We start from the raw sequence: 57255 nt of genomic DNA on the forward strand, positions 1-57255 counted from the left end.
AAGGACCCGCAGCACGACCCGGTGCAGCGTGCGCCCGACCGCCGGAAACGGCACTCGCCTGCCGGAGCGAGCTCGCCGCCGCGTGCCCCCGCGCAGAGTCGTCGGTACGCCTCGGCCGGGCTGCGCGGACCGAAACGACGTCTTCGCGCAAGGACCCGCAGCACGACCCGGTGCAGCGTGCGCCCGACCGCCGGAAACGGCGTCTGCCGGCCGGGCCGCGCGGGAGCCGTACGCTCGGGCGGGCCGGTGGGGCCGACGCGGCAGGCCCGGCCCCGGACAGGCGCCCTACGGCCTGCGCACCTCGTAGAGGAAACAGCCGTACTCGACGGCCCGGACGTGGACGAGTGCCACGGCCGGGTCGTCGAACGCGTTTCGGAAGGCGTCGTCGTCGGGAGCCCCGACCAGCTCCCCACCGAGGATGCGTCCGTCGGCGGAGTAGCGCCTGACGGTCCGGTGCGTGTGGGCGAAGGGGTACCCGTCGCGCCCGTCCGGCCCCGCGCACTCGTCGGCGTGGACGAAGACGGGGCCCTGTTCGTCGTACGCCCCGGGCTCGGCGCCGGTCTCGGCCGCCCAGCGGCGCAGGGGCGCGTAGGAGACGAGCGCGATCCGCTCGCCGGGCTCGCTGCGGCGCAGGCAGCAGCGGAGCGGGGCACCGCCCTCCTCGTCCCGGAAGGGGGACAGGGGGCGGCCGGCGTCGTCGGCGGTGCGGAGTTCCTTGAGGACCACAGGTGCTACGGGGAGTGCGGTGTAGGTCGTCATGGGACCAGGCTGGCGCGGACGGGCACGGATGACCGGCGGAAATCGGACGCGGTGGCCCCGAACCGCAGGGTAATCCCCCGATCCGTGGGAGACAGTTCGTGGAAGGATGACCGAACCGCCGAACCTACACATAACGAGGAGATGACCGCGTGCCTGGCACAAACCTGACTCGCGACGAAGCTCAGCAGCGGGCGAAGCTGCTGAGCGTCGAGTCCTACGAGATCGATCTCGACCTCTCCGGCGCGCAGGAGGGCGGTACCTACCGGTCCGTGACCACGGTGCGCTTCGACGTCGCCGAGGACGGCGCCGAGTCCTTCATCGACCTCGTGGCTCCCACGGTTCACGAGGTCACGCTGAACGGGGACCCGCTCGACCCGGCGGAGGTCTTCGCGGACTCCCGTATCGCCCTGCCGGGCCTGCTGGAGGGCCGCAACATCCTGCGGGTCGTCGCCGACGCGGCGTACACCAACACCGGTGAGGGCCTGCACCGCTTCGTCGACCCGGTCGACCAGCAGGCGTACCTGTACACGCAGTTCGAGGTGCCGGACGCCCGGCGCGTCTTCGCCTCCTTCGAGCAGCCGGACCTGAAGGCCACCTTCCAGTTCACCGTGAAGGCGCCGACCGGCTGGACCGTCATCTCCAACTCCCCGACGCCCGAGCCGAAGGACGACGTCTGGGTCTTCGAGCCGACCCCGCGGATCTCGTCGTACATCACGGCCCTGATCGTCGGCCCGTACCACTCCGTGCACAGCGTGTACGAGAAGGACGGCCAGTCCGTCCCGCTCGGCATCTACTGTCGCCCCTCGCTCGCCGAACACCTCGACTCGGACGCCATCTTCGAGGTCACCCGGCAGGGCTTCGAGTGGTTCCAGGAGAAGTTCGACTACGCGTACCCGTTCAAGAAGTACGACCAGCTGTTCGTGCCGGAGTTCAACGCGGGCGCGATGGAGAACGCCGGCGCGGTGACCATCCGCGACCAGTACGTCTTCCGGTCCAAGGTGACCGACGCCGCGTACGAGATGCGCGCCGAGACCATCCTCCACGAGCTGGCCCACATGTGGTTCGGCGACCTGGTCACCATGGAGTGGTGGAACGACCTGTGGCTGAACGAGTCGTTCGCCACCTACACCTCGATCGCCTGCCAGGCGTACGCCCCGGACAGCCGGTGGCCGCACTCCTGGACCACCTTCGCCAACTCCATGAAGACGTGGGCGTACCGCCAGGACCAGCTGCCGTCCACGCACCCGATCATGGCCGAGATCCGCGACCTGGACGACGTGCTCGTCAACTTCGACGGCATCACGTACGCCAAGGGCGCCTCCGTGCTCAAGCAGCTCGTCGCCTACGTCGGCGAGGACGAGTTCTTCGGCGGGGTGCAGGCGTACTTCAAGCGCCACGCGTTCGGCAACACCCGCCTGTCCGACCTGCTGGGCGCGCTGGAGGAGACCTCCGGCCGTGACCTCGGGACCTGGTCGCAGAAGTGGCTGCAGACGGCCGGCATCAACATCCTGCGCCCGGAGATCGAGACGGACGGCAACGGTGTCATCACCTCCTTCGCCATCCGCCAGGAGGCCCCGGCGCTCCCGGCGGGCGCGAAGGGTGAGCCGACCCTTCGCCCCCACCGCATCGCGGTCGGCCTGTACGAACTCGACGAAGCCAGCGGCAAGCTGGTGCGCGACGAGCGCGTCGAGCTGGACGTCGACGGTGACCTGACGGCCGTACCGCAGCTGGTCGGCAAGCGCCGTCCGGCGGTCGTGCTCCTCAACGACGACGACCTGTCGTACGCCAAGGTCCGCCTCGACGAGCAGTCGCTGGCCTTCGTCACCGAGCACCTCGGCGACTTCGAGTCCTCGCTGCCGCGCGCGCTGTGCTGGGCGTCGGCGTGGGACATGACGAGGGACGCGGAGCTCGCCACCCGCGACTACCTCTCCCTGGTCCTCTCCGGTATCGGCAAGGAGTCCGACATCGGTGTCGTGCAGTCGCTGCACCGGCAGGTGAAGCTGGCGATCGAGCTGTACGCCGCACCCACCGCCCGCGAGACCCTGCTGACCCGCTGGACCGACGCCACGCTGGCCCACCTGCGGTCGGCGGCGGCGGGCAGCGACCACCAGCTGGCCTGGGCGCGGGCGTTCGCGGCGACGGCCCGTACGCCGGAGCAGCTGGACCTCCTGGAGGGGCTGCTCGACGGGTCGCAGGTCGTCGAGGGCCTGGCCGTCGACACGGAGCTGCGCTGGGCGTTCGTCCAGCGGCTGGCCGCCGTGGGCCGCTACGACGAGTCGGAGATCGCCGCCGAGTACGAGCGGGACAAGACCGCGGCGGGTGAGCGCCACGCGGCGACCGCCCGTGCCTCGCGGCCCACCGAGGAGGCGAAGGCGGAGGCCTGGGCGCAGGTCGTCGAGTCCGACAAGCTGCCCAACGCGGTTCAGGAGGCCGTCATCGGCGGCTTCGTCCAGACCGACCAGCGGGAGCTGCTCGCGCCGTACACGGACAAGTACTTCGAGGTGGTCAAGGACATCTGGGAGTCCCGTTCGCACGAGATCGCCCAGCAGATCGCGGTCGGTCTCTACCCGTCGCTCCAGGTCTCCCAGGAGACCCTGGACAGGACGGACGCCTGGCTGGCCGCGGCCGAGCCGAACGCCGCCCTGCGCCGGCTCGTCTCCGAGTCCCGCGCGGGCGTGGAGCGCGCGCTGAAGGCCCAGGCGGCGGACGCCCAGGCAGGACAGTAGGCCCCTGCGGGAGGCGGACGACCCCGGTCCTCCGCCTCCCGCCCCCCGTTGTGCAGCCGGGTCTGCGCGGCCACCGGCACCCGGCTGCAGTTTCTGGTGATTCGAACTGCCCCCGCACGAACGGCGGGCTGCACGCTGCGTACCTGATGGCGGGGCCGCCGGCTCAGACGGACACCATTCCGCCCGTGGCGTTGACGAAGGTGCCGGTGATGCCGCCCGCGTGGTCGGAGGCGAGGAACACGGCGGTGGCGGCGACCTCGGCGAGGGTGGGGTTGCGGCGGGTCATGCGCATCCCGGCCAGCTGGTCGATGATGCCCCGGACAGCACCCTCGTCGATCGCGGGGTTCACCGCGGCGAGCTTCTCGACGGAGAACGTCTCGGGCACCCCGGCCACCCACATCCCCACCGCCCGCACCCCGCGCGGTCCCAGCTCGATGGCCAGGTTGCGCACGAGCGTGTCGATCGCCCCGTCCGCCGGACCGGTGCCGCCCATCATCGGACTGCCGTGCGCGGAACCGCTGTTGAGGGCGAGGATCACACCGGAACCGCGTGCGGCCATACGGCGTCCGGCGGCACGGGCGGTGAGGAAGTTGGCGCGCAGACCGTCGGTGACCGGCCGCATGAAGTCCTCGACCGGCATCTCGGTCAGCGGCGTGCCCTGCACATCGCCGCGCGTGACCAGGTTGATGGAGATGTCGATGTCCCCGACCCGCTCGGCGTGCGCCTCCACGGCCGCCTCGTCCAGCGCGTCCACGACGGCGACCTCGGCGTCCTTGATGCCGGCGGCCACGGCCTCCAGGCTCTCCCGGGTGCGGCCGACGAGGTGGACCCTGGCGCCCTGCTCGGCGAAGGCACGGGCGACGGCCCCGCCGATGGAACCGCCGGCGCCGTAGACGATCGCGGTCTTGTCGGTGAGCAGCATGATGGTGGCTCCTTGGAAGTGGTTCGTACGTGACATCCATGCAGACGTACGACTCTCTCGATGCTCATCGTCACAGCCGCAGCGGAAGTCCGAACGCGGGGAAGAGGTGCGGCTCGAAGGAGGTGATCTCCGCGATGCGGTCGCCGTGTCCGTCCGCGTCGAAGCGCAGGACGTCCAGGACCTGGGCACGGAAGACGCCGGTCCCGGGCCGGCGGACGTAGTTCGCCGCGGCGAGCTGGCCGTTGGCGCGGGTGGGCAGGCTGCGCCAGTGCCCGAAGAACATGGGGGAGGCGGGGTCGAGGCTGACCCGCACGAAGTCGACGATGGCGTCCCGGCCGGTGAACCAGAACGGGTTCGGCGGCATGGTGAGGGTGGCGTCCTCGGTGAGCAGCGCGGCCATCGCGTCGAAGTCGAGGCGGCCGACGGCGGCCATGTACCGGTCCAGTACGGCTTGTTGGCCCTCCGTGGGCACCGTGGCCCGCCAGTCCGAGCGCTCCCGGGGCAGGTGTTCGCGCAGGGTGGGCCGGGCCCGCTGGAGTGCGCTGTTGACGGAGGCCACGCTGGTCTCCAGGGCCTCGGCGGTCTCGGCGGCGGTCAGCCCGAGGGCGTCGCGCAGGACCAGTGCGGCCCGCTGGCGCGGGGGCAGATGCTGGATCGCGGCGAGGAGGACGAGCTCCAGGGTCTCGCGGGAGACCGCGGCGGACTCGGGCTGCTCGTGCTCCCCGGTCAGGGGCATCTCGTCGTCGGGGTAGGGCTGCAACCAGGTGATCCGCGCGGGCGGCTCCCCGTCGCCGTGGTTCATCCCCGGCACCGGTTCGTACCGCTGCGGGCGGCGCGCGGTCCGCCGCAGCAGATCCAGACTGGTGTTGGTGGCGATCCGGTACAGCCAGGTCCGCGCGCTCGCCCGCCCCTGGAAGCCGTCCCGCGCCCGCCAGGCCCGCAGGAAGGTCTCCTGCACGAGGTCCTCGGCCTCGTCGTAGGAGCCCGTCATGCGGTAGCAGTGCACCTGGATCTCACGGCGGTACTGCTCGGTGAGGGCGGCGAAGTCGGTTTCGGTCAGTTGCGTAACGGGGGTGGCTGTTACGGAATCTCCGGGAGCCGCGGAATTCCCGGTGTCCTGGGTGGTGTCGCGTACCGTGCGGGCCACCCGCCTCAACTGCGCGACGGATTCCGAGAGTTCGGTGACGGTCGAGTAGAGGGCGTCCGCGGGCTGCGGGACCAGCCGCCCCGCCTGCCGCCCGATGTCGTCGATGAGCCCCTGCACGGTGAGCCCCTGGGGCTGCCGCCGTTCCCGGTAGGCCTTCTGCCGGCAGGCGGCGGAGCAGTACACGGAGCCGCGGCCGGTACGCCCGGCTCGCGCGGGGAGGGGTTTCCCGCACACCGGACAGTTGCCTGCGTCCACGGGTGCCTCCGGGGAGTTGCGTAACGCGGGGACGGGGTGACGTTACAACGCCCTCGGTACGCCCCGCAGCGCCTCCGGTGTCCCCTTCCCCCCGGCGGGGCCGAAGGTTCGGCTGACGGTGGGCTGCCGTACCCCCAGCTGCCCGGCCACCGTCGCCCCGAAGGCCAGCGTCATGCCCGCCAGCTGCAGCGGCGTGAGCGTCTGCCCCAGTGCCGCCCAGCCGACGACCGCCGCGGTCAGCGGGGAGAGCGGGCCGAGGAAGGTGACCTGGGTGGCGGTGAGACGGCCGATGCCGCGGAACCAGAGCCAGTACGCGATCGCCGTGTTCGCCAGCGCGAGGTAGAGGTAGCCGCCGACCGCACGCCCGTCGAGCGCGGGCGGGGCGCCCTCTACGAGGAGGGCGAGCGGCGCGATGAGCAGGCCGCCGGCCGTGAGCTGCCAGGCGGTGAGCGCGAGCGGGCCCACGCCGTCGGGGCGGCCCCAGCGCTTGGTCAGCACGGTCCCGGCGGACATCGAGGTGGTGGAGGCGAAGGCCGCCGTGACACCGACGATGTCGAGGGCACCGGCCGCCTTGAGCACGACCAGGCTGACGCCGAACGCGGCCACGAGCCCGGTGAGCACGCTCCGGGTGGTGGGCCGCTGCCCCAGCAGCACGGCCGACAGCCCGACGACGATCAGCGGTCCGACCGATCCGACCACCGCGGCCATCCCGCCCGGCAGCCGGTACGCCGACAGGAACAGCAGCGGGAAGAAGGCCCCGATGTTCAACGCCCCGAGCACCGCCGCTTTCCCCCACCACACACCGCGCGGCAGCACCCGGGCGAGGGCGAGCAGCACGAGTCCGGCGGGCAGCGCACGCATCATGCCGGTGAAAAGGGGCCGGTCGGCGGGGAGGAGCTCGGTGGTGACGGCGTAGGTGGTGCCCCAGGAGACGGGGGCGAGGGCGGTGAGGAGGATGGTGGCGGTGCGGTTCATGGCGAGCCCTTCGGTACGCACGTGCCTCAGTCAGCTTGGCAGAAAGTAGCTTACTCCTAAGCTACTTTCCCGCAATCCGCTTCCACGCAAGCCACTTTCTTGCGGGCAACCCTGTGCCCACGGATACTCGGCCCATGAGTGCACAGCGCAAGGACGCCGTCGACGCGATCATCGACCAGTGGGCGGCCGTGCGGCCCGACCTCGACACCCGGGCCATGGAGGTCTTCGGGCGGATCTACCGCCTCTCCCGCGCGATGGGCGACCGGGTGGAGAAGGCGTACGCCCCCTACGGCATCTCCCGCGGCGAGTTCGACGTCCTCGCCACCCTCCGCCGCGCCGGCGAGCCGTACACCCTCTCCCCCCGCCGCCTCTCCTCGACGCTGATGCTCACCACGGGCGGCATGACGGGCCGCCTCGACAAACTCGAACGCGCCGCCCTCCTCCGCCGCTCCCCCGACCCCCACGACCGCCGCGGCCTCCAAGTGACCCTGACAGAGAAGGGGTTGGCCGTCATCGACGAGGCGGTGACAGCGGGCCTGGCCGCCCAGACGCAGGCCCTGTCCCCCCTCGACGACGAACAGGCCGACCAACTGACCGACCTGTTGCGAAGGTTGCTGGAAGGGGCGCAGAACTCACCTGAGTGACTCCGGCCCCGAGGACCATCGCGATGGAGGTGTTCCGTCCGCCCCCCGTCCTCCTCATCATGACGGCGTGCGCATCACACCGGCAGAAGCCGCGATCATCGGTACGTCACTGGGCGCGACGGCCACACTCAGCGCCGCCTGGATCACCCAACGGGCGACATCGAGACGCGAACGGGACCGCAGACTCTGGGACCGCCGGGTGGCCACGTACGACGACCTCATGAGCACCGTGCACACCTACGCCCAGCTCCGCGCCCACACCCGCCGCAGCTTCGACCTACCGGAGCTGGAAGGCGTGCGCAGCGAGGCCCTGCACTCCGCGGCCGCGTTGGCCGCGCGCGTCGAGCTCTACAGTTCCGAGCGGCTTCGTCATGCCTGCGAGAAGTCGTTCGACGGAGTGCAGCGGTGGCTGGAGGCATGGGAGGAATGGCACCAGCAGGGCGCCGCCGTCCGCCTCCCCAGCCAAGCGGACGGCCTGTGGAAGAAGTTCACGAAACGCGTCGAGGAGGCAGAGGAGGCCGACAGTGAACTCCTCGAACTGCTGCTGGCCGACGTTCACGGCGAGCGACGGAGATCCAGACGTTCACCCGCCGGCCGATTCCTCGGAATCAAACTGAGCGTGACCACATCCAGCTCCTCCGCCACATGGGAAACAGTCATCGGAAAGAAGGCGTCGCGCAAACCTGATCACGGTTAACGCTCTTCGTTCCGGGTGAGAATTCTGGAACGCACAGCGGAACAAACAGGGGGCCGGCCATGGCGCGGGACGAGCATTTGATCGAGTTATACCTCGCCGGAAAGCGCCTCGCGTCCGGACTGCGTATCGCACGCCCCTTCGCGCTGACGACCGCCCACGCGCTCGGGCCGGACGTCCTCACCACGAAACCGCTTCTGCATCTGCGAGACGGCACGCCCGCGCACATCGTCTGGGGCAACACACCCTCGGACCTCGCCCTGCTCAGACTCGAACTGAACGGCACCACGGGGCCGTTGGCGACGACCGCCTTCGGCGAGGCGCAGGAGGGGCAGTCCTGGCGGGCGACCGTCTCCGTCGACCCCAAGCCCTTGACGGGCAGCGTCGTCGAACCCGAAGCCGTCTATCACGAGAGCCCCCACCTCACGGTGACGGCCCTGCGGCTGCGCTGCGAGCGCATCCTGCGCGACCCTGCGGCCTACGCCGGCAGCCCGATCGAGGAGACCCGCCAGGACCCGCCCGTCGTCCTCGGTCTGCTGGTGAAACCCCGGGACACCTCACCCCGTGAAAGCGACGAGGCCTTCGCCATCTCCGTGGCGGAGGCGCTCAGGCTGTTCGACGACGTCACCGGCGGCAAGAAGGCGGAAAAACGCACCCGGGCCAACCAGGTTCTCCACGACAGGGGATACGGAAGCGTGCGCCCGCGCTGGACGAGGACCGAGCCGAACCGGCGTGCACGGCGTCCGCAAGAAGGAATCTGATCGATGAAAGAAATCAGTGACCTCGACGAAGCGATATCGGTCGCCGAGGAAAAGGCGGAACACGAGGACATCGGCACACAGACGCAGTCCTCCGCGCGGGAGTCCGAGGCGGCGCTCATCAGCTACGTGGACCGGCTGCGCAGCGGGCAGGCAGTGTGGGAGGAGGAACCGGAGCGGATCGCCCGGTACGCCCACCTGGTCGAACTGCTGCTGGCGCTCGGCCTCGACAAGGCCGCGGCGGACCTGACCGACACGACGCTGCGGGCCATGCGGCTCTCCGAGATCGACCAGGTCGTGTACCGGGAGCCGGAACTCTGGAACCACCTCGGCTCCCTGCTCGCCGAACAGGGCGACCTGGTGCGGGCCATGGCGGTACTGGACTGCGCGCTCACCCGCGCCCATGAGTACGAGACCTACGAAGTCCCGGCCATCCTCGCCAATCTGAGCGTCGTCAGCCTTCAGCTGGGCGATCCGGACGCGGCCGCCATCTGGGCCAACAAGGCGCTCGACTCGCTCAAGTACGAACAGGACAAGGACCTGGAGACCCGGCTGACCGCCGACCGGGTCCGCCTCGACCTCGCCAGGGCGTCCGGCGACGAGCAGGAACTGCACAACGCTGTGGACAGCTTCGGCCAGTCGGTGACCCGCTTCGTCGAGAGCGAGGGCGGCGACCACGCCCGCGCGCTCGGGGCCCGCGTCGCGCTGGCCGCGGCACGCCACGACGCGGAACCGAGCCTGGAGAACCTGGCGGCGCTGGAACTCCTGTACGTCACCGCACAGGTGACCCTGGGTCTGGAGCACCGCGAGACGATCATCGCCCAAGCCACTCTCGCGGCAACGGAGTTCGCGGCGGCGGGCGGCTGGGACGGTCAGGCCAACGAGCGCACGGAGGCCGCCGTGCATGCCTTCGTCACCGCCGCCGCCCGTGCCGTCACCTCCCCCGACCTGGGCCAGGAGCATCCGCAGACGCACATCCTGCAGGACGAACTCGCGGACATGCGGGCGGCCATCACACCGGACGACAAGCTCCCGTACCACATCCAGAAGGTGTACAAGCCCCACCAGAACACCGAGCGCAACGACGCGAAACGGCGGGCGCTGGAGGAGGAGACCGGCATCATCCGGCTCATCGCCCACGCCGGCGCCTCCTACTTCCTGAAGGAGACACGGCTCTTCTACGGCCGGGTCAAGGACGCGCTGGAGCGCGGGGTCCGTTTCAACGTCGTGATCAGCAGCCCGTGGAACAGCCTCGCCGCCTTCATGCCGCACGACTCCGCCGCGGAACCGGGCAACTACCAGAACATCGTGGAACTGGTGGAGAGCAGCCCGTCGTACAACAACACCTTCCTGCCCGTGGTCGAGTCGTACCAGCTGCTCAAGTCGATCTACCCGGAGCTGATCGAGCTGCGGATCACCTCCCTGGACGTCAGCGGCTCCACCCTTCTCACCTCGAACGTCGGGTTCTTCGAGCCGTACATCACGTCGAATCCGCAGCGCCGGACGCGACGGGGCATGAGCGTCTTCGAAGTGGAGTTCCGCAAGGACAGCCGGTACTACGCGGACAGCCTGGAGGAGTTCCAGGCTCAGTGGGAACTCTCCAGCACCTGGAGGGAGTTCGAGGCCAACCAGGAACAGCACAAGGCCGCGCTGCGCTCCGAGATGGGGGCGCTCGCCTCCGTGCGAATGAGGGCGAGCGTCAGGAGGGGAGAAGTGCCCCGTCCCTGACCTTGTTCAGCACCTCCACCGAGCCCACGAACAACGGCGTCGGCAGCGCGTCCAGCGGCCAGAACTCCCAGCGCTCGCACCGGTCCGGCTCCCGCACCAGGACCTCACCCGTGTAGTCGGGGATCTCGACGCCGACCTGCATGTGGTGGTTGGCGACCGGGTCCGGGTCGGTGACACAGACGACCCGCGCGTCCCGGGCCCGCACGCCGGTCTCCTCCTCGAGTTCCCGGCACGCGGCACCCACCAGCGTCTCGCCGATCTCCAGATGCCCGCCGGGCAGCCCCCAGGTGCCCGCGCCGAAGGTGTTGGCCCGCAGCCCCAGCAGGACGCGCCCACCGGAGCGGACGATGGCCTGGACTCCCACGCGTACGTGTGCCGTTGTCATCGCCGCCCTCTCGATGCTTCCGGATATGTGCCGACGAAATTGGCGGCGTTGCTGAACGGATGGACCAGAGGGGACGGATACCCGCCGTCGCCCCGTGACACGTCGAAGAAGTTGCCGAGCCGTCGTTCCTCGCCCGCGTCAACGACGACGACCTCGCAGTCGGGGTCGATGAAGAAGTACGTACCGGACCGGTCTGCGTTCCGATAGACGCGAAGGGTGACGTCGCGCTGGTCGGCTGCCTCCTGGCAGCGCGCCACCACCTCTTCGAACTCCTCGTCGCCGACGGAGAGCCAACCGGCGTTGTCGGCGCCGTAGTTGCTTTCCGACATCTGGTAGACCTTCCACACGTCGGGCCGGCAGGGGTCCTCGATGAGATCGAGAACGCGCGGGGCTCCGTCGAGATTGCGCCGGGTGACGACGGTCCCCAGTTTCACCTTGACCTGTTGGTGGTTCTTCCGCACTTCCCGTAGCAGACCGAGAACTCTTTCCCGGTGTGGCGCGACGCCTTTGCGGAGTTCCCGGTGCTCCCTCTCGTCCGCCGATTCCAGCGGCAGCGCGATCCATGACAGCCCCGGCAGCACGCCTTGCATGCGCTTGAGCGGTGCGAGTCCATTCGTACTGAGCACGACCCGGGGCGGCACTCCACCGTCCGGCAGGGGAATCCTCAACTGCTGGACCAGTTCCCCGAGATACGGCAGGAGCGTGGGCTCGCCTCCCGAGATCACCACTCCCTGCACCCCCTCCTGCCGCAGCGTCGCAGCGATCCGGAGTGCCTCCGCACGTCGCATGGTGGGCATTTCGTGGCGCGGCCCGAAGCAAAAAGGGCAGCTCAGATTGCATCTGCCGATCGGGCGAAGATCCACGTACGGGGGGAGCACCCGCCGAATCTACAGCGCGCCGAAGCAGCCCGCCGTCCGACTCACAAGATGTCACCTGATCAGTGCCATTCCGTAGCCGACCGCGGACTCTCACCGAGCTGCTCGCTCCCCTTCGAACCCTGCCCCGGAGGCGAAAAGATCACACTCGCCGCCCGCACCGGCATCCGTGTATCCGCGGGCCGCCACGCAGCTGCTGGGGCCGGCACTGACCCGGTACGTCCTGCGCTTTCCGCCGAGCGTGGCGCTGACGCGCGAGGACTCGTGGCGTGGCCGGCGCCCGCGGTGTATCGGTATCTCACGGCGCCGAGCCCCTGAAAACGCACCGAGGCGCCGGCCTCGCCCACGTACGGCCTGCGCGCGTACGTGCGGCGGGGTCGGCGCCCCGGGAAGGCGGGCTCAGGCCTTCGAGCCGGCCTTGGCCTCGGTCTCGGCGGGCTTGGTGCGGATGTTGCGGCTGGTCACCCGGTGCTCTTCCTTGGACTTGTCCAGGACCATCACCAGGCCGGCGATGACCCCGAACAGCACGAGCGGGGCCACGACGAAGAGGCCCAGCGTCTCGATGACGCTCAGGCCCGTGCCGGGGTCGTCGCCGTCGTCGCGGGTCAGCGCGGAGGCGGGGGACGACATGAGCAGCATCATCAGCGTCGTACCGGCCACCAGGGCGCCGGCGCGCAGGGCGTTCTTCTTGTCCACGGAGCCAAAGTATCCAACGGCGGTTCGGGCCGCGCGTCCGGGGTGCCGTATGAGGCGCCCCGGACGTACCGGCGCCCACCGCTACGGCGCCCGCAGCACCTCCACCAACGCGTGCAGCCGGGGCGACCCCGCCAGGTCCTCCAGCGTCACCGCCCGCCCCTCCCCGTCCGCGATCGGCAACCGCCAGTTCGGGTACTGGTCCCACGTCCCCGGCAGGTTCTGCGGCCGACGGTCGCCCACCGCGTCCGGCAGCCAGACCCCGACCATGCGGGCCGGGGTGCGCAGCAGGTACCGGTGGACGGCCTGGATCTGCGCCTCCTCCGAGGAGGGGTCGGCGCCGCCGCCCGTGCCGTGCAGCAGTCCGAGCCGGGCCAGCAGCTCCAGCCACTCCCCGGTGTCCGCGGCGGCCTCCGCGCGTTCCTCCTCCAGCGGCCGGGTCAGCAGGCCGAGGCTGTCCCGGAGCTCTACGTGCTCCCCGGTCAGACGTGCGGCCGTGGGCGGCAGGTCGTGCGTGGTCGCCGTCGCCAGACAGTCCGCGCGCCACGCCTCGGGCGGCAGCGGACGCCCGTCGCCCTCCCAGTCCCGCTCGAACCACAGCACGGACGTGCCGAGCACCCCGCGCTCGCGCAGCGTCTCCCGCACACCGGGCTCGACGGTGCCGAGGTCCTCGCCGATCACCACCGCACCGGCCCGCGACGCCTCCAGGACGAGCACGGCGAGCATCGCCTCCGCGTCGTAGCGGACGTAGGTGCCCTCCGTCGGCGGCTGCCCCTGCGGGACCCACCACAGCCGGAACAGGCCCATGACGTGGTCGATGCGCAGTGCGCCGGCGTACCGGAAGAGGGCCCGCAGCAGCTGGCGGTACGGCGCGTACCCCGACTCCGCCAGCCGGTCCGGGCGCCACGGCGGCAGCCCCCAGTCCTGGCCGCGCGCGTTGAAGGCGTCCGGAGGCGCTCCCACGGACATCCCGGCCGCGAAGTACGCCTGCTGGGCCCACGCGTCCGCGCCCTCGGGATGCACACCCACGGCGAGGTCGTGGACGACGCCCAGCGGCATCCCCGCCTCCCGTGCGGTCCGCTGAGCGGCGCCGAGCTGGCTCTCGGTGAGCCAGGCGAGGCGGCAGTAGAAGTCGACGCGGTCCAGCAACTCGCCGCGGGCGCGCGCCGTTTCGGCGGATCGCGGGTCACGGAGGCCGACCGGCCAGCCGCGCCAGTCCGAACCGTGCGCCTCGGCCAGCGCGCACCAGGTCGCGTGGTCCTCCAGCTCCTGGCCGCCCTCGACGAGATAGTCGGCGTAGGCGGCGCGGCGGCCGGGACCGAGGGGGACCTCCCGGACGAGTTCGAGCGCCTCCCGCTTCAGCTCCCACACCGCGTCCCGGTCGATCAGGGCGCCCTTCGCCAGCACGGACTCGCGCAGCCGCTCGGCTCGCTCGCGCAGGGTCCGCAGCCGGTCGGAGTCCGCGACCTGGGCGTACTCGGGGATGTCCTCGATCCGCAGGTGCACCGGGTCGGGGAAGCGGCGCGAGGACGGCCGGTAGGGGGACGGGTCGGTGGGGGCGCCGGGTACGGCCGCGTGCAGCGGGTTGACCTGGACGAAGCCGGCGCCGAGGGCGCGCCCCGCCCAGGAGGTCAGTTCGGTGAGGTCGCCGAGGTCGCCCATGCCCCAGGAGCGGTGCGAGAGCAGGGAGTAGAGCTGGACGAGGAGTCCGTACGACCGCCCGGGCGGCGCGGGCAGCCGCGGCGGGGCCACGATCAGGTGGGCGTCGGCGATGCGGCCGTCGGGGGCGGTGGCGGTCAGCCGGTGGACGCCGGGCGGGAGCTGGTCGGCGGCGGCGCGGGTCTCGCCCTGTTCGGTCTCGACGCGCAGCAGGGTGCCCTCGGGCAGGTCGTCGACGAAGGCGGGCGGGCTGCCGCTCCAGCACACCACCGTCGGCGGCAGCAGGCGCGCGCGCAGTTCGCGCTCCCGGGCCGCGAGCGCGGCGGCCGGGTCGCCCGCGTCGACGCCGAGGGCGGCCAGGGCCAGCGTGACGGCGTTGGCGGAGGCGGCGACCGTACGGTCCGGGGAGGGCTGGTAGGAGGTGGCGATGCCGTACGACTCGGCGAGCCGGGACAGCTCCGGACCGGGGGGCGCCACCATCTACGGCTCCAGGTAAGCGTCGGACTCGCTGGTCAGGGGGGCGGCGTCGGCGAGCGGCGGCTCGCTGGTGAGGGGCTGCTCGGCGTCGGGCAGGGGTGGTTCGCTGGTGAGCGGGGTCTCGGTGCAGGCGCCCTCGGCGCTGAAGACACAGAAGAAGTGCTCAGCGGGCGCCTCGGGTTTGGACAGGGCCGGGAGCAGAAGGGGTGCCGATGCGGCCACGGGGGCCTCCTTGTCGAGTACGACGACGGGGGTTACCGCAGCCCTACCCACAGGACGCGAGGACAGACGTACCGGAGGGGAGAACGTGCTTTTCGTCATGTTCCGCGGCTTCGCCGTTCCCGTCCAGTGTGATCTGCCACCGATTGCCCAGTGATCACTATTCACTCAGTACATGTACATGGTGCATACTCAGCGCCATGAGCATCCGCCACATCCTGCTGGGGCTGCTCGCCGGAGGGCCGAGCCACGGCTACGACCTCAAGCGACGCCACGACGACCGTTTCCCCGAGGCCCGTCCAGTGGCCTACGGGCAGGTCTACACGACCCTCCAGCGCCTGGTCCGGGACGGTCTCGCCGAGGTCGACGGCACGGACTCCGACGGCGGCCCGGAGCGCACCAGGTACCGCTCGACCGAGGCGGGCACGCGGGAACTGGCCGAGTGGACCGGGCAGATCGCCCCGCCCGCGCCCTTCGTGACCAACGAGATCTTCGCCAAGGTCGTCGTCTCGATCCTGGCCGGTGGCGACCCGGACGCCTACCTGCGGGCCCAGCGTGCCGCCCACATGGCGCGGATGCGGGAGCTCACGGCGGTCAAGACCGCCGAAGGGGCCGACCTAGCGACCGTGCTCTCGGCGGACTACGCCCTCAACCACCTCGACGCCGACCTCCGCTGGATGAGCACCACGGCGGCCCGGCTCACCACTTTGACCGCGGAGGTCGACTCGGCATGAACACCAAGGGGGACACAGCGGTGCCACTTCTCGAAGGGCGCGGTCTCGTCAAGGCGTACGGCCAGACAAAGGCCCTGCGCGGCGCCTCGGTCCGGCTGGACGCCGGCGAGATCCTCGCCGTCACCGGCACCAGCGGCAGCGGGAAGTCGACGCTGCTGCACTGCCTGGCCGGGATCGTCGGCCCGGACGCCGGTTCGGTGTCCTACGGCGGGGAGCGCCTGGACCGGCTGCCAGAGAAGCGGCTGAGCGAGCTGCGCCGTACGGAGTTCGGCGTGGTCTTCCAGTTCGGACAGCTCATCCCGGAGCTGACGGCGCTCGACAACGTGGCGCTGCCGCTGCTGCTCGCGGGCCTGTCTCGCGCCGACGCCCACACGCGGGCCGGTGAGTGGCTGGAGCGGTTCGGAGTGCGCGGCCAGGCCGGGCTGCGGCCCGGCGAGATGAGTGGCGGGCAGGCCCAGCGGACCGCGCTGGCCCGCGCCCTGATCACCGGCCCGAAGATCGTCTTCGCGGACGAGCCGACCGGCGCGCTGGACTCCCTGGCGAGCGAGCAGGTCATGACGGCCCTGGTCCACACGGCCCGCGAGTCCGGCACGGCGGTCCTGCTGATCACCCACGACGCCCAGGTGGCGGCGTACGCGGACCGCGAGGTGCGGATGGCCGACGGGGCCGTCGTTCCGGCGGGGGTGACGGCATGACCACCGCCACCAGCGCCTCGAGGACGCGTCCGGGCGCCGACCTCCGGATGGCCTATCTGCTCACCCGAGGTTCCGACCGGAGGGAGTGGTGGCGGGTCGGGCTCACGGCCGTCGGGGCGGCGCTCGCGACCGTGATCGCACTGGCCGTCTTCGCGCTGAACTCGCTGCACGGCCACTACTCCGTGTCCGTCGGAGCCGGGCTGCTCGACTCCGAGAGCGACCGGCGCAACGTGAGTGCTGTGGCCGTGCTGCTGCTGATCCCGGTGCTCGGCTTCCTCGGGCAGTGCGCGCGGATCGGCGCGGTGCACCGGGACCGGCGGCTGGCCGCGCTGCGGCTCGCGGGGGCCGGGCCGTGGCAGGTGCGCCGGATCGCGGCTCTGGAGTCGGGGCCGGCCTGTCTGGCGGGCTCGGTGGCGGCCATGGCCGTGTGCGTACCGCTGCTGCTGCACCTGTGGGAGCGGCCCGGCGCCCTCACCTGGGCCGGCGTCGCCCTGCTCCCCGTGGCCGTACCGGTGCTGGGCGCGGCCGTGAGCATGCTGTCGCTGCGGCGGGTGGTGGCCTCGCCCCTGGGCTGGGTACGGCGGGTGCGGCCGATGTGGGGTCCGGGACGGGCCCTGCGGGTGGTGATCGGGCTGCTCGGGGTCACGGCGCTGTTCGTCGGCTTGTCCTCGTTCCTCGGCGGCCCCGTCGAGGTGGCCCTCGGTCCGCCGGCGCTGTTCGCCGTCGTCCTGGTCGTCGGGTTCGCGACGGTGTCGCTGGCCGGTACGACAGCCCGGCGGCTGGGCAAGACCCTGGCCGCCCGCGCCCAGAGCCCCGCGCTGCTGATCGCGGCGGAACGGCTGCGGGACGATCCCTGGGCTGCGGCCCGTACCCACGCCTCGGTGCTGCTGGTGACGGTCGTGGGGGCCGGCTTCGTGGGCGTACGGCAGGTGCTGCTCGCCACCCTGCGCTCCATGCGCCGCGAGGGCACGCTGTCGACGGACATGGGCTACTACACGACCGGCATCGACCTGACGGGCGCCGCGATCCTCGTCGCCCTCGCGCTGGTCCTGACGGGGCTGGCCGTCGGCACCGTGGAGTCCCTGGCCACCCGGCGCCGGGGGCTGGCCGCGCAGGTCGCCGCGGGGGTGCCGTACCGAGTACTGGCGAGGGCGCTGATCCTGGAGACCGCGCTGCCGCTGGCCCCCGCGGTGGTGGTCGCCGGCGTCGGCGGCACGGCGATCAGCGTCTGGTACACCTCGCTGGCCTCGCGGGACACGGCGACGACGCTGCCGTACGCCGCCCTCCTGGTCCCCCTCGGGGTGTACGCGGCCTGTCTGCTGGCCGCCGCCACCTCGCTGCCCCTGCTGCGCCGCTCGCTGCGGCCGGCGGAACTCAGGTACACGTGACCCCCTGACCGTCCGGCCCCGGAGGCACGGGGGACCTCCGGGGTCGGATCCGAGCCGCCGCGTGCGGCAACACGAAGGCCCGGATCGCCGTCAAGCTGGGATGCCGTCGATCCGGGCCATGGCGTCCTCCGCGCCGTACGGCTGCAAGTACGGCAGCCAGCGCGGGTCCCTGTGCCCGGTGCCGATGATGCGCCAGGCCAGACCGGTGGGTGGGGCGGGTTTGTGGCGCAGCCGCCAGCCGATTTCGAACAGGTGCCGGTCGGCCTTCACGTGGTTGCAGCGCCGGCAGGACGCCACCACGTTGTCCCAGACGTGCTTGCCCCCGCGGCTGCGCGGGATGACGTGGTCGACGCTGGTTGCGACGCCACCGCAGTACATGCACCGGCCCCCGTCGCGGGCGAAGAGCGCCCTGCGGGTGAGAGGGACGGGCCCCCGATAGGGAACCCGCACGAATCGCTTGAGCCGGACCACGCTGGGTGCGGGGACTGTGACGGTCGCGCTGTGCATGTAGGCGCCGGATTCCTCGAGGGAGACCGCCTTGTTCTCCAGGACGAGGACGAGCGCGCGGCGGAGCGGTACGACGCCGAGGGGCTCGTACGACGCGTTGAGTACCAGGACATGCGGCACGGATGCCTCCTTGGGCGTCGGCGGCGCGTGGCTCGCGCCGGGACGAACTGCAGTCAGTCTCCCCTCTCTGCCGGGAGAAACGCCACCATGTCCCGGTAACGGGCTGGGAGTGTTTTCGACCACACCTTTCTTCCTCCCCAGGTGAGAGCCGTCTCTCCCCTGAACATCGCAACGATCCACACACGATGCACCGTTAGTGTGGTGAGCCTGCTTTACCGGTGACCTTTTCGTGACCTTGACCGCCGCACCGGAGGCAGACGCAGCACCTGGAGGTACCTGCCGTGTCCTTGTCCGCCGTCCTACTGGCCGCGAGTCCGTCGCCGTCGCCGTCCCCCTCGGAGACGTCGACGCCGGCCGTGCCGAGTCTCCAGGACGCCCAGGAGAGCGCGACCAACGCCGCGAGCTGGGTCGAGCAGAACTGGTCGACCTGGCTGGCGATCGGTCTGCGGGTCCTGCTGATCCTGGTGATCGCCGGCGTGCTGAGAATGGTCGTGCGGCGGGCCATCACCAAGCTGATCGACCGGATGAACCGCACCGCCCAGGCGGTCGACGGCACCTCGATCGGCGGTCTGCTCGTCAACAACGAGCGCCGTCACCAGCGCTCCCAGGCGATCGGTTCGGTGCTGCGCTCGGTGGCCAGCTTCGCCATCCTGGGCACCGCGGCCCTGATGATCCTCGGCGCCTTCGAGATCAACCTGGCCCCGCTGCTGGCGTCGGCCGGTGTCGCGGGTGTGGCGATCGGTTTCGGCGCCCGCAACCTCGTCACGGACTTCCTCTCCGGCGTCTTCATGATCCTGGAGGACCAGTACGGCGTCGGCGACACCATCGACGCGGGCGTGGCGTCCGGCGAGGTCATAGAGGTCGGCCTCCGGGTGACCAAGCTGCGCGGTGACAACGGCGAGATCTGGTACGTCCGCAACGGCGAGGTCAAGCGCATCGGCAACCTCTCCCAGGGCTGGGCGACGGCCGGCGTGGACGTGACCGTGCGGGCCTCCGAGGACCTCGACAAGGTCAAGCGGGTGCTGGCCGAGGTCGCCGAGAAGATGAGCAAGGAGGAGCCCTGGAACGAGCTCCTGTGGAGCCCGATCGAGGTCCTCGGCCTGGACAGCGTCCTGCTGGACTCCATGGTCGTGCGGGTCTCCGCCAAGACGATGCCCGGCAAGTCCCTCACGGTCGAGCGCGAGCTGCGCTGGCGCATCAAGCGCGCCTTCGACGCGGCGGACATCCGCATCGTCGGCGGCGCGACCGTCCTCGCCGAGGAGGAGCCCGCAGACCCGGCCGCGGCGGTCGCGGCCCCGTCGGTCTTCTCCAACTCGGACTCCCCGCAGTCGGCAGCGGCCTCCCCGCTCGTGTCGGCACCGGTCCAGCGTCCCGCGCCGAAGTAGCCCGAACTCTCACCGTCTTCACAAGATCGGCGCATCCCGCCCACGAGTGTGATCATCTAACGTCACCCACACAACGGGCCCTTGTTCTGGAGCGCAACGCCCAGGGGCCCGTTTCGAATGTGGGGAAACACATGAGAAAGCTCGCCATCGGCATCGCCGCGTCCGGTGCCCTGGCCCTGACCGGCCTGGTCGCGCCCGCCGCGTCCGCGGCCACCTCGCCCGACCTGGTCTTCTCCGCCGTCACGGTCAACGGCGGCAAGGCGATCGTGATCGGCACCACCGCCACCGTGAAGGTGCCGGTGACGTACACCCTCACCCGCCCCTCCGACCTGACGGTCGACTACAAGACCACCTTCGCCGGCGTCCTGCTCTACCGGGGCACGCTCAGCAGGATGGCGAACGAGATCGACCCCGAGGCCGTGCCCACCTGCACCACGACCGCGACGACGGACACCACCGTCACCGAGTCGTGCAAGGAGACCCTGGCGATCGACCCCGAGGCCTTCCTGTACTCGGCCTCGGACGCCACCACCTGGAAGGCGGCCGGTGTCTACAGCAAGATCGACCAGGACGACGACGACTCGGACGGTCACATCAGCCTCGGCTACAACTACGACGCATGGGGCCCCCTCGGCAGCGGCGTCCAGATCAAGCGCGCCGCCAAGCTCACCGCCGACGCGTCGCCCGAGCCGGTGAAGAAGGGCGGGACCATCACGGTCACCGGCAAGCTGACCCGGGCCGACTGGGAGACCGGGAGGTACTCGGGTTACATCTCCCAGAAGGCCACCCTCCAGTTCCGGGCCAAGGGCTCGACCACGTACTCGGCTGTCAAGACGGTGACGTCCGGGACCGGCGGCGCCCTCAAGACGACGACGAAGGCCACCAAGGACGGCTACTACCGCTACGTCTTCGCGGGTACGGCCACCACCGGCGCGGCGACGGCCGCCGGTGACTACATCGACGTCAGGTAGGCCCCCCCAGGCCCCTTGACCGCCCCCGCAGGTAACGACTCCGTTTCCTGCGGGGGCGGTTTGTCGTTCCCCCCTTGACGGACAGGTGGTCCAGACCTATGTTCCGTGCATCCGATAGGAAACCTTCCTAACAGTCGCCGGACAGTAAAGTCGTCCGGCAGTCACGGAGAGGGGCACCATGGCAGGCACACCACGCACACTCCGCGCCATGAACGACCGTGCCGCGCTCGACCTCCTGCTGGAGCACGGACCCCTCTCCCGGACGCGGATCGGCAAGCTCACCGGCCTCTCCAAGCCGACCGCGTCCCAGCTCCTGGCCCGCCTGGAGGCGTCGGGGCTCGTGCTCGCCACCGGTACCACCGAGGGCAGGCCGGGCCCGAACGCCCAGCTCTACGAGGTCGACCCGAGCGCCGGGTACGCCGCCGGGCTCGACGTCACCCCCGAGCGCATCCTCGCCGCGGTCGCCGACATCACCGGCCGCACGGTGGGTTCCTACGAACTGCCGACCCCGGGACGCCGGCCTGCCCAGCCCGTCGTACGGCAGGTCACCGACGCCCTCGACGGCGCGGTGAAGGCGGCGGGCCTGGCCCGCGGTGACGTCCACCGGCTCGTCATCGGCACCCCGGGCGCCTTCGACCCGGGCACGGGCCGGCTGCGCTACGCCTCCCACCTGCCCGGCTGGCACACCCCGACCCTCCTCGACGAACTCGCCGCCGCGCTGCCGATGCCGGTCGAGTACGAGAACGACGTCAACCTCGTCGCCGTGGCCGAACAACGGCTCGGGGCGGCCCGCGGCCACGAGGACTTCGTGTTGCTGTGGAACGAGGGCGGTCTCGGTGCCGCCCTGGTCCTCGGCGGACGGCTGCACCGCGGCTGGACGGGGGGCGCGGGAGAGGTGGGTTTCCTGCCGGTTCCCGGAGCGCCCCTGGTGCGGCAGGTGACCAAAGCCAACAGCGGCGGCTATCAGGAGCTCGCGGGCTCCCAGGCCATCCCGGACCTCGCCCGCGAGCTCGGTATGGCGGACATCCCCTCGGGGCCGTACGCCGAGGTCGCCGCCGCCCTCGTCGAGCGTGCCGCCACCGAGGACACCGCCCTGAACCGGCTGCTCCTGGAGACCTACGCCACCCGCCTGGCCACCGGTCTCGCCTCCCTCGTCTCCGTCCTCGACCCCGAACTCGTCGTCCTCAGCGGTGCCTCGCTCACCGCCGGCGGCGACGCCCTGCGCGCCCTCATCCAGGCCGAGCTGGAGGAACTGGCAGCGTCCCGGCCCCGGCTGGTCGTCGGCGACGTCCGTGAACACCCCGTGCTGCGCGGCGCGCTGGAGAGCGCGCTGGCGGCCACCCGCGACGAGGTCTTCGACACCTCGCGCTGACCCCCGTACTCCCCCACACCCTCATCTCACCGCCCGTCCCTGGGAGACCCCGTCATGCGCACAGTCACCTCCTCCGCCATACCCTCAGCCGCCCTAAAAGCGGCCTTTGCCCTGACCGTGTCCGCGGTGCTCGTCACCACGGCCTGTACCGGCCAGTCCTCCTCCGGCGCCGACGACGACGCGTCGAAGGAGACCACCATCAACTTCTGGCACGCCTGGAGCGCGGACTCCGAGGTGGCGGGAGTGAAGGCGCTGGTCGCCGGTTTCGAGAAGGCGCACCCCAACATCCACGTCAACGTCGTCGGCAACATGACGGACGACAAGATCAACCAGGCGCTGCGCACCGGCGGCGACAAGGCCCCGGACGTCATCTCGTCGTTCACCACGAACAACGTGGGCAAGTTCTGCTCCTCGGGCGCGCTGGTCGACCTGAACCCGTTCTTCAAGAAGGCGGGCGTCGACCCGGACAAGACGTTCCCGGCCGCGATGAACCAGTACACGCAGTTCGACGGCGACCGCTGTGCCGCGCCGCTGCTCGGCGACGCGTACGGGCTCTACTACAACAAGACGGCGTTCGAGAAGGCGGGCATCACCTCGCCGCCCAAGACGTGGTCCGAGTTCGAGGCCGACGCCAAGAAGCTGACGATCGCCCAGGGCGACTCGTACAAGCAGCTCGGGTTCATGCCGGACTACCACGGCTGGGAGACCACGACCGAGCACTACATGGGCCAGTTCTCGCCCACCTATTTCGACAAGTCGGGCAAGTCCACGGTCGCCACCGACCCGGCCGTCTCCGCCGCCTTCACCCTCCAGAAGAAGCTCGTCGACGAACTCGGCGGCTACAAGAAGCTGGAGAAGTACCGCGCGGGGCTCGGCGACGAGTGGGGCCCCAAGCACCCCTTCCAGACCGGCCAGGTCGCCATGCAGCTCGACGGTGAGTGGCGCCTGGGCATGGCCGTGGACGCCAAGCCCGCCTTCGACATCGGCGTCGCCCCGCTGCCCGTCCCCGACGACCAGGCGGACCAGTACGGCAAGGGCTACATCACCGGCACCATCGCCGGCATCGCCGCCAACAGCACCCAGCAGAACGCGGCCTGGGAGTTCCTGAAGTACATCACCACGGACACGGACGCGGTGGTCGGCTTCTCCAACGCCATCCACAACGTGCCCTCGACGCTCGCGGCCCTGAAGTCCCCGAAGCTGAAGTACGACCCGCGCTTCAAGACCTTCCTCGACATCGCCGCGAACCCGAACTCGACGACCGCCCCGTCCTCGATCAACGGCGGTGTGTACCTCACCACCATTCAGGACCTCGGCTACGCCTACGAGAGCGGCAAGGTCACCGACCTGAAGAAGGGCCTCGCCGGCGCGGCCAAGCAGATCGACACGGACATCGCGCAGGCGAAGTAATGGCCACGATCACTCTGGCGTCGAAGCGCCGCAGGTCGGCGCTTCGCACGATCGCCTTCATGTCGCCCTGGTTGATCGGCTTCACGGTCTTCTTCGCGTACCCGCTGATCTCCACGGTCTACTTCTCGTTCATGCACTACGACGGCTTCAAGCCGCCGACCTGGAGCGGGACGAAGAACTGGACCTACGTCTTCAAGGACTACCCCTTCTTCTGGCCGGCCCTGCGCAACACCCTGTGGCTGGTCGTGGTGATGGTCTCCCTCCGGGTCGTCTTCGGCCTCGGGATCGGCCTGCTCATCACGAAGATCAAGACGGGTACGGGTGTCTTCCGCACCCTGTTCTACCTGCCGTACCTGGCCCCGCCCGTCGCGGCCACCATGGCGTTCGCGTTCCTCCTCAACCCCGGTACCGGACCGGTCAACTCGATCCTGGAGAAGGTCGGCATCCCGGCCCCCGGCTGGTTCAACGACCCCACCTGGTCGAAGCCGGCGCTCACCCTGCTCGCCCTGTGGGGCATCGGCGACCTGATGGTCATCTTCATGGCCGCGCTGCTCGACGTGCCGACGGAGCAGTACGAGGCCGCCGAGCTGGACGGGGCGTCGGCGTGGCAGCGCTTCCGGTTCGTCACCCTTCCCAACATCTCGCCGATCGTGATGTTCGCCGTCGTCACCGGCGTGATCCAGACCATGCAGTACTACACACAGCCCTTGATCGCCGGGAAGGTCGCCTCGGGGGTGATCCAGGGAGCGGGTACGCAGTTCGAGCCCGGCTACCCGGAGAAGTCCACGCTGACCCTCCCCCAGCTCGTCTACAACCTCGGCTTCCAGCGCTTCGACTACGGCTCCGCGTGTGTCGTCGCCCTCGTCCTCTTCGCCCTGTCGATGGTGTTCACCGCGTTCCTGATGCGGCGCCGGGGCGGTCTCATCCAGGCAGGTGACTGACCATGACCCAAGTACTGGACCGGCCGGTGGAGTTGAAGACCCCGGCCTCGCCCGCCGAGCGCACGGCCCGGCGGAAGGCCGCCCTGGAGTGGGTCGCGATCCACTCCCTCGGTCTCGCCGCCGCCCTCTTCTTCACCCTGCCCTTCGTGTTCGTGTTCCTGACCTCGCTGATGAGCGACACCCAGGCCCTCAGCCGCGATCTGATCCCGCACACCTGGGAGTGGGGCAACTACAGGCGGGTCTTCGACACCCCGGGCTTTCTGACCTGGTGGCGCAACACGCTGGTCTACGCGGGACTGGGAACAGTCCTTACGGTCGTGTCGTCGATCCCGGTGGCGTACGCGCTCGCCAAGTTCCGCTTCCGCGGCCGCAACCTCTCCCTGATGCTGGTGATCTCGATGATGATGCTGCCGCCCCAGGTGGTCATCATCCCGATGTACCTGTTCTGGGCGAAGCAGCTCGGTCTGTCGGGCACCCTGTGGCCGCTGATCATCCCGATGGCGTTCGGGGACGCGTTCTCGATCTTCCTGCTCCGGCAGTTCCTGATGACGATCCCGAACGAGTACGTGGACGCGGCGAAGGTCGACGGCTGCGGCGACTTCCGCACCCTGCTGAAGGTCGTCATCCCCATGGCCAAGCCCGGGATCGCGGCCGTGGCCCTGTTCCAGTTCTTCTACGCCTGGAACGACTACTTCGGCCCGCAGATCTACGCCTCGGAGAACCAGAACGCCTGGACGCTGAGTTACGGCCTGGAGTCCTTCAAGGGCATGCACCACACCGACTGGAACCTCACCATGGCCGCGACCGTGCTGGTCATGGCCCCCGTGATCCTCGTGTTCTTCTTCGCGCAGAAGGCGTTCGTCGAGGGCGTCACGCTGACCGGAGTGAAGGGTTAACCGGATATGCGGTATCTCCCCGGGGGACAACCCCCGGACCCCCGGCCGATGATCACCGCTCCCCACGCCCGGAAGCGAGGCAACCTTCAGTGAAACTCACCGTGGTCGGCGGAGGCTCGACCTACACCCCCGAACTCATCGACGGCTTCGCCCGGCTGCGGGACACCCTGCCCGTCGAGGAACTTGTCCTCGTCGACCCGGCCGCAGACCGCCTGGAGCTGGTCGGCGGTCTCGCCCGGCGCATCTTCGCCAAGCAGGGCCACGACGGCCGTATCGTCACCACGTCCGACCTGGACGCGGGCGTGGACGGCGCCGACGCCGTGCTCCTGCAACTGCGGGTCGGCGGCCAGGCGGCTCGGCAGCAGGACGAGACCTGGCCCCTGGAGTGCGGCTGCGTCGGCCAGGAGACGACCGGCGCGGGCGGCCTCGCCAAGGCGCTGCGCACGGTCCCGGTGGTCCTCGACATCGCCGAACGGGTCCGCCGGACCAACCCGGATGCCTGGATCATCGACTTCACCAACCCCGTCGGGATCGTCACCCGCGCGCTGCTCCAGGCCGGGCACAAGGCGGTCGGGCTGTGCAACGTGGCGATCGGCTTCCAGCGGAAGTTCGCCGGGCTGCTCGGCGTCGCCCCCGCCGACATCCACCTCGACCACGTGGGCCTCAACCACCTCACCTGGGAGACCGGGGTACGGCTCGGCGGCCCCGAGGGCGAGGACGTGCTGCCCAAGCTGCTCACCGGGCACGGCGACACGATCGCCGGCGACCTGCACCTGCCGCGCCCGCTCCTTGACCTGCTCGGCGTGGTCCCGTCGTACTACCTGCGCTACTTCTACGCGCATGACGAGGTCGTACGGGAGCTCGGCACCAAGCCGTCCCGGGCCGCCGAAGTGGCGGCGATGGAGAGGGAGTTGCTGACGATGTACGGCGACCCCGCCCTGGACGAGAAGCCGGAGCTGCTCGCCAAGCGGGGCGGCGCCTACTACTCGGAGGCGGCGGTGGATCTCGCCGCCGGGCTGCTCGGCGGGGGCGGCAGCCCCTACCAGGTGGTCAACACCCTCAACCGGGGCACGCTGCCCTTCCTGCCCGGCGACGCGGTGATCGAGGTGCAGGCGGCGGTGGGCCCGAACGGGCCGGCCCCGCTGGCGGTGCCGGCCATGGACCCGCTGCTCGCGGGGCTGATGGCACACGTGACGGCCTACGAGGACCTGGCGCTGGCGGCGGCTCTGCGCGGCGGCCGGGACCGGGTCTTCAAGGCGCTGCTCGCGCACCCCCTCGTCGGCCAGTACGAGTACGCCGAGGGCCTCACCGACCGACTGATCGCACACAACCGGGAGCATCTCGCGTGGGCCTGAACGCATGCGTCCTCGCCGTCGACGCGGGCAACAGCAAGACCGACGTCGCGGTCGTGGCGGCCGACGGAAGCGTCCTCGCCACGGCCCGCGGCGGCGGGTTCCGGCCGCCGGTGGTGGGCGTCGAGGCGGCCGTGGACACCGTCGCCGACGCGGTCGGGCGGGCCTTCGCCGCGGCCGGGGTGACGTCGGTGGAGCACGTCTCGGCGTGCCTCGCCAACGCCGACTTCCCCGTGGAGGAGCGGCAGTTGGCGGCGGCGCTGCACGCGCGCGCGTGGGGCCCGGACGTGGAGGTCCGCAACGACACCTTCGCGATCCTGCGGGCCGGGGTCACCGAACCGCGCGGGGTCGCCGTGGTGTGCGGCGCGGGCATCAACTGCGTCGGCATGCGCCCCGACGGCCGTACCGCCCGCTTCCCCGCCCTCGGCCGGATCTCCGGCGACTGGGGCGGCGGCTGGGGCCTCGCGGAGGAGGCGCTGTGGCACGCGGCCCGCGCGGAGGACGGGCGGGGTGCCGACACCGACCTCGCGCGCGTGCTCCCGGGGCACTTCGGGCTGCCGTCGATGTACGCCCTCATCGAGGCCCTGCACCTGGAGGAGATCGCCCCCGCCCGCCGCCACGAACTGACCCCGGTGCTCTTCGCCACGGCGGCCGCCGGCGACCGGGTGGCCCGCTCGCTCGTCGACCGCCTGGCCGACGAGGTGGTGTCCATGGCCACGGTGGCCCTGACCCGCCTCGACCTCCTCGACGAGGAGACCCCGGTCCTGCTCGGCGGCAGCGTCCTGGCCGCCCGCCACCCCCAACTGGACGACGGTGTGCGGGAGCTCCTGGCGGACCGGGCCCCGAAGGCCGTACCCCAGGTGGTGACGGCGAGCCCGGTCCTGGGTGCCGCGCTCCTCGGTCTGGACCGGGCGGGGGCGCCCCCGAAGGTACAGGCGAGGACGCGGGCGTACTACGAGGCCTGAGCGAGCACCGCGTCGACGACCTCAGGGACGGACCTGCCGTTCCCGACGTCGACGCGGGGCAGTCCCAGCCGGTCGACCGCCTCCACCATGAGCTCCTGGTACCGCACGCTCCGGGCCAGGAACTTGTCCATCAGCGCCCGCTCCCCCTCCGACGCCTCGTCATAGCGCCCGCCCGCACGGATCCGGGCGCGTACGACGTCCTCGCCGGCGGTGAGCCACACGGCGGCGGTGTGCGGGGCGTCCAGTGTGACGACCCGCTCCGGCCACAGCGCGGAGCCCTCCAGGACCAGGCCCGGTCCGGTGGCGTGCGCCGTGACCAGCTCCTCGATCCGGGGCCACAGACCCTCGTAGTGGGCGAGGACCGAGCCGATCAACTCGTCGACGCCGAGCGTCGCGTAGTGCTCGGCCACATGCGGCGGCACCTCCCGCTCCGGCGTGCGCCAGGGGCGCCCCGGGTGTCTCGCCAGCAGGTCCGTCGAGCGATGCTCGAAGCCCAGCCGGTCGGCGATCGCCCCGGCGACCGTGGACTTGCCGGTGTTGGACGTTCCGCCGATCATCACCACACGTAGCCCGCGCACGACGGCGACCCTACGCGCCCCCCGGGGGGAACCGAACCGATTCCGGCGGCGTATTCATGGGCAAGGGGTGGTGCAGAACGCGGAGCGGCCGGCAGGCGATCCGCTGCGATCCGATCAAGATCCAGTGAAGCCCGGTGCGGATGTCGGTCCCGGCAGCGATACTTGCGGCGAGGGATGACCATGGGGGAGGTCAAACGGTGACACACCCGCCGAAGAGCAGTGCGGCACCACCGGGTTCCGGGGTGCCCACGATGCCGGCCGGCCCGCCGCAGCCGGGACCCCCGGCACCGGCCCCGCAGGCGCCCCCGCCCACCTCCGTGCCGGACCCGGCGCCCGCCCGTCGTACCGCCTTCGCGGAGGGTTTCGACCAGGTGCGCGCGGCCGCCACCACCGAACCGGGCCGGCTGCGCATCATCGGCGCGGCGCTCGCCCTGCTCGTCGTCCTCTTCGGCGCGGTGACCGCCTGGCAGACCGAGGAGCGGGCCGCCGCCGCGGACGACGTGCTGCACAAGAGCCAGCCGCTCAGCAACGCCGCCGCCGATATCTACCGCTACCTGGCCGACGCCAACACCACGGCCTCCAGCGGCTTCCTCGCCGGCGGCCAGGAAACGGCAACCTCCCGGAAGCGGTACGAGAAGGACATCGACCTGGCCGCGACCGGTCTGGTCAAGGCGGCCTCGAACTCCGACCCGGACTCCCCCGCCGCCAAGACCGTGGCCGAGCTCAACACCCTGCTGCCGGAGTACAAGGGCCTGGTGGAGCGGGCCCGTACGTACAACCGCCAGGGCTTCCCGGTCGGCGGCGCCTATCTGCGCTACGCCAACGAGAAGATGCAGGAGCAGATGCTCCCGAAGGCGCAGAACCTCTACACCAGCGAGAACCAGCGGCTGCGCGCCGACTACGCCGACGCCACGCCCTACCCGTGGGCCGCGATCGGCCTGGGCGTCCTGGCACTCGCCGGGCTCGCCTGGGCCCAGCACCGCAACTACCGGCGCACCAACCGGGTCCTCAACCACGGCCTGGTCGCCGCCACCGCGACGGCCACGGTGGTGCTGCTGTGGCTGGTCGTCGGCCACACCGTCGCGCGCGCGGGCCTCGAAGACTCCTACGACCACGGTGTCCGTTCGCTGAACGTGCTGCACGACGCCCGGATCGCCTCCCTGAAGGCGCGCGGCAACGAGAACCTGACGCTGGTGGCCCGCGGCGCGGAGACGGTCGTCAAGAAGAACGCCCAGGGCCAGGAGGTCACCTACGACGCGTACGACTACGACTTCGGCAGGGACATGGACACCCTCGGCAAGGGCCTGGCCGAGGCGTCGAAGCTGGCCGACGACAGCAGCGGCAAGAAGCCGGTGACCGCGGCCGAGGGCAACATGCAGGTGTGGAAGCAGCGCCACACCGCGGCCCGCGCGCAGGACGACAACGGCAACTACGAGGAGGCGCTGCAGCGGGTCATCGGCACCAAGGACGCGACGGGCGAGTGCTTCGACAGCGTCGACGACAACCTCGCCAAGGCCCTGACCCAGGAGGAGGCCGAGTTCGAGCGCTCGGCCGGTGACGGTCTGGGCGCGATGACCGGACTGTCGGTGGGCGCCGCCGTCCTGGCCGTCCTGGGCGCGGCCGGCGCGGTGCTCGGCATCGGACGCAGGCTGTCGGAGTACCGGTGAGAGGGGGCGTGACGATGCGGATGCGCGGACGGGTGCGGACCGGTCTCAAGGGCTGGGGCGGTGTCGGGGCGATGGCGGTCGTCTGCGCCCTGGTGCTCGCCTTCGCGCTGCTGCTGCCGCAGACGCGGCCCGACGGCGACGGCAGCACGGGCACCGGTGGGCCGGGCGTGACGCACGCGCGGCAGGCGGCGGACGACAACCCCTGTCTGGACCCGGCGATCAAGGCGCACCCGGAGGACCAGACACTGTCCCCGTCGAGCGCGGACGGCACGACCATAGACAAGATCAAGGCCCGGCAGGGCGAGAAGCGCAAGCTGGTCGTCGGCGTCGACCAGAACAGCTACCGCTGGGGCTACCGCAACCCCAACGGCGGGGCCCACGCCGACCTGGAGGGCTTCGACATCGACCTGGTGCACCGGATCGCCCAGGACATCCTCGGTGACCCGAACGCCGTGCAGTTCAAGGCGATCCCCACCAACCAGCGCATCCCGGCGATACAGAAGGGCCGGGTCGACATGGTCGTGCGCACGATGACGATCAACTGCACCCGCGTCGGCCAGGTCGCGTTCTCCGCGCCGTACTTCAAGACCGGCCAGCAGGTCCTCGCCCCCAAGTCCTCGGGGATCAAGGGCTACGACGCCACGCTGGCCGGGAAGCGGATCTGCACGGCGGAAAGCTCCACGGCGAACAGCAAGCTGGTGGACGACAAGAAGACCGGGGACCTGGTCTCCTCCGCGATCATCTATCCCCCCGTCCCCAACCAACTCGACTGCCTGGTCAGGCTTCAGCTCGGCGAGGTCGACGCCGTGGTCACCGACGGCGCGCTCGCCGCCAGCCAGGCCGCCCAGGACCCCACGGTCGAACTGAAGGGCTCCCCCCTCACCACCGAGTACTACGGCGTGGCGATGAAGAGCGACGCCGACGATCTGGTACGCCGGGTCAACCAGATCCTGGTGGACTACCGCAAGGACACCACCGACGGCTGGCAGGCGTCGTACGACAGGTGGCTGTCGGCCACACTGGACAAGAGCTCGGCGAAGTCGGAGCCGCCGCCACCGAAGTACCTGCGCAAGAGCTGACGACCGGCACGGACGACCGGCACGGACGAACAACCACCCAGCAACCCTTCAGCAGCGAGAGGTGATCGATGGGCGTCACGGGACCCCCCGGGCCGGTGATGGACCGGGACGAGGTGGACCGTGCGCTGGCGCGGCTCGGCGCGGAGCACGAGGCGATCGAGACCTCGCTCTTCGCCCTGCAGGACCACGCGGGCCGCAGGCTCCTCGAAGGCGCCGACCTCACCGGGGTCACCAAGGAGCGCTGGGAGGCCGCCGACGCGTCGATCACCCTGTTGTGGGCGTACTTCGACGCGTACTCGGACGCCCTGCGCTCCGCCCGCGAGATCCGCTCCCGCCGCCGCTGGTCCAGCCGCGAGGACCTGGTGGAGCTGACCGAGCTGCTGCGCGGCGAGTCGGTCACGGTCGCGGGCTCGGCGACCGCCACCGCCACCGCCAACGCGCCGACCCTGCACGGCAATTCGGGGAAGCTCAGCGAGCAGTTCTCGCTGGTGACGCTCGTGGAGCGGATGAACGAGCTGTACGCGTCGAGCCTGGACATGGTCGTCGCCGCCGACGCGGTGTGGTCGGCGCTGCCCGCGCGGATAGATCTGCTGTCCGCCGAACTCCAGCGCACCCGCCGGCTCGCGCACTCCGTCGGCGTACGCCCCGGGGAGCACCCGGCCGGCGACGACCTGGAGCGCATCACCCGCACCCTCACCTCACTGCGCGAGCAGGTGATCTCCGACCCGCTCGCCTTCTGGCAGCGCGCGCAGGGCAGTTCGGCACCCGGCGGCGGCAGGCCCGACACCACGGCCTACGACCGTGAGGCACGCGCCCTCGACGACGTACGCCGGGAGATCGACGCGGTGCTCACCGTCCGGCAGGACGCGGAGGCCCGGCTGGTCAGGCTGCGGGACGTGCTCTCGCGCGCGGACCGCACGCTGGCCGAGGCCCGCATCGCGCGCGGCGAGGTCCTGGCGAAGATCGCGGCCACCGAGGTGCCGGTCGTCAGCGGACCCCCGACCGTCCTTCAGGAGCAGCTGGCGACGGCCGCCGAGTACCGCAGACACGCCCAGTGGCACCGCCTGTCCCCGCTCCTGGAGTCCCTGGAGGAGAAGGCGGAGGACGAACTGCTGCGCGCCCGCGAGTCGTTGACCGCGGTCACCGCGCCGCTCGCGGTCCGCGCGGAGTTGCGGGGCCGGCTCGACGCGTACAAGGCGAAGGTCGCCCGGCACGGCCTGGCCGAGGACCCGTTCCTGATCGAGCGGTACGACGCGGCCCGGCGGATGCTGTGGAGCGCGCCCTGCGACCTGCGGGTCGCCGAACAGGCCGTGCTGCGCTACCAGCACGCGGTCGCCGAGCTGCTGGGGGCACCGCGGGTGCCGCAGCAGAGCGGCACCGAGGACCGTAGGGGGGAGTCGACGTCATGAGTCAGGAACAGCAGCCCTGCCAGCGGCCCGGCTGCGACGGCACGTACGAGGACATGGGCGGCGGCGAGCTGTACTGCGACACCTGCGGTCTCGCGCCGGTCGTCGCGGCCGGGGCGGAGCGGGCCGGCCCGTCGCCCACCGGTGCGGCGGGCGACGGCAGGGGCTCGCAGGGCAGCGGCGGTTCGCGTTCCAGCGGCCGCGGCTCCGCGCGCACTTCCTCGCGTACGTCCTCGCACTCGTCGAAGTCCCGGCGCTCCGTGTCGGGGCGGCTCTCGCGCTCGGTCTCCGGGAAGTCCACCGGCCGTTCGGTGTCGGTGCGCAGCTCCGGCTCCTCCGCCGGTTCGACCGGCCGCGGCCGGCTCGGCGCGGGACTCGTCGAGGTGCCCGGGGTGCCGCGGCCAGACCCGCGCGAGATGGTCCTCGAGAACCCCGAGGTGCCCGAGCGCAAGCGGTTCTGCTCGCGCTCCGACTGCGGGGCGCCGGTCGGGCGCTCGCGCGGGGACCACAAGGGGCGCACGGAGGGCTTCTGCACCAAGTGCGGCCACCCGTACTCGTTCGTGCCGAAGCTGAAGTCCGGCGACATCGTGCACGGCCAGTACGAGGTCGCGGGCTGTCTGGCGCACGGCGGACTCGGCTGGGTCTACCTCGCCGTGGACCGCGCGGTGTCCGACCGCTGGGTGGTCCTCAAGGGCCTGCTCGACACCGGCGACCAGGACGCGATGGCCGCCGCGATCTCCGAGCGGCGCTTCCTCGCGGAGATCGAGCACTCCAACATCGTGCGCATCTACAACTTCGTGGAACACCTCGACCAGCGCACCGGCTCGCTCGACGGCTACATCGTCATGGAGTACGTGGGCGGCAAGTCGCTGAAGGAGATCGCCAACGGCCGCCGTTCGGCCGACGGCAAGCGGGACCCGCTGCCGGTGGAGCAGGCGTGCGCCTACGGCATCGAGGCCCTGGAGGCGCTCGGCCACCTGCACAGCCGCAACCTGCTGTACTGCGACTTCAAGGTCGACAACGCCATCCAGACCGAGGACCAGCTCAAGCTGATCGACATGGGCGCGGTGCGCAGGATGGACGACGAGGAGTCGGCCATCTACGGCACGGTGGGCTACCAGGCGCCGGAGGTCGCCGACGTGGGCCCGTCGCTCGCCTCCGACCTCTACACGGTCGGCCGCACCCTGGCCGTGCTGACCTTCGACTTCCAGGGCTACACCAACGTCTTCGTCGACTCGCTCCCCGACCCCGACAACATCGAGGTCTTCCGCCGGTACGAGTCCTTCTACCGCCTGCTGGTCCGTGCGACCGACCCGGACCCGGCCCGCCGTTTCGCCTCCGCGCAGGAGATGTCGGAGCAGCTGACGGGCGTCCTGCGCGAGGTCGTCTCGCTGCAGACGGGCCGTGCCAGGCCCGCCCTGTCGACCCTCCTCGGCCCCGAAGTCAAGGTCACGGACACGGAGTTGTTCCCGAAGCTGGACGGGGAGGTGTCGCGGCTGGGGGGACGGGTGGTGCCGACGCGCAACAAGGCGGCCGTCGGTTCCCTCGCTCCCGTCGGCACCGGAGCCGTCGGCGCCACCAGAGCCATCGTCAAGGACGTCAACGCTCCCGTCGCCGCGCTGGCGCTCCCCGTCCCCCACGTCGACCCCTCCGACCCCAACGCCGGTTTCCTCGCCGGGCTCATGACCACCGCGCCCGCCGAACTGCTCGGCGCCCTCGCGGCCGCGCCGGCCGCGTCGGCGGAGACACGGCTGCGGCAGGTGCGGGCCTGGCTGGAGAACGGCGACGCCCACACCGCGGACGAGGCGCTGCGGCACCTCGAGGACGAACGGCCCGACGACTGGCGGGTGGTCTGGTACCGGGGCGTGGCCGCCCTGGTGACCGGCGACCACGAGGCCGCCGCGCTCGCCTTCGACGCGATCTACGACGCCTTCCCGGGCGAACCCGCTCCCAAGCTCGCTCTCGGCCTGTGCGCGGAGGTGCTCGGCCAGCTCGACAACGCCGCCGAGTACTACCGCCTGGTCTGGTCGACCGACCCCAGCTATGTGAGCGCCGCGTTCGGCCTCGCGCGCGTGCAACTCGCGATCGGGGACCGCCGTAGCGCGGTGAGGACCCTGGAGTCCGTGCCGGAGTCCTCCATCCACTACACCGCCGCACGGGTGGCGGCCGTCCGCGCGCGGCTGCGTGGACGCACCGCCACCGCGGGCGACGTACCCTTCCTGGACGACCTGACCGCCGCCGCCGGGCAGGTCGAGGCGCTGGACGCGTACGGACTGGATCCGGCGCGTCGTGAGCAGTTGTCGGCCGAGGTGCTGGGCGCGGCCCTGGACTGGATACTCTCCGGTGGCCAGGACTCCGTCGCCCCCGCCGCCGGGGGACGTGCGCTGCTCGGCAGCGGACTGGACGAGCGAGGACTGCGCTTCGGCCTGGAGCGTTCGTACCGCGCGCTGGCCCGGCTCGCGCAGGGCGGCGAGGAGAGGATCGACCTGGTGGAACGAGCCAACCGTTACCGCCCCCGGACGTGGGTGTAGTTGATGTCGCAGATGCCCCAGCAGACCGCGCTTTCGAGGTGCCCGAGCTGCGAGGAACCCCTCGAGTCGGGTGACCGCTTCTGCGGTGCGTGCGGATACGACCTGTCCGCCGTCCCGGCGCGGCCGGACGACAGCCCGGCCGTCGCCGTGAACGGCGCGCCCCCGGGCGGCCCCTGGCCACCGGCCCCGCACCCCCCGGCGGAGCTCCATCTGCCGACCGACCTGCGGGCCTCCGCGTCGGGCGAGCACGAACTGCCCCCGGTGCCGCCCCAGTCGGGGCCGGTGCACGGGTCGCCGGTCTCCCCCGCCTCCGGTGTGCGCTTCGACCGGCCGCCGGAGCCCGACGAGTACCTTCTGCAGGCGCCCGACCCACGGGTGGCCGCCGGACCGCCCACTCCGCCCGAGGGCACCAAGGTCTGCGTGGCCTGCAGCGCGGGCCGGGTCGACGACGACGGCTACTGCGAGAACTGCGGGCACGCCCAGCCGCGTGAGCGCGACCACATGGAGCAGGAGGTCGGTCCGATCGCCGCCGTCAGCGACCGCGGCCTGCGCCACCACCGCAACGAGGACGCCTTCACCCTCGGCACCAGCGTGCTGCCCGACGGCTCACCGGCGACCTTCGCGGTCGTCTGCGACGGCGTGTCCTCCGCGACCCGCCCCGACGACGCCTCCCTGGCCGCGTCCCGGGCCGCGGCCGACGCGCTGCTGGCCGCGCTGCCGCAGGGCACGCACCCCCAGCAGGCGATGCACGAGGCGATCGTCGCCGCCTCCCGCGCGGTCAACTCGCTTGCCGCGGAACCCGCCACGGCCCGCGAGCACCAGCCGCACCAGAACGCCCCGGCGTGCACGATCGTCGGCTCGATCGTCACCCCCAGCCTGCTGGTCGTCGGCTGGGTCGGCGACAGCCGCGTCTACTGGGTGCCCACTGACCGCGGTTCGGCCCCGGCCCGGCTCACCGAGGACGACTCCTGGGCCGCGCAGATGGTCGCCGCGGGCCTGATGAACGAGGCCGAGGCGTACGCCGACGAGCGCGCCCACGCGATCACCGGCTGGCTCGGCGCGGACGCCTACGAACTCGACCCGCACACCGCTTCCTTCAAGCCGGACCGGCCTGGTGTGGTGGTGGTGTGCACCGACGGCCTGTGGAACTACGCGGAGGCGGCCGACGAGATGGCTCAGGCCGTGCCGGCCGACGCCGCCGCGCGCCCGCTGCACACCGCCCGGGTCCTGGTCGGTCACGCCCTGGACGGCGGGGGCCACGACAACGTAACAGTGGCCGTCGTGCCGTTCCCGACCCCTGTGCAGGGGGCAGGATCGGCCTGAGGCCGTACACGGGGAACGCGTCGCGGCACCAGCGCCGGACCGGAGGGGACCGGTCCGCGATCAGTCATCGGCCCACGCATGTGGGGTTCGCGAGGGGGATTTGAGTAGGCATGGCCAATTTCTCGAAGTCGAACGTGCCGCAGTTCGCCATGGACGTCTACCAGAACGAGTACCTGCCCGAGGGCGGCCGCGAGGTCAACGCGATCGTCACGGTGACCGCGACCGGCGGCGGCACGATCGGAAGCGTGGTCGCGGCCCCGCACCTCTGGCCGGCGGGGCAGGGCCCCTCGGCGGCGGTGGCGGTCATGGTCGACTGCTCGGGCTCGATGGACTACCCGCCGACCAAGATGCGCAACGCCCGGGATGCCACGGCCGCCGCGATCGACACCCTGCGCGACGGTGTGCACTTCGCGGTGATCGGCGGCACCCATGTGGCCAAGGAGGTGTATCCGGGGGGCGGCCGCCTCGCGGTCGCCGACGCCACCACCCGTGACCAGGCCAAGCAGGCCCTGCGCAAGCTCAGCGCGGGCGGCGGTACGGCCATCGGAACCTGGCTGCGCCTCGCCGACCGCCTGCTGTCCTCGGCGGACGTCGCCATACGTCACGGCATCCTGCTCACCGACGGGCGCAACGAACACGAGTCGCCGGAGGACCTCAAGGCCGCCCTGGACGCCTGCGCGGGGCGTTTCACCTGTGACGCCCGGGGCGTGGGCACCGACTGGGAAGTGAAAGAAGTCACAGGGATCGCCTCCGCCCTGCTCGGCACCGCCGACATCGTCGCCGACCCGGCCGCCCTCGCCGCCGACTTCACGCAGATGATGGAGGCGGCCATGGGCAAGGAGGTCGCCGACGTCGCGCTCAGGGTCTGGACCCCGGTGGGCACCGCCATCAAGTTCGTCAAGCAGGTCGCGCCCACTGTCGAGGAGCTCACCGACCGCCGCACCGAGGCCGGTCCGCGCGCCGGGGACTACCCCACCGGCTCCTGGGGAGACGAGTCGCGTGACTACCACGTCTGCGTCGAGGTCCCGGCCGCGAACATCGGCCAGGAGATGCTCGCCGCCCGGGTCTCCCTGGTCGTCCCGCAGCCCGACGGCAGCGCGCAGAACCTGGGCGCCCAGGGTCTCGTCAAGGCCGTGTGGACCGACGACATGGTCGCCTCGACCTCGATCAACCCCCAGGTCGCCCACTACACCGGTCAGGCCGAACTGGCACAAGCCATCCAGCAAGGGCTCGATCTTCGCAAAATGGGCGATTTCGACGGAGCAACGGCCAAACTGGGCCGGGCCGTTCAGCTCGCGAACGACTCGGGGAACGCCGATACTGCGAAACTGCTTTCGAAGGTGGTCGACGTGGTCGACGCCACGACAGGTACTGTGCGACTGAAGGCGAAGGTCGAGGAGGCCGACGAGATGACTCTCGAGACCCGGTCGACAAAGACTGTTCGTGTAAAGAAGTAGCAAGTCACCGACGTAGAAGTTCCCTGATCCGAGAGGGGGAAGCGCCGACATGCCGACCTGCCCGAACGGACACCAGTCGGGTTCCGACGACTGGTGCGAGGTCTGCGGTCACCGCATGGCCGGTGCCGTACCTCCGCCCCCTCCGCCGCCGCCCGGTCCGGGTGGAGGCGGCTACGGCTTCCCGCCGCCCGGCGGCCCGGGCGGCCCCGGGGGCCAGCCCGGTGGACGCCCGCATCTGTCCGCCGTACCGGACCACGAGCCGGAGCTCTGCCCGCAGTGCCGTACGCCCCGCGAGGGCGGTGCGCCGTTCTGCGAGGAGTGCCGGTGGAACTTCCTGACGAACACGGCGACCTCGTACACCCCGGCCGCCCCGCGCCCGCCGGCCGGCTCCGGCGGCCCGCCCTCGCACTTCCAGCAGCAGCCGCCCGGGCCCGGTCCGTCCTTCGGCGGCGGCGGTGACTCGTACGAGTACCAGGGCTCGCGCCCGTCCCAGGTGAACCGGCCCGCAGAACCGATCCCCTTCGGCTCGGAGCCGTCGGGCCGCTCGGGTCCGGGTGGGCCCGGCGGTCCTGGTGGTCCCGGAGGCCCGCAGGGCTACCCCGGTGACCCGTCCCGACCCGGCGGCCCCGGGCCCTCCGGTCCTTCCGGTTTCCCGGGCGGTCCCGGTGGTCCCGGCGGTCCCGGTCCCTCCGGTTTCCCCGGTGACCCGTCCCGACCCGGCGGCCCCGGCGGCCAGTCCGGCCCTGGTGGCCGACAGGGCTTCCCGGGCGACCCCGGACGCCCCGGCGCACCCGGCCCCTCCGGTTTCCCGGGCGGTCCCGGTGGTCCTGGCGGCCCCGGCCCCTCCGGTTACCCCGGCGACCCGTCCCGCCCCGGCGGCCAGTCCGGGCCCGGTGGTCCTGGTGGTCCCGGCGGTTACGGCTACCCCCAGCCCGGCTCCACCCAGGCCCCGCCCGGCCCCGGCGGCCCCGGTGGCCCGCAGGGCTTCGGCGGTCCCCCCACCCAGCCCGGTCCCGGTGGGCCCGGGCAGTCCGGCCCCGGTGGCCCGCAGGGCTTCCCCGGTGACCCGTCCCGACCCGGCGGCCCTGGTGGCCCCGGTGGTCCGCCGAACTTCGGTGGGGACCCCTCCCGTCCGGGCCCGACCTCGCCCGCCGGCCCCGGTGCCACGAGTGGTGCCCCGCAAGGCTTCCAGGCGCAGGGCGCTTCGGCCCCGCCCGCCTTCCCGCAGGAGACCAACCGGCCCCAGCCGGGCGGCCCGCCCTTCGGCGGCGGCGCCGACGACTGGGTCATCTCCCCGCCGTCCTCCAACGCCCCCGGAGGCCCCGGCGGCGGTCCTGGTGGCCCCGGCGGCTACGGCTACCCGCAGCCCGGCTCCACCCAGGCCCCGCCCGCGCCTCCCGGCCCGTCCTTCCCGCAGCAGCCCGCGACCTGGACGGCGACCATAGGCCCGGACCGCGACTACTTCATGGCGATGATGCAGCGCTCCGGGCCCGAGGCCGCGGGCCTGAACCTGCCCGCGTACTCCCCCGAGCAGCAGCGCGCGCTCACCGGCAACCAGGTCACCATCGGCCGCCGCCGGCACTCCACCGGCGACACCCCCGACGTCGACCTGTCGGTGCCGCCGGAGGACCCGGGCGTCTCGCACCAGCACGCGGTGCTGGTGCAGCAGCCGGACGGCTCCTGGGCGGTCGTCGACCAGAACTCGACGAACGGCACCACGGTCAACGGCGCCGAGGAGCCCATCACGCCGTTCGTGCCGGTGCCGCTCCAGGACGGCGACCGGGTGCACGTCGGCGCCTGGACCACGATCACGATCCGCCGCGGCTAGAGAACGGCCACGTCACCGGAGGGGCCACGCATACGGTCCCTCCGGGTCGTCCAGCCACGCCCACTCCCGGTCTCCGCTGACCGTGATGCCGTACCGCTCACGACGCGGCTGGCCCTCGCTCTCCCACAGCGCGTACGCCTCCCGCGGTTCGAGGCTGCCGCGGCTCAGGGCCAGCAGGAAACGGAACAGGTCGCTCTCCCGGGCGGGACGCGGGATCCCGTCGAGGTGCGCGGGCTCCTCGTCCGGCCGGTCGGTGCCGCGCAACGGGACGAAGTAGGCGGGCGTGTGCAGGAAGCGGCCCGTCGCGTGCCCGGCGTCCTGGACCGTCAGGGTGATCAGGCCGGTGGCGAGCGGGCCCAGGATGCGTGCGCCGGGGCGGCACTGGGCGAGCCAGGCGGTCGGGACCGAGGCCAGGGTGCAGGTGGCGATGATCCGGTCGAAGGGGGCGCGTTCGGGCACCCCGCGCGCGCCGTCGCCGGTGACGACCAGGGGGTGGTACCCGGCAGCGGCCAGATGTCCGCGCGCCGCCTCGGTGATCTCCGGCTCCAGGTCGACGGTGGTGACCCGGTCGTCGCCGAGCCGGTGGGCGAGCAGGGCCGCGTTGTAGCCGGTGCCGGCGCCGATCTCCAGGACCCGGTCACCGGGCCGTACCCGCAGTTCGGCCAGCATCATCGCCATCAGCGAGGGCTGGCTGCTGGAGGAGACCAGCTCGCCGTCGCGCAGCCGGGTGGCCAGCGGGGCGTCGGCGTAGGCCCCGCGGATCCACTTCTCGCGGGTGCGGGGATCCGGGCTCTCGCCCCACTGCCGCTCGTAGCCTCCCCTGACGCCGACGTAGTAGTACGGCACGAACAGATGCCGGGGCACCGCCTCGAAGGTCTCCCGCCAGCCCGGGTCGGCGGCCCAGGCCCCGCTCGCGTCGATCTTCCGCACCAGCGCGGCCCGCGCGGAGGCGGCGAGTTCGGCGAGGTCCCTGTCGAGAGCGTGCGCGCCCATACCTCCACTCTGCACCCTGGGATCGGGAGGTCCTAAGCCTTGAGTCCTCGTCCACCCCGTCTGAGACCATGGTTGACGTGAAAGAGATCCGGCGCGGCACGCTTCAGACGCAGACCTTCTACGAGCAGGTCGGCGGGGAGGAGACCTTCCGCCGCCTCGTCCACCGTTTCTACGAGGGGGTCGCCCAGGACCCGGTCCTGCGGCCCATGTACCCCGAGGAGGACCTCGGGCCGGCCGAGGAGCGCCTCGCGCTGTTCCTGATGCAGTACTGGGGTGGCCCCACGACGTACAGCGACAACCGCGGCCATCCCCGGCTGCGCATGCGTCACGCCCCCTTCGTCGTCGACCGCGAGGCGCATGACGCGTGGCTGAGGCACATGCGGGACGCCGTCGACGGACTGGGTCTGTCCGAGGAGCACGAGAAGCAGCTGTGGGACTACCTGACGTACGCGGCCGCTTCGATGGTGAACACCGCCGACTGATCACCCCTCAGTGACCACCGTTCACTGATTGCCGGATTCCGGTCGGGGGGCGCCGGATTCCGGTCACGATCCGGTCAAGCCCGGTCTACAAGCGCTTACCCCTGAGCGTCCCCTCTGACATCCTCGCCGGAGATCTGGCGCGACACGGCGGGGGGCCGGGTGACGGGGTTCGGGGGAGTCGCACGTTTCGTGTTGCTGCGTGCGCGGGCGCACCGGCTGCTGCTCGCCGCCGCGTTGCTCACCGTCCTGCTCACCACCGCGGTCCTCGCGACCCTCACCGCCTACTCCGGCGCCATCGGCGACGCGGCGCTGCGCCACGCCCTCCAGGACCCGCGCAACGCCGCCGACACCGCACTGGTCGTCAAGGCCGACGTACCCGAGGACCGTCGTACGGCCGCCGACACCGCCGTACGCGAGGTGGCGCGGCAGACGTTCGACGGGCTGCCGGTGACCGTGCGGACGTTCCTGCGGTCGGGCTCGTACGCGCTGCCGCGGTCGTTGCAGCCCGCGGCGCTGCGGTCCGGGGACCCGGATCTGACCCACTTCGCGGCACTGGACCGCAGCCGGCTGCGGCTGGTCGAGGGGCGGCTGCCGCGATCGGCCGACGGGCGGGTCGAGGTGGCCCTCCCGCAGGCCGCCGCCCGCGCCCTCCACCTCGGCCCCGGCGCCCGCTTCACCCTCGCCGACCGGCTGCGCGGCCCGGCGGTGCGGGTCACGGTGACCGGCCTGTACCGGCCCGTCCGCGCGGACGACCCGTACTGGCTCCTCGACGAGCTGCACGGCCGGGGCATCAACAAGCTCGACTTCACGACGTACGGTCCCCTGCTCGCCGATCCCGGCGTGCTGACCGACGGGACGGTGAGCGTCGGGACGTCGGGGTGGCTGGCGTCGGCCGACTTCGCGACGGTGACGACCGCCCGGTCGGACGCGCTGCGCCGGACGGCCGTCGCCGGGAACGCGGCGCTGCGCGAGGAGTCCTCCCTCGGGGGCGCCACCACCGCCTCGACCTCGCTGCCCGACGTCCTCGACCGCACCGACCGCTCCCTGCTCGTCTCCCGCTCGACCCTGCTGATCGTCGCCCTGCAACTGGTGCTCCTCGCGGGCTGCGCCCTGCTGCTGGTGGCGGGACTGCTGAGCAGTGAGCGCACGGGCGAGAGCCGGCTGCTGCTGGCGCGCGGCGCCTCCCGGGCCCGGATCGCGGGCCTCGCCGCCCTGGAGGGTGCGCTGCTCGCGGCACCCGCGCTGCTCTGCGCGCCGCTGCTGGCGGCCCCGCTGACCCGGATGCTGGCCGGGCGGGGACCGCTGGCCCGGATCGGGCTGCACCTGGAGGTGCCGTCGGGCGGGCGGCCCGGGGTGTGGCTGGTGGCGGGGGCGGTGGCGCTCGGGTGCGCGCTGGCGGTGACCCTGCCCGCGCTGACCTCCTCGTTCGCGCGCGGCCGGGCCCGGGCGCTGCCCGGTGCGGTGCGCGCGGGGGCGGACATCGGGCTGCTCGCCGTGGCCGCGGTGGCGTACTTCCAGCTCAGCCGCCAGACCTCCGGTGCCGTGTCCGACGACACCTCCGGCACGCTGGGCGTGGATCCGCTGCTGGTGGCGGCGCCCGCGCTCGCGCTGCTGGCCGGGACCGTCGTGACGCTGCGGCTGATGCCGCCGCTGGCCCGGCTCGCCGAACGCCGGGCGACCGGCGGGCGCGGACTGACCGCGGCCCTGGCGGGCTGGCAGATCGCCCGCCGACCGATGCGCGGGGCGGGCCCGGTGCTGCTGCTGGTGCTCGCGATGGCGCTGGGCATGCTGGCGATCGGGCAGAGCGCCTCCTGGGACCGTTCGCAGTCCGACCAGGCGGACTTCCGGGCCGGGGCGCCGGTGCGGGTGCTGGTCTCCGGGGACGCGGGGCTCGGCCGCACCGAGCAGTACGCGGGCGTCGCGGGCGTACGGCGGACCGCTCCCGCCGCCCGGTCCGAACTGCCGCTGTCCGGAAGCAAGGTGGCGACGGTGCTGGCACTGGACACCTCGCGCGCTTCGATGCTGATCCGCTCCGACCTGCACTCCGGCCCGTTCCTCCAGGGGCTCGCCCCCAAGGGTTCGACCGTGGGTGTGAAGGTGCCCGCGGACACGGCCCGGCTGCGGCTGACGGCGGCCCTGCGCGGCGCGTCCTCGAGTACGACCGCGCCGGTCACCGTCACCCTGGTGGACGGCTACGGCACCCCCTACCGGATCCCGGCCGGCCAACTCCCCGCCGACGGCCGCCCCCACGCGCTGGACGTCTCCGTGTCCGGCGGCCCGCTGACCCTCACCGCCTTGGACGTGATCGCTTCCGTCCCGAACGGCAAGGCCGAACAACAGCGTTTCACCGTCACCGGGTTGACGGCCACGGGCACCGACGGGGCGGAACGGCGGCTGCCGTTGCCGACCGACTGGTCGGCCCACTCGCAGAGCGACGCGGTGAGTGCGACGCCGGATCCCAAGGCCGAACCCACCCCACCGCGCCTGAGTTCGGACCCAGGGCGGCTGAGCGTGGGCTACGGCACCGGGTTCATCCCGTGGGAGGACACCTCGAGCTCGGCGACGCTGACGGTCCGGTTGGAGGCCAGGCAGCCGGTGCCCGCCGCGATCACGGCGGTCGCCACCGACAGCTTCCTCACTTCGGCGGGCGCGGCCGTCGGGGACAGCCTGGACGTGCCGCTGGACGGTGAGACGGTCTCGGTGCGAATCGTGCGCTCCCTACGGGAGTTGCCGACCGCCTCGGACAGCGGCGGGGCCCTGCTGATCGATCTGCGGACCGTGAACCGGAGGCTGCAGGCGCAGGACGGCCGCGGTGTGGAGCCGACCGAGTGGTGGCTGACGACGGAGCCGGGCGCGTCCGACAAGGTCGCGGCGGCGCTGCGGGCCCGGCCCGACATGGACCCCGCGCAGGTCGTGGTGCGGGACGAACTCGCCGGACAGCTGCGCGACGACCCGTTCGGCGCCGGCCCGGAAGCCGCGTTCGCCGCGGCGGCCGCGGTGGCGGCGGCGCTGGCCGCGGTCGGGTTCGCGGTGAGCGCGGCGGGGTCGCTGCGGGAGCGTGGCGCGGAGCTGGCCGTACTGCGCGCCCTGGGGGCCTCGCGGCGGCGGCTGGCCCGCGCGGTCGCCCTGGAACAGGGCGTCCTGGTGGTGCTGGCGCTGCTGGTCGGGACACTGCTGGGCATGGCGTTGACCCGGGCGGTGGTCCCGCTGATCGTGCTGACGGACGAGGCGGCCAGACCGGTCCCGCGGGTCCTGGTCCAGCTCCCGCTCCCGCAGGCGGCCGCGCTGCTGGCGGCGGTGGCCCTCGCCCCGCTCCTGGTCACGGCGGCGCTGGCGCTGCGGCGGGCGGATCCGGCGCGGGCGCTGCGTGAGGGGGGCGAGTGAGGTGAGGTTCTTCCCGACAGCCGAGCCGGGAGTCACCCGGGAGACCGTGCCCTGGGTGCGCACCCGGCTGCGGACCGCGCCCGGCACCGCGCTCTGGCTCGCGCTGCTGGTCGCGCTGACGGCGTGCCTCGCGGCCGCGTTCCCCCGGGCGGTGGACCGCTACGAGGACGCCGGACTGCGGGGGGCCTTCGAACAGGCCCGCCCCGACCGGACCAGCATCGAGGTGTTCGCCCCGCCGCCGTCCCCGATGCTGGCGCCGCGCGACCGCGAGAACGGCCTGCGCCCCGACCTGCTGGCCGAGCAGTACGCCAAGGTCCGCGCCCGGATCCCGCGCGCGCTCGCCCTCGACGCGAACCAGTCGACGTACGGCGTGCACACCACCGTGAACCTCACGGCTCCGGACCCGTGGCTGCCGAGGCCGACCGGCAAGCCCGCGGAAGTGGCCCTGATCGCCCAGGCGGGCCTCGGCGCCCACTCCTCGGTCGTCCGAGGACGCCTTCCGCGTGCGGACGACCAGGCGACCGCCACCAGCCCCGAGCTGGAGGCCGCGGTCACCGTGGAGACCGCCAAGGCCCTCCACATCAAAGTCGGTTCGGTGATCCACACCCCTACGGCCGGCCGTACCCTCTCCCTCCGCGTCACGGGCATCGTCACCCCGCGGGACCCGAAGGGCGCCTACTGGTCCACCCATCCGATCCTGCACAGCCCGTCCCTGATCCGCGAACCCATACCGTCCATGGACATGTACTGGCTCGGCGCCCTGCTCATCGCCCCCGAGGCGGCCCCGGTCCTGCTGGGCACCCCGGGAAGGCCGGAGGCCTACTGGCAGTTGGCGCCCTCCGAGCAGGTGCTACGAGCCCGCGACACCCCGGCCCTGCGGTCCGCGCTCGCCTCCCTGGAGGCCGGTCCGGCCCTGCGGAACCTGCGCCTGTCGCTCGACGGCCCGGTGACCGAGCTGACGGAGATCACCGGCCAGACCGAGGTCCTCACCGATTTCGACGAGGTCCTCCTCGCCTACGACCGGTTCCGCGAGGGGGTCGCCCCGCTGGTCGCGATCGCCGCGGTCGGCACCGGCACGGTCGCCGTCGTCGTCCTCCTGATGGCGGGCGGCCTCGGCGCCGACCGCCGCCGCACCGAGTTCGCCCTGCTGCGGGCCCGCGGCGCCTCCCTGCGCGGTCTCACCGCCCGTCTCTTCGCCGAGACGGCGGTCGTGGCCGTCCCGGCGGGCGCCGTGGGCCTGGCCGCCGCGCTGCTCGCGGTCCCCGAGGGCCGCTCCCGGTACGCGGTCGCGGCCGCCGTGGCGGTCACCGCCGTCACCTGCGCGGCCCTCCCCCTCCGCGCGGCGGCCGTCCACCGCGTGGTCCGCGTCCACACCGGCCGCGAGGACATCTCCTCCGTACGACCGTCCCGGCGCCGTGCGGTCGCCGAGCTGACGCTGCTGGTGCTGGCGGCGGGGGCGGTGGAGTCGCTGCGCCGCCGCGGCACGACGCCGGGCGCCTCCGGCGACCTCGTCTCCCTGGCACCCGTGCTGGTGGGCGTGATCGCCGCCCTGGTCCTGGTCCGCCTGTACCCGCTCCCGCTGCGGGGCCTGGCCCGCCCGGCCGCCCGCCTGCGCGGTGCCCTGGCCCATCTGTCCCTGGCCCGCGCGGGGCGCACCTCGGCCTCCGCCGTCCTGCCCCTCCTCGCCCTGCTGACCGCCCTGGCCACGGCCGCCTTCGGCGGCTCGGTCCTGGCGGGCGTACAGGAGGCCCGCGACCACGCGGCCCTGCTCGCGGTCGGCGCCGACGCGCGTGTGACCACGGCGACGCCGCTCCCGTCGGGGCTGCCGGACCGGCTGCGCCGGTCACCAGGGGTGAGCGACCTGTCCGCGGTGAGCGTCACGTACGACGCGAAACCGGCCGACGAGGCGCAGTCGGTACCGCTGGTCGGGGTGAACCCCGCGGACTACGCGGCACTGTCGTCCCGGACGGGCATCGGGGCCTTCGCGGCGGCCCGGCTGGCGGAAGGGACCGCCGGTGCCGTGATCCCGGCCGTCGCCGCGACGGACACCGCCCGGGATCACGGCACCAGCCCCTTCCGGGTCCTCCTCCTGGACGGCACCTCGCTCACGGTCCGCATCACCACGGTCATCGACCACACGTCGGCCGTGGCGGGCTCGGACTTCCTCATCGTGAACCGCAAGGCGCTGAGCCCGGAGGCGGCGCGGCCGACGACCCTGCTGCTGACCGGGAAGGGCCTGGACGGGGCGGCTCTGCGGAAGGCGGCCCCCAAGGCGGCGTCCGTGTACCTGCGGTCCGAGGAACGGGCGCACTACGCCGACTCCCCCCTCCAGACCGGCGCGGAAGGCGTCTACGCGACGGCGGTGGCGGCCGGCGCCGGATACGCGGTCCTGGCGCTCCTCCTGTCCCTTCTGCGCACGGCCCCCGAACGCACGGCCCTGCTGGCCCGCCTGCGCACGATGGGCCTGAGCCGGGCGGCAGGCCGCCACCTCCTGATCCTGGAGTCCCTGCCGCAGGCGATCCTGGCCACCCTGGGCGGCACCCTCACGGGCTGGGCCACCATCCGCCTCCTGTCCCCGGGGATCGACCTGACCGCCATCGCCCTCCCCTCGGCGGACCCCGCCTCGGCCGAGGCGGAGTTGCGCACGGACGCCCTCTCCCTGGCACTGCCGGCGGCGGCTGTGCTGCTGCTCGCGGTGGGGATGGGGATCGGTCAGGCGTGGTGGTCGGCGAGACGGGGGTCGGTGCGTGAGCTGAGAGCGGGGGACGCGAGATGAGCGACTTCCCCGCCCCCGGCCGCGGGCGGTCGTACCGCTGGGGCGGCCTTCGTCCCGCGGCGAGCGGCACCCGCCCGACAGCACAGCGCGGCACACCGACAGGCGCCCCCACAGGAGACGGCCAGTGACCACGAACCCCACCCTCACCGACCTCGCCCACAAGGCGACCGCGGCACGCAACCGCCCCACCTACGGCCACGACGCCCTGATCACCTGCGACAGACTCGTCCGTATCTTCACCACGGACGGCGTGGAGGTCCAGGCACTCCAGGGCCTCGACCTCCTCGTCCGCGAGGGCGAACTCCTCGCCCTGGTGGGCGCGTCCGGCAGCGGCAAGTCCACCCTCATGAACATCCTGGCCGGCCTGGACACCCCCACCGCCGGCGCCGCCAGGGTCGCGGGCCACGACCTGCTCACCATGACCGCGAAGGACCGCCTGGCCTACCGCCGCGAGACGGTCGGCTTCGTCTGGCAGCAGACCTCCCGCAACCTCCTCCCCTACCTCACCGCGGCCCAGAACATCACCCTGCCCATCCAGCTCTCCGGCTCCCGGACACCCCGCCGCGCCCACACCGAACGCGCCCTGGAACTCCTGGAGTTGCTGGAGGTCGCCGACTGCCGCAACCGCCGCCCCCACCAGATGTCGGGCGGCCAGCAGCAACGCGTGGCGATAGGCGTCGCGCTGGCCAACAACCCCGCGGTCCTCCTGGCCGACGAACCGACGGGCGAACTCGACTCCCACACCGCGGAACAGATCTTCGCCGCGTTCCGCACCGCCAACGAACAGCTCGGCACCACCATCGTCATCGTCACCCACGACCCGGCGGTGGCGGGAGAGGTCCGCCGCACGGTGGCCATCAGGGACGGCCGTACGTCCACGGAGGTGCTGCGCCGCAGCGAGGTGGACGCGGCGACGGGTCACGAGACCCTGGTGGCCAGGGAGTACGCGATGCTCGACCGCGCGGGCCGCCTCCAGCTCCCGAAGGAGTACACGGAGGCGCTGGACATGCGCGACAGGGTCGCGCTGGAACTGGAGCCGGACCACATCGGCGTGTGGCCCGACGACAGCGACCACGACTGACCGCCGCCGCCGTCCGTGCGCCTCAGCGCACGCTGACGCCGAGCATCCCGAGTCCCGCTTGCCGTACGGCGATCGAGCCGTACGGCGTACGCAGCCGCAGCCACGCCCCCGACGAGAAGAGCGCCAACTCCGCGCCGGGCCGCAGGAATCCCAGCGACTGGGCCGCGTGCACGGCCCGAACGGGCAGCCCGGTGTCCGCCACCGTCCGGGACCAGATCTCCCGCCCGATCCGGTCGAGTTCGGCCCGCGTACGCACCTCGGGGCCCAACTCCTCGGTACGGGACCGGAATTCGGCGACCCCGGAGTGGACCAGTGCCCGCAGCGCCGCCGGATCCGGCAGCCCGGTGACCGCCTGCCATCCGCCTCGCGGCGGCAGTACCCCGGCCCACGGCGGTCCGGTCACCGCCTGCGGCACGGCAGCCGTACCCGCGGCCTCGTCGAGGGACTCGAGGAACTCCCCGGCGGACACGGTCACGTCGAGCGTGATGTCGAGCCCGTTCTCGTACGGCTTGGCGAGGCGCACCGCCCGGATCGCCAGCACCTCGAAGGACGGCGGCCGTCCGAAGACGGCGAGCGCGGTGCCGGTGCCCTGGAGGCGCACCGCGGCCGAGCGGTCGTAGTGGAGCAGCCGGGAGAGGAAGGCGGCGAGGTCCGCGGCCTCCCCCTCGTCGGCGAGGTGGAGCACCGTCATGCGGCGACGGCCTCCTCCTTGTCGTCGTCCCGGTACCCCTCCAGGAACTCCCGTTCCTCAGCGGTGATCCGGCGCGGTCGCTGGGCCTCGAAGTCGAACGGCACGACCACCGTCGAGGCCCGTACGTAGACCAGGTCGTCGTCCTTCACCTCGTAGGTGATGGTGAAGGACGCCGCCCTGATCTGCGAGACCCACAGCTCGATGTCGACCGGGTGGTGCCGGTGGACGAGCTGCCGCTTGTAGTCGATCTCGTGGCGCGCCACCACGGACCCCTGCTTGAAGTCCTTCTCCGGCCGGAAGAGGAAGTCGATCCGGGCTTCCTCCAGATAGCGGACGAAGACGGCGTTGTTGACATGGCCGTAGGCGTCCATGTCGGACCAGCGCAGCGGGCAGCGGTAGAGGTGACGCAAGATCGATCAGCCCCGGGTCAGCTTCTTGTAGGTGGCGCGGTGCGGACGCGCCGCGTCCGGGCCGAGCCGCTCGATCTTGTTCTTCTCGTACGACTCGAAGTTGCCCTCGAACCAGTACCACTTGGAGTCACCCTCGTAGGCGAGGATGTGGGTGGCGACCCGGTCCAGGAACCAGCGGTCGTGGGAGATGACCACGGCCGCGCCCGGGAACTCGAGCAGAGCGTTCTCCAGCGAGGACAGGGTCTCGACGTCGAGGTCGTTGGTGGGCTCGTCGAGGAGCAGCAGGTTGCCGCCCTCCTTGAGCGTGAGCGCCAGGTTCAGGCGGTTGCGCTCACCACCGGACAGGACGCCGGCCGGCTTCTGCTGGTCCGGGCCCTTGAAGCCGAAGGCGGAGACGTAGGCCCGCGACGGCATCTCGACCTGGCCCACGTTGATGTAGTCCAGCTCGTCCGACACCACGGCCCAGAGGGTCTTCTTGGGGTCGATGTTGGCGCGGCTCTGGTCGACGTAGCTGATCTTGACCGTGTCGCCGATCTTGACCGTGCCCGAGTCCGCGGGCTCGAGGCCCTGGATCATCTTGAACAGCGTGGTCTTGCCCGCGCCGTTCGGACCGATGATGCCCACGATGCCGTTGCGCGGCAGCGTGAACGAGAGGTCGTCCACCAGGACCTTGTCGCCGAACGCCTTCGAGAGGTTGTTGACCTCGACGACGATGGAGCCCAGACGCGGGCCCGGCGGGATCTGGATCTCCTCGAAGTCCAGCTTCCGCATCTTCTCGGCCTCGGCCGCCATTTCCTCGTAACGTGCCAGGCGGGCCTTGGACTTGGTCTGGCGGCCCTTGGCGTTGGAGCGGACCCACTCCAGCTCTTCCTTGAGGCGCTTGGCGCGCTTCTCGTCCTTGCGGCCCTCGACCTTGAGGCGGGTGGCCTTCTTCTCCAGGTACGTGGAGTAGTTGCCCTCGTAGGGGATCGCGCGACCGCGGTCGAGTTCGAGGATCCACTCGGCGACGTTGTTCAGGAAGTACCGGTCGTGAGTGACGGCGACGACGGCGCCCGCGTACTTCGAGAGGTGCTGCTCCAGCCAGTTCACCGACTCGGCGTCGAGGTGGTTGGTGGGCTCGTCGAGGAGGAGCAGGTCCGGGGCCTCGATCAGCAGCTTGCAGAGCGCGACGCGGCGCTTCTCGCCACCGGAGAGGTTGGTGACGGGCCAGTCGCCGGGCGGGCAGCCCAGCGCCTCCATGGCCTGCTCCAGCTGCGCGTCCAGGTCCCAGGCGTTGGCGTGGTCCAGGTCCTCCTGGAGCTTGCCCATCTCGTCCAGCAGTGCGTCCGAGTAGTCCGTAGCCATGAGCTCGGCGACCTCGTTGAAGCGCGTGAGCTTGCCCATGATCTCGGCGGCGCCGTCCTGGACGTTCTCCAGGACCGTCTTGGCCTCGTCCAGCTTCGGCTCCTGCATGAGGATGCCGACGCTGAAGCCGGGCGACAGGAACGCGTCCCCGTTCGACGGCTGCTCAAGGCCCGCCATGATCTTCAGAACGGTGGACTTACCGGCACCGTTCGGACCGACCACACCGATCTTCGCTCCGGGCAGGAAGCTCAGCGTCACGTCGTCAAGGATCACCTTGTCGCCGTGCGCCTTACGCGTCTTGCGCATGGTGTAGATGTACTCAGCCAAGAGAAACCGTCCGGCAGCTTGAGATCGGCAGTGGGTAGATACACCCCATCTTGCCTGAGGTCCACCCTCGGGTGGTAACCCGTTTGGTCGGGGGGCTGTGACCTGGGGGTTCGTCGTCGGCGGCGGTAGGTCGACTGTCACTGTCGGTCGTCGTTGGTCGGCGTCGGGCACCCTCGCGCGGCCCAGAGACGGCCCAGGATCGGGGCTGCTCACTCAAGCGATTGGGGCGCCACCCGCAACTGCTCGCTGTGGAGCCAGGTGAAGGTGCGGTCGGGTTCGAGGTGGGCGTCTCCCCAGTGGATGACGTGGATGCCGTTCTCTGGGTCGGCTGTGAAGAAGAGGCACACGAGTTTCGTGGCGGCGCCGAGGGCCTCGAGGGTCTCGTGCAGCTCCTCGTACTCCTCGGTGGTGAGCTCGTCGTCAAGAGGGAAGAGACCGTCTTGCGGCTCCGGCCCGTGGCTCAGGAGCATCCTCCTGCGCGTGGGGGAAGCGTTGGCCGCCAGCCGCGCACGTTCGAGGGGCCTGGGGCGGTCGGCGTATTTAAAGGGGAAGAGCGCGTGGTCGTTGATGACGGCGTACTCGTACCCGCGCACGTCGCGCACGGCTTCGTCCAGCTCACGAGCCGTGTCCGCGAGATTCTCGCGCACCGCCTCGGCCAGGGTGACGCCGTAAGGACTGCGCTTCTTCAGCCTTGCGGTGAGGTGAACGGCATGAGCCCGCGCGTGAGCCCTGGCCAGCTGCTCCGGAATCGCCTCGACCAGCCTGCCGGCATGCTGCCCGAACCGTTTCATGGCCCAGTCCGACGGCTCACCCCGATTGCCACCCAGCACGGACATACAGAGTCCCCCTCCCCCCGTCACCCCGCCTGTCAACTGTGTGACACGTACATGAAGCGCCAACAAGGGCGCGGATCCAGCCACGCGGCGTGAAGGGTCCTGCTGGGGCGTGTCGAGGGGCTTGGAGCGAGGGCTTGGAAGGCGCTTGCCGAGATCACCGGCGCACGCCCTCTGACCTCGTGCTCTTCGGCTGACGACCGCGGACGCGCGGCGCCTTCGACACCCATTCGACAGAGGGGCGGACAACGTGGGTCGGCTGAAGCCACACACCCGGGGCATCCGCCTGAACATGCTTGCTCTGGGTGCCTACCGCTCGTATCACGGCGCAACGACCGTGTGGGCCTTCGTCGTTGCCATCCTCATCGTGCTGGTGGCCGGTTGGTACGTCCGACGCCGAAGGTAGGTCCGACACCCGTGTGAGGAGTTCGATCCCGCCCCTGCGGGGCCGCGGTCCAGCTCTGTCGGAATCTCGGCGGCGAACGTGCACGACAGCCAGGCGCTGATCCCGCTGGTGAAGGGCATCCGCCGATCCGCTCCCGTCGCGGCCGCAGGCGGCGCACGCCGTGCCGCGATGGTTACGCGAGCGTGGCACCACCCACCGCATCGCCCGCAACGGCGTCGAGTCCTCGCAGCGACTGAGCCGACACCGCTGGACCATCGAACGCACCCTGGCCTGGCTCTCCGGCTGCCGTCGGCTCCACCGCCGCTACGAACGCAACTCGCCCGCCCCGCGGACGGCCAGCAACACAGCCGCACCCACAGCCACCGCCCCCGCCGCCCCCGCGGACCGCATCAGACTGTGGGACGTGCGCCACGACAGCACCGACCATCGCGACTGCGCCGACAGCAGCGACCCCGTGCTCAGCCACGAGCCCGCCGAGATCAGGGACAGGGCCGAACCGATCGAGCCCATGGACAAGGCGCTGCCGATCGAGCCGACCGAGAGGGCCGAGCCCACGGAGCCGATGGACAGCACCGATCCCACCGAGCCGATCGACAGCACCGAGTCCTGCGACCACAGGGACAGGACGGAGTCCGAGGAGGTGTGACGCGCCGGTGATGCGGAGGGCTTGGTCATGACGCCATTCTGCCCGTCACCGGCGCTTCGCGGTCAGTCCTGGGCGCGGTTCTGCTTCCTGCCGGTGAGGACGAGGGCCGCGCCCCCGATCACCACCAGGGCGATGGCGGTACCGGCGATCAGCGGGGTGGTGGCGGAGCCGCCGGTCTCGGCGAGGTTGACGTCGGTGGTGGGGAGGGCCACCGTGGCGGGGCTGGGCTCGCTGAGGGTCTGGGTCGTGGCGCCCGTCTCGCTGCTGCGGGTGCGGCAGTCGAGGACGCCGGTGAAGCGCTCGGCGAGACCGTCGGGGCCGGTGATCGTGAAGTCGTACGCCTGGTCCTCCTGGAGCGGGACCGTCACCGTGCGGGTCTCGCCCGCCGCGATGACGTACTCCGTGCCCATCAGCTCGAAAGCGAACTCCTCGTCGCCCTGGTTGACCGCCGTGATGTCCAGGCCGCCCTCGGTGCAGTTCCGCCCCGCGGAGAGGGCCGGCACCGCGCCCTGCTTCGCCCAGGTCGAGCTCGCCGTGGCCGAGACCGTCGACTCGCTGGAGCCGGCGAGGATCTGGGTCTGGCTCCGGCTCTCGGAGGCGAACGCACGCCCGACCGGCACGGTGGTCGAGGCCTGCACGGTGAGGTCGGCCGAGCCCGCCGCCGCGTCCTCGGGGACGTCGAAGTAGAGCTCGCTGCCGTTGCTCACCGAGGTCACCGGTCTGCCGTCCTTGCCGACGATGCGCACTCCGGTCGTGGCCGCGTCCGCGGGCGGGGTGACCGTGGCGCCGGCCGCGTTGGTGTGCACCGTCACCGGGCCGAGCAGTTCGCCCGGGTGGCCGGAGACCGCGGGCGGGTCGAGCGTCAGTGACGCCGCCGGCTCCGCGATGTCACGGGCGCTCTTCTCCAGGTAGTCCGCGAGCTTCTCGGCCTGCGGGTCGGCGGCATCCACGTCCGCGGCGTCCGAGTAGCGCCAGATCGCCACCTGGGTACCGGCCGCCGCGTCCTGCTCGGTCAGCCCCGCGGTGATCCCGGCCTTGGCGGCGAGCGCCGCGAGATCGTTGACCTGGGGATAGGAGTTCTCCAGGATCCAACGGATCTTGCCCGCACTCTTGTTGGCTCCCAGCGAGGTGCCGCTCCAGTCGGTCTCGTGGTACTTGGCGTCCTTCTGCGTGGGGTTGTAGAGATCGACGCAGTACGTCTGGAGGGTGCCGCCGCCCTCGACGGACATCTCGAACAGCCCGGCCGGCACCTGGAGATCGCCGTCGGTGTCGTGTATCACCGCGTCACCGTAGGTCTTCAGACCTCCTATGGTGGCGGTCGCCCCTCTCTGGTTCTGCGCCGCCTCGTCCGCCGACGCCGTGCCGGCGACAGCCACCGTCGCACCCGCGGCGAGCAGGCCGGAGACGAACGTGACGGCCGCGAGGCGAGCCGCCCCCCGTCCGCGCACGGACAGCGCAGAGAACGCAGAAAACACGGAATTCCCCTTCGAACAGGACCCGTTGACGAGCGGGGTGGCGGTCCCACCAGCAGAATCAGTAACCTCGGGAGCTGTGTTCGGCATCCTAGGGACGCGGCCGCCCCCCTCTTCCCGAGGATGCGGTCGGAAGATCGATCCGACTCGGAATCGTTATCGCCAAGACCTTTCACCCGCATGGCTTATCGACAAATCGACCGGAGACATCCGGAATGCATTCGCCGATAAGCCGCACTTCGGTCAGAGCCGCCGCGCCTTCGGCTGACGTCACGTCACCGCGACGGCCTCCTGTCGGTCCGCGGACTCGCCCGGCGGTGTCTCCCAGGCGGGCTCAGGCTGTGCGGACGAACCCACGGCGGCGTTCTCCGGCCGCTGTGTGCGCCGGAAGGCCGAGGTGCCGCGCGCGAGGTCGTGGCCGATCGCCACCGCGTCGATGTCGGCCGAGGTCCAGGCCGGCTGCCCCTCGCGCACCTCCGAACGCACCTTCAACCGGCCGTGGACGACCACGGGATCACCCACGTTGATCGACCCCGCCACGTTCGTGGCGAGCTGGCGATTGGCCCACACCGTGAAGAAGTTGGTGTGCCCGTCCGTCCACTCGTTCTTCTCGCGGTCCAGATAGCGCGCTGTCGCCGCCAGCCGGAACCGCACCGACGCCCCCGTCGCCAGCTCCCGGTACACCGGCTGTGTCGCCACGTTGCCCACCGCGCAGATCATGGTCTCGTTCATCGCTGGAAACCCCTCCCGGACATGCGTACGGGCCCGTCCCGTACGGCTGCTGCTGTCTGCGTGAAGACCGCGTCACCGCGATCGCCGCGAAGCCAGACTGCCTCCGTCGGGCCGAGCCCGCTGCGCGCTGTGGACGGTCCCCGGGTTGTGGAAAACTCCGCCACCCGAACGAGGGACCCGGCCCACCGGACCGCCCCTCACCCCACCCCGACGACCCTGCCGTACTGCTCCCGGACCTCCCGGTAGCGCAGCAGCTCCGCCGCCACCGGGTCCAGCACCCGCGCCCGCCCGCACCCGGACGCCGCCTCCCGCAGCCGCCGTTCCGCCTCCACGCCGTACCGCCGGGCGGGCCCCCGCGCCGCCATCCGGCAGCTCCACTCGACGAGCGGGCCGCCGATGATGCCGGCCACCATCAACAGCACCGGCACGCCCAGGTTCGGCGCCATGACCCCGACGATCTGGCCCACCAGCCAGAGGCCGCCGACGATTTGAAGGAGCGTCATGGACGCCTGTGCCAGCACGGCCACCGGCCACCAGCCCGGGGTCGGCGGACGGCCCGGTGGCAGCCCGGCCCGGGCCGTCAGCGCGTCCAGCGCCTCGGGCAGCCCCTGGGAGCCGCGTACGGCCGCCTCGCGCACCGCCTGCGCCCACGGCGCGGGCAGTCCCGCCGAGGCCCGGTCGGCGAGCGTCCGTACGGCCTGCTCGACACGCTGGCGGGCGGTCGCCTCTTCGTCAGGGTGGGCGCGCAACGGCAGCCGCCCTGTGGGAGGTTCGCGCCTGTCCTGGTACCAGCGCCACAGCCGCAGCCAGGGCGTCCCGCACGCGCGGTTGGCGTTGCGCAGCCAGGCGCGTTCGGCCGCCTCGCCCGCCGCGGTGGCGCCGACCGCGTCCGCGAGCCGGGCGGCGAAGTCGTCGCGCGCCTCCTCGCTCAGCCCGGTGCGCCGGCCCGTCGAGTAGACGGGCCGCAAACGCCAGGCAGCCGCGTCCACGTCGGCCGCGATCCGCCGCGCGGGAGCCCCGCGTTCCGCCACGAACTGACCGAGCGACTCCCGTAGTTCGCCGACACCGTCCCCGGTGAGCGCCGAGAGCGCGAGCACGGTCGCGCCGGGTTCGCCGTACTCCCCGAGGGCGATCCCGTCCTCGTCCAGCAGTCGTCGTAGATCGTCGAGGACCTGCTCGGCGGCCTCCCCGGGCAGCCGGTCGATCTGGTTGAGGACGACGAACATGACCTCCGCGTGGCCCGCCATGGGGCGCAGATAGCGCTCGTGCAGGATCGCGTCGGCGTACTTCTCGGGGTCGACGACCCAGATCACGGCGTCGACGAGCGCCAGAATGCGGTCCACGTGCTCGCGGTGCTGGACGGCGGCCGAGTCGTGGTCCGGCAGGTCGACCAGGACGAGCCCGCGCAACTGCGCCTCGGACTCGGCGCTCTGCAGCGGGCGGCGCCGCAGCCGGGGCGGGATGCCGAGCCGCTCGATGAGACTGGCCGAACCGTCGCTCCAACTGCACGCGATCGGCGCGGCCGTGGTGGGCCGGCGTACACCGGTCTCCGAGATGGCCACTCCGGCGAGCGCGTTGAACAGCTGCGACTTGCCGCTGCCCGTCGCGCCGGCGATGGCGACGACGGTGTGGTGCCCGGAGAGCCTGCGCCGGGCGGCCGCCTCGTCCAGGACCTGGCCGGCCTCGGCGAGCGTCCGGCTGTCGAGCCGGGCCCGCGACAGCCCGACCAGCTCGCGCAACGCGTCCAGCCGGGAGTGCAGGGGGCCGTCGTACGTGAGCGGGGCGGCGGGCGGGACGTTGGGCCCGCGGACCTCGACGGCGGCGGCCTGCTCGGTCTCGGCGGTGACCCGGCGCGCGATGAGCCCGTCGTCCCAGGCACCCGCGGCGTCGGCCGACCCTCCGGAGGCTTCCACAGCCTCTCCGCGCGCGCGACCGGCTTCCTCGCGCGTGTGCCCCGGACGCGCATCCGCCCGCGCGGGACGGGAGCCCGCGTCCCTCCGCGCGCGTCCGCGGTCCGCCCGCCCGTCACCGCCTTCCGCACTCTCCACGCGCGCGTGCTCGTCCTTCCCGCCCGAGTCCACCTCGCCGCCCGACGCCAATTCCTCGACCGGCCCCTCCCCGTTCTCCGATCCGGCGTCCCCCGCCTGCTCCGTGTGG

At 71.9% G+C, this 57255-nt stretch carries 47 protein-coding genes and 2 pseudogenes (1 of these 49 only partly in view); 29 read left to right on the forward strand and 20 right to left on the reverse strand.

Features of this window, described 5'->3' with window-relative positions:
* Nucleotides 1-285: 285 nt before the first annotated feature.
* Nucleotides 286-759: a DUF1203 domain-containing protein gene (locus ABZT06_RS12515; RefSeq protein WP_355738902.1), complete on the reverse strand. Its 474-nt coding sequence runs from the start codon at nucleotides 757-759 to the stop codon at nucleotides 286-288.
* Nucleotides 760-908: 149 nt separating this feature from the next.
* Between ABZT06_RS12515 and pepN the strand changes: the two genes are divergently transcribed.
* Complete coding sequence (gene pepN, locus ABZT06_RS12520) at nucleotides 909-3485, forward strand: aminopeptidase N (RefSeq protein ID WP_355738905.1); 2577 nt, start codon at nucleotides 909-911, stop codon at nucleotides 3483-3485.
* 163 nt (nucleotides 3486-3648) lie between these two features.
* On the opposite strand, the gene ABZT06_RS12525 is transcribed toward pepN, so the two are convergent.
* The 3 genes from ABZT06_RS12525 to ABZT06_RS12535 form a co-directional block, all read right to left on the reverse strand.
* Entirely contained in the window at nucleotides 3649-4407 is a 759-nt protein-coding gene (locus ABZT06_RS12525) for an SDR family oxidoreductase (protein ID WP_355738908.1), read from the reverse strand.
* A gap of 70 nt (nucleotides 4408-4477) precedes the next feature.
* Nucleotides 4478-5809, reverse strand: coding sequence for a sigma-70 family RNA polymerase sigma factor (locus ABZT06_RS12530; protein WP_355738911.1), 1332 nt, complete (start codon nucleotides 5807-5809; stop codon nucleotides 4478-4480).
* Nucleotides 5810-5851: 42 nt separating this feature from the next.
* Complete coding sequence (locus tag ABZT06_RS12535; protein WP_355738914.1) at nucleotides 5852-6784, reverse strand: EamA family transporter; 933 nt, start codon at nucleotides 6782-6784, stop codon at nucleotides 5852-5854.
* Between the two features lie 134 nt (nucleotides 6785-6918).
* On the opposite strand from ABZT06_RS12535, the gene ABZT06_RS12540 reads away from it, so the two are divergent.
* From ABZT06_RS12540 to ABZT06_RS12555, 4 genes are all read left to right on the forward strand, one after another.
* On the forward strand, nucleotides 6919-7428 hold the full coding sequence (locus tag ABZT06_RS12540; RefSeq protein WP_355738917.1) for a MarR family transcriptional regulator: 510 nt from the start codon (nucleotides 6919-6921) through the stop codon (nucleotides 7426-7428).
* Between the two features lie 67 nt (nucleotides 7429-7495).
* Nucleotides 7496-8125 (forward strand): hypothetical protein, encoded by a 630-nt coding sequence (locus tag ABZT06_RS12545; protein ID WP_355738919.1) that lies wholly within the window; start codon nucleotides 7496-7498, stop codon nucleotides 8123-8125.
* 59 nt (nucleotides 8126-8184) lie between these two features.
* Nucleotides 8185-8883 carry a hypothetical protein gene (locus ABZT06_RS12550; RefSeq protein ID WP_355738922.1) on the forward strand — a complete coding sequence of 233 codons (699 nt, stop codon included), beginning with the start codon at nucleotides 8185-8187 and terminating at the stop codon, nucleotides 8881-8883.
* 3 nt (nucleotides 8884-8886) lie between these two features.
* The gene (locus ABZT06_RS12555) at nucleotides 8887-10608 is read left to right on the forward strand and encodes a hypothetical protein (protein ID WP_355738925.1); all 1722 of its coding nucleotides are present in this window, start codon (nucleotides 8887-8889) and stop codon (nucleotides 10606-10608) included.
* On the opposite strand, the gene ABZT06_RS12560 is transcribed toward ABZT06_RS12555, so the two are convergent.
* Nucleotides 10580-10993: an NUDIX domain-containing protein gene (locus ABZT06_RS12560; RefSeq protein WP_355738928.1), complete on the reverse strand. Its 414-nt coding sequence runs from the start codon at nucleotides 10991-10993 to the stop codon at nucleotides 10580-10582. The genes ABZT06_RS12555 and ABZT06_RS12560 overlap by 29 nt on opposite strands.
* Nucleotides 10990-11856 (reverse strand): radical SAM protein, encoded by an 867-nt coding sequence (locus ABZT06_RS12565; RefSeq protein WP_355738931.1) that lies wholly within the window; start codon nucleotides 11854-11856, stop codon nucleotides 10990-10992. Before ABZT06_RS12565 ends, ABZT06_RS12560 begins: the two co-directional genes overlap by 4 nt.
* A gap of 166 nt (nucleotides 11857-12022) precedes the next feature.
* On the opposite strand from ABZT06_RS12565, the pseudogene ABZT06_RS12570 reads away from it, so the two are divergent.
* Nucleotides 12023-12186 (forward strand): annotated as a pseudogene (locus ABZT06_RS12570) (TetR/AcrR family transcriptional regulator); the annotation flags it as partial.
* 81 nt (nucleotides 12187-12267) lie between these two features.
* Here the strand turns inward: ABZT06_RS12570 and ABZT06_RS12575 are convergent.
* The 3 genes from ABZT06_RS12575 to ABZT06_RS12585 form a co-directional block, all read right to left on the reverse strand.
* Nucleotides 12268-12564: a hypothetical protein gene (locus ABZT06_RS12575; RefSeq protein ID WP_355738934.1), complete on the reverse strand. Its 297-nt coding sequence runs from the start codon at nucleotides 12562-12564 to the stop codon at nucleotides 12268-12270.
* An 81-nt stretch (nucleotides 12565-12645) separates the two neighbouring features.
* Entirely contained in the window at nucleotides 12646-14700 is a 2055-nt protein-coding gene (gene malQ, locus ABZT06_RS12580) for a 4-alpha-glucanotransferase (protein WP_355738937.1), read from the reverse strand.
* The gene (locus ABZT06_RS12585) at nucleotides 14701-14919 is read right to left on the reverse strand and encodes a hypothetical protein (protein WP_355738940.1); all 219 of its coding nucleotides are present in this window, start codon (nucleotides 14917-14919) and stop codon (nucleotides 14701-14703) included.
* Between the two features lie 197 nt (nucleotides 14920-15116).
* On the opposite strand from ABZT06_RS12585, the gene ABZT06_RS12590 reads away from it, so the two are divergent.
* From ABZT06_RS12590 to ABZT06_RS12600, 3 genes are read left to right on the forward strand one after another with little or no spacing between them, the layout of a single operon-like run.
* Complete coding sequence (locus tag ABZT06_RS12590) at nucleotides 15117-15650, forward strand: PadR family transcriptional regulator (RefSeq protein WP_355738943.1); 534 nt, start codon at nucleotides 15117-15119, stop codon at nucleotides 15648-15650.
* Nucleotides 15647-16345, forward strand: coding sequence for an ABC transporter ATP-binding protein (locus ABZT06_RS12595; RefSeq protein ID WP_355738946.1), 699 nt, complete (start codon nucleotides 15647-15649; stop codon nucleotides 16343-16345). The genes ABZT06_RS12590 and ABZT06_RS12595 overlap by 4 nt, the downstream gene beginning before the upstream one ends.
* Nucleotides 16342-17733, forward strand: a complete 1392-nt coding sequence (locus ABZT06_RS12600) for an FtsX-like permease family protein (RefSeq protein WP_355738949.1) — start codon at nucleotides 16342-16344, stop codon at nucleotides 17731-17733. Before ABZT06_RS12595 ends, ABZT06_RS12600 begins: the two co-directional genes overlap by 4 nt.
* A 90-nt stretch (nucleotides 17734-17823) precedes the next feature.
* Here ABZT06_RS12600 and ABZT06_RS12605 read toward each other — a convergent pair whose 3' ends face one another.
* Nucleotides 17824-18360: an HNH endonuclease gene (locus ABZT06_RS12605; RefSeq protein WP_355738952.1), complete on the reverse strand. Its 537-nt coding sequence runs from the start codon at nucleotides 18358-18360 to the stop codon at nucleotides 17824-17826.
* Between the two features lie 281 nt (nucleotides 18361-18641).
* On the opposite strand from ABZT06_RS12605, the gene ABZT06_RS12610 reads away from it, so the two are divergent.
* The 8 genes from ABZT06_RS12610 (at nucleotide 18642) to ABZT06_RS12645 (ending at nucleotide 27652) form a co-directional block, all read left to right on the forward strand.
* On the forward strand, nucleotides 18642-19745 hold the full coding sequence (locus tag ABZT06_RS12610) for a mechanosensitive ion channel family protein (RefSeq protein WP_355738954.1): 1104 nt from the start codon (nucleotides 18642-18644) through the stop codon (nucleotides 19743-19745).
* A 131-nt stretch (nucleotides 19746-19876) separates the two neighbouring features.
* Entirely contained in the window at nucleotides 19877-20716 is an 840-nt protein-coding gene (locus tag ABZT06_RS12615; RefSeq protein WP_355738957.1) for a hypothetical protein, read from the forward strand.
* 178 nt (nucleotides 20717-20894) lie between these two features.
* On the forward strand, nucleotides 20895-22088 hold the full coding sequence (locus tag ABZT06_RS12620) for an ROK family transcriptional regulator (RefSeq protein ID WP_355738960.1): 1194 nt from the start codon (nucleotides 20895-20897) through the stop codon (nucleotides 22086-22088).
* 54 nt (nucleotides 22089-22142) lie between these two features.
* Nucleotides 22143-23498: an ABC transporter substrate-binding protein gene (locus tag ABZT06_RS12625; RefSeq protein ID WP_355738963.1), complete on the forward strand. Its 1356-nt coding sequence runs from the start codon at nucleotides 22143-22145 to the stop codon at nucleotides 23496-23498.
* Nucleotides 23498-24439, forward strand: a complete 942-nt coding sequence (locus ABZT06_RS12630) for a sugar ABC transporter permease (RefSeq protein WP_355738966.1) — start codon at nucleotides 23498-23500, stop codon at nucleotides 24437-24439. Before ABZT06_RS12625 ends, ABZT06_RS12630 begins: the two co-directional genes overlap by 1 nt.
* Nucleotides 24440-24441: 2 nt before the next feature.
* Entirely contained in the window at nucleotides 24442-25335 is an 894-nt protein-coding gene (locus ABZT06_RS12635; protein WP_355738968.1) for a carbohydrate ABC transporter permease, read from the forward strand.
* Nucleotides 25336-25424: 89 nt separating this feature from the next.
* Nucleotides 25425-26690 carry a 6-phospho-beta-glucosidase gene (locus ABZT06_RS12640; RefSeq protein WP_355738970.1) on the forward strand — a complete coding sequence of 422 codons (1266 nt, stop codon included), beginning with the start codon at nucleotides 25425-25427 and terminating at the stop codon, nucleotides 26688-26690.
* Nucleotides 26681-27652 (forward strand): BadF/BadG/BcrA/BcrD ATPase family protein, encoded by a 972-nt coding sequence (locus ABZT06_RS12645; RefSeq protein ID WP_355738973.1) that lies wholly within the window; start codon nucleotides 26681-26683, stop codon nucleotides 27650-27652. Before ABZT06_RS12640 ends, ABZT06_RS12645 begins: the two co-directional genes overlap by 10 nt.
* Here ABZT06_RS12645 and ABZT06_RS12650 read toward each other — a convergent pair.
* Nucleotides 27640-28209, reverse strand: coding sequence for a hypothetical protein (locus tag ABZT06_RS12650; RefSeq protein ID WP_355739337.1), 570 nt, complete (start codon nucleotides 28207-28209; stop codon nucleotides 27640-27642). The genes ABZT06_RS12645 and ABZT06_RS12650 overlap by 13 nt on opposite strands.
* Before the next feature lie 272 nt (nucleotides 28210-28481).
* On the opposite strand from ABZT06_RS12650, the gene ABZT06_RS12655 reads away from it, so the two are divergent.
* The 7 genes from ABZT06_RS12655 to ABZT06_RS12685 all read left to right on the forward strand — a co-directional run bounded on the left by ABZT06_RS12655 (nucleotide 28482) and on the right by ABZT06_RS12685 (nucleotide 39521).
* Nucleotides 28482-29897, forward strand: coding sequence for a hypothetical protein (locus tag ABZT06_RS12655; protein ID WP_355739340.1), 1416 nt, complete (start codon nucleotides 28482-28484; stop codon nucleotides 29895-29897).
* Nucleotides 29898-29911: 14 nt separating this feature from the next.
* Nucleotides 29912-30976, forward strand: coding sequence for a glutamate ABC transporter substrate-binding protein (locus tag ABZT06_RS12660; protein ID WP_355738975.1), 1065 nt, complete (start codon nucleotides 29912-29914; stop codon nucleotides 30974-30976).
* A 68-nt stretch (nucleotides 30977-31044) separates the two neighbouring features.
* Nucleotides 31045-32385 carry a hypothetical protein gene (locus tag ABZT06_RS12665; RefSeq protein WP_355738978.1) on the forward strand — a complete coding sequence of 447 codons (1341 nt, stop codon included), beginning with the start codon at nucleotides 31045-31047 and terminating at the stop codon, nucleotides 32383-32385.
* A complete protein-coding gene (locus tag ABZT06_RS12670; protein WP_355738981.1) occupies nucleotides 32382-34913 on the forward strand; it encodes a tetratricopeptide repeat protein in 2532 nt (843 codons plus the stop codon). Before ABZT06_RS12665 ends, ABZT06_RS12670 begins: the two co-directional genes overlap by 4 nt.
* Nucleotides 34914-36236: a protein phosphatase 2C domain-containing protein gene (locus tag ABZT06_RS12675; protein WP_355738984.1), complete on the forward strand. Its 1323-nt coding sequence runs from the start codon at nucleotides 34914-34916 to the stop codon at nucleotides 36234-36236.
* Between the two features lie 110 nt (nucleotides 36237-36346).
* Nucleotides 36347-37693 (forward strand): VWA domain-containing protein, encoded by a 1347-nt coding sequence (locus ABZT06_RS12680; protein ID WP_355738987.1) that lies wholly within the window; start codon nucleotides 36347-36349, stop codon nucleotides 37691-37693.
* A gap of 49 nt (nucleotides 37694-37742) precedes the next feature.
* Complete coding sequence (locus ABZT06_RS12685) at nucleotides 37743-39521, forward strand: FHA domain-containing protein (RefSeq protein WP_355738989.1); 1779 nt, start codon at nucleotides 37743-37745, stop codon at nucleotides 39519-39521.
* A gap of 12 nt (nucleotides 39522-39533) precedes the next feature.
* Here ABZT06_RS12685 and ABZT06_RS12690 read toward each other — a convergent pair whose 3' ends face one another.
* On the reverse strand, nucleotides 39534-40514 hold the full coding sequence (locus ABZT06_RS12690; RefSeq protein WP_355738991.1) for a methyltransferase domain-containing protein: 981 nt from the start codon (nucleotides 40512-40514) through the stop codon (nucleotides 39534-39536).
* Between the two features lie 68 nt (nucleotides 40515-40582).
* On the opposite strand from ABZT06_RS12690, the gene ABZT06_RS12695 reads away from it, so the two are divergent.
* From ABZT06_RS12695 to ABZT06_RS12710, 4 genes are all read left to right on the forward strand, one after another.
* A complete protein-coding gene (locus ABZT06_RS12695) occupies nucleotides 40583-40996 on the forward strand; it encodes a globin (protein WP_355738994.1) in 414 nt (137 codons plus the stop codon).
* Between the two features lie 189 nt (nucleotides 40997-41185).
* The gene (locus tag ABZT06_RS12700) at nucleotides 41186-44380 is read left to right on the forward strand and encodes an FtsX-like permease family protein (RefSeq protein ID WP_355738997.1); all 3195 of its coding nucleotides are present in this window, start codon (nucleotides 41186-41188) and stop codon (nucleotides 44378-44380) included.
* A 1-nt stretch (nucleotide 44381) separates the two neighbouring features.
* Entirely contained in the window at nucleotides 44382-47156 is a 2775-nt protein-coding gene (locus ABZT06_RS12705; RefSeq protein ID WP_355739000.1) for an FtsX-like permease family protein, read from the forward strand.
* A gap of 124 nt (nucleotides 47157-47280) precedes the next feature.
* The gene (locus tag ABZT06_RS12710) at nucleotides 47281-48237 is read left to right on the forward strand and encodes an ABC transporter ATP-binding protein (protein ID WP_355739002.1); all 957 of its coding nucleotides are present in this window, start codon (nucleotides 47281-47283) and stop codon (nucleotides 48235-48237) included.
* A 22-nt stretch (nucleotides 48238-48259) separates the two neighbouring features.
* Here the strand turns inward: ABZT06_RS12710 and ABZT06_RS12715 are convergent, their stop codons facing one another.
* The 4 genes from ABZT06_RS12715 to ABZT06_RS12730 all read right to left on the reverse strand — a co-directional run bounded on the left by ABZT06_RS12715 (nucleotide 48260) and on the right by ABZT06_RS12730 (nucleotide 51845).
* The gene (locus ABZT06_RS12715) at nucleotides 48260-48928 is read right to left on the reverse strand and encodes a hypothetical protein (protein WP_355739005.1); all 669 of its coding nucleotides are present in this window, start codon (nucleotides 48926-48928) and stop codon (nucleotides 48260-48262) included.
* Nucleotides 48925-49338, reverse strand: coding sequence for a thioesterase family protein (locus ABZT06_RS12720; protein WP_355739007.1), 414 nt, complete (start codon nucleotides 49336-49338; stop codon nucleotides 48925-48927). Before ABZT06_RS12720 ends, ABZT06_RS12715 begins: the two co-directional genes overlap by 4 nt.
* A 6-nt stretch (nucleotides 49339-49344) precedes the next feature.
* A complete protein-coding gene (gene ettA / locus ABZT06_RS12725; RefSeq protein ID WP_355739010.1) occupies nucleotides 49345-51009 on the reverse strand; it encodes an energy-dependent translational throttle protein EttA in 1665 nt (554 codons plus the stop codon).
* A gap of 209 nt (nucleotides 51010-51218) precedes the next feature.
* Entirely contained in the window at nucleotides 51219-51845 is a 627-nt protein-coding gene (locus ABZT06_RS12730) for a hypothetical protein (protein WP_355739012.1), read from the reverse strand.
* A 593-nt stretch (nucleotides 51846-52438) separates the two neighbouring features.
* On the opposite strand from ABZT06_RS12730, the pseudogene ABZT06_RS12735 reads away from it, so the two are divergent.
* Nucleotides 52439-52561 (forward strand): annotated as a pseudogene (locus ABZT06_RS12735) (transposase); the annotation flags it as partial.
* Here the strand turns inward: ABZT06_RS12735 and ABZT06_RS12740 are convergent.
* From ABZT06_RS12740 to ABZT06_RS12755, 4 genes are all read right to left on the reverse strand, one after another.
* Nucleotides 52552-52923: a hypothetical protein gene (locus ABZT06_RS12740; protein ID WP_355739342.1), complete on the reverse strand. Its 372-nt coding sequence runs from the start codon at nucleotides 52921-52923 to the stop codon at nucleotides 52552-52554. The pseudogene ABZT06_RS12735 and the gene ABZT06_RS12740 overlap by 10 nt on opposite strands.
* A gap of 33 nt (nucleotides 52924-52956) precedes the next feature.
* Complete coding sequence (locus tag ABZT06_RS12745) at nucleotides 52957-54369, reverse strand: TQXA domain-containing protein (protein WP_355739014.1); 1413 nt, start codon at nucleotides 54367-54369, stop codon at nucleotides 52957-52959.
* A gap of 267 nt (nucleotides 54370-54636) precedes the next feature.
* Nucleotides 54637-55098, reverse strand: coding sequence for a single-stranded DNA-binding protein (locus ABZT06_RS12750; RefSeq protein ID WP_355739017.1), 462 nt, complete (start codon nucleotides 55096-55098; stop codon nucleotides 54637-54639).
* Between the two features lie 197 nt (nucleotides 55099-55295).
* Nucleotides 55296-57255: the 3' portion of a YfjP family GTPase gene (locus ABZT06_RS12755; RefSeq protein ID WP_355739020.1), read on the reverse strand. 23 nt of this gene lie beyond the right edge of the window; the window shows 1960 of its 1983 coding nt (coding positions 24-1983); its start codon lies beyond the right edge, outside the window — the gene reads right to left on this strand; its stop codon occupies nucleotides 55296-55298.

This window comes from Streptomyces sp. NPDC005483 (genome assembly GCF_040606035.1).
GTDB lineage: Bacteria > Actinomycetota > Actinomycetes > Streptomycetales > Streptomycetaceae > Streptomyces.

What these genes read in the sequence shown, in the direction of transcription:
- ABZT06_RS12515 (WP_355738902.1), bottom strand. Translation starts at nt 759, where the DNA reads ATGACGACCTACACCGCACTCCCCGTAGCACCTGTGGTCCTCAAGGAA.
- ABZT06_RS12525 (WP_355738908.1), bottom strand. Translation starts at nt 4,407, where the DNA reads ATGCTGCTCACCGACAAGACCGCGATCGTCTACGGCGCCGGCGGTTCC.
- ABZT06_RS12535 (WP_355738914.1), bottom strand. Translation starts at nt 6,784, where the DNA reads ATGAACCGCACCGCCACCATCCTCCTCACCGCCCTCGCCCCCGTCTCC.
- ABZT06_RS12540 (WP_355738917.1), top strand. Translation starts at nt 6,919, where the DNA reads ATGAGTGCACAGCGCAAGGACGCCGTCGACGCGATCATCGACCAGTGG.
- ABZT06_RS12550 (WP_355738922.1), top strand. Translation starts at nt 8,185, where the DNA reads ATGGCGCGGGACGAGCATTTGATCGAGTTATACCTCGCCGGAAAGCGC.
- ABZT06_RS12555 (WP_355738925.1), top strand. Translation starts at nt 8,887, where the DNA reads ATGAAAGAAATCAGTGACCTCGACGAAGCGATATCGGTCGCCGAGGAA.
- ABZT06_RS12560 (WP_355738928.1), bottom strand. Translation starts at nt 10,993, where the DNA reads ATGACAACGGCACACGTACGCGTGGGAGTCCAGGCCATCGTCCGCTCC.
- malQ (WP_355738937.1), bottom strand. Translation starts at nt 14,700, where the DNA reads ATGGTGGCGCCCCCCGGTCCGGAGCTGTCCCGGCTCGCCGAGTCGTAC.
- ABZT06_RS12590 (WP_355738943.1), top strand. Translation starts at nt 15,117, where the DNA reads ATGAGCATCCGCCACATCCTGCTGGGGCTGCTCGCCGGAGGGCCGAGC.
- ABZT06_RS12595 (WP_355738946.1), top strand. Translation starts at nt 15,647, where the DNA reads ATGAACACCAAGGGGGACACAGCGGTGCCACTTCTCGAAGGGCGCGGT.
- ABZT06_RS12600 (WP_355738949.1), top strand. Translation starts at nt 16,342, where the DNA reads ATGACCACCGCCACCAGCGCCTCGAGGACGCGTCCGGGCGCCGACCTC.
- ABZT06_RS12615 (WP_355738957.1), top strand. Translation starts at nt 19,877, where the DNA reads ATGAGAAAGCTCGCCATCGGCATCGCCGCGTCCGGTGCCCTGGCCCTG.
- ABZT06_RS12620 (WP_355738960.1), top strand. Translation starts at nt 20,895, where the DNA reads ATGGCAGGCACACCACGCACACTCCGCGCCATGAACGACCGTGCCGCG.
- ABZT06_RS12625 (WP_355738963.1), top strand. Translation starts at nt 22,143, where the DNA reads ATGCGCACAGTCACCTCCTCCGCCATACCCTCAGCCGCCCTAAAAGCG.
- ABZT06_RS12630 (WP_355738966.1), top strand. Translation starts at nt 23,498, where the DNA reads ATGGCCACGATCACTCTGGCGTCGAAGCGCCGCAGGTCGGCGCTTCGC.
- ABZT06_RS12635 (WP_355738968.1), top strand. Translation starts at nt 24,442, where the DNA reads ATGACCCAAGTACTGGACCGGCCGGTGGAGTTGAAGACCCCGGCCTCG.
- ABZT06_RS12650 (WP_355739337.1), bottom strand. Translation starts at nt 28,209, where the DNA reads ATGATCGGCGGAACGTCCAACACCGGCAAGTCCACGGTCGCCGGGGCG.
- ABZT06_RS12655 (WP_355739340.1), top strand. Translation starts at nt 28,482, where the DNA reads ATGCCGGCCGGCCCGCCGCAGCCGGGACCCCCGGCACCGGCCCCGCAG.
- ABZT06_RS12660 (WP_355738975.1), top strand. Translation starts at nt 29,912, where the DNA reads ATGCGGATGCGCGGACGGGTGCGGACCGGTCTCAAGGGCTGGGGCGGT.
- ABZT06_RS12665 (WP_355738978.1), top strand. Translation starts at nt 31,045, where the DNA reads ATGGGCGTCACGGGACCCCCCGGGCCGGTGATGGACCGGGACGAGGTG.
- ABZT06_RS12670 (WP_355738981.1), top strand. Translation starts at nt 32,382, where the DNA reads ATGAGTCAGGAACAGCAGCCCTGCCAGCGGCCCGGCTGCGACGGCACG.
- ABZT06_RS12680 (WP_355738987.1), top strand. Translation starts at nt 36,347, where the DNA reads ATGGCCAATTTCTCGAAGTCGAACGTGCCGCAGTTCGCCATGGACGTC.
- ABZT06_RS12685 (WP_355738989.1), top strand. Translation starts at nt 37,743, where the DNA reads ATGCCGACCTGCCCGAACGGACACCAGTCGGGTTCCGACGACTGGTGC.
- ABZT06_RS12690 (WP_355738991.1), bottom strand. Translation starts at nt 40,514, where the DNA reads ATGGGCGCGCACGCTCTCGACAGGGACCTCGCCGAACTCGCCGCCTCC.
- ABZT06_RS12695 (WP_355738994.1), top strand. Translation starts at nt 40,583, where the DNA reads ATGGTTGACGTGAAAGAGATCCGGCGCGGCACGCTTCAGACGCAGACC.
- ABZT06_RS12715 (WP_355739005.1), bottom strand. Translation starts at nt 48,928, where the DNA reads ATGACGGTGCTCCACCTCGCCGACGAGGGGGAGGCCGCGGACCTCGCC.
- ABZT06_RS12730 (WP_355739012.1), bottom strand. Translation starts at nt 51,845, where the DNA reads ATGTCCGTGCTGGGTGGCAATCGGGGTGAGCCGTCGGACTGGGCCATG.
- ABZT06_RS12740 (WP_355739342.1), bottom strand. Translation starts at nt 52,923, where the DNA reads ATGACCAAGCCCTCCGCATCACCGGCGCGTCACACCTCCTCGGACTCC.
- ABZT06_RS12750 (WP_355739017.1), bottom strand. Translation starts at nt 55,098, where the DNA reads ATGAACGAGACCATGATCTGCGCGGTGGGCAACGTGGCGACACAGCCG.